The organism is Vibrio sp. Vb0888 (assembly GCF_033338835.1).
GTDB lineage: Bacteria > Pseudomonadota > Gammaproteobacteria > Enterobacterales > Vibrionaceae > Vibrio > Vibrio alginolyticus.
This window is the reverse complement of sequence record NZ_JAWOTL010000011.1, coordinates 57,672-115,342: the sequence shown is the minus strand read 5'-3', so window position 1 is coordinate 115,342 and position 57,671 is coordinate 57,672. Positions and strand designations below refer to the sequence as shown.

The window sequence follows — 57,671 nt, the reverse complement described above, 5'->3', positions numbered from 1 at the left end:
ATCGCCTAAGCTGTTACTCATAAAGAAGAAAGGGGGATTAACCATTGGTTAATCCCCCTTTTTTATGTCCTTAATCGGACCACTGCTTTTTCTTATTTATGTGATAACGCTATGTTGATGGTTGCTCAACAGTTTCTGCGCTATTGCTGTCTGCCGTTGGTGCTTTACCCGTTTTACGTCGGTACTTATCTTCCCAGTAATATGCGCCTTTAATGCCCAGTGCAACAGGGTTAAATGTAAAATCGGTCACACCACGTTTTTGTTGCTCTTCGTAGTCGTTCAATGCTTTGAGTGCAGGCTTCGACATAAAGAAGATGATCAAAATACCGATGATGTTTAGCCACGCCATCAGTCCTACACCTACATCACCCATCGCCCATGCTAAGTTGGCGGTTTTCACGGTTCCGTAGAACACGGATGAAATAATGATGACTTTCAGAATAAACATCAGTCCATTTACTTTGAACGTACGACGAATGTAAGCAATGTTCGTTTCTGCAATGTAGTAGTAAGCCAGAATGGTCGTAAACGCGAAGAAGAATAGAGCGATTGCGATGAATGGTTTACCCACGCCAGGTAGTGCGCTTTCGATCGCCATCTGTGTAAACACAGGGCCATTTGCACCAATATCCGCTGGTAGGTTTTGAACCAGGAATGTACCTTCAATCGCACCATTTACGTTGTACGCGCCAGTGATAAGAATCATGAACGCGGTTGCTGAACACACAAGTAGTGTATCGATGTAAATAGAGAAAGATTGAACAAGACCTTGCTGAGCAGGGTGATCAACACTCGCTGCTGCTGCTGCGTGAGGACCAGTACCTTGACCTGCTTCGTTGGAGTAGACACCACGTTTTACACCCCAGCCAATTGCGGCACCAACGCCTGCCATTGGTGTGAACGCGTCACCAATAATCATGCCGAAAATGCGCGGAACCTCACCAATGTTTAGAAGGATGATGACAAACGCAGTAATGATGTAAGCTAACGCCATAAATGGTACAACGACTTGGGTAAAGTTCGCGATACGCTTTACGCCACCAAAAATGATGAAAGCCAAAATGACACAAACAACCGTACCAGTGAAAATTTTAGCAAAACTGAAGGTACCAATAGCGGTTTCAATCATGTCACCTGAGCCAAATGCGGCTTCTACTGCGTTACCGATACTGTTCGATTGAACGCCAGGAAGTAGAACACCACAAGCAAAGATGGTCGCGATAGCAAAGATCCAAGCGTACCATTTTTGTCCCATTGCTTTCTCAATATAGTAAGCAGGGCCACCACGGAACTCGCCTTCGTCTTCTTCTTTATAAATTTGTGCAAGTGTTGATTCTGCGTATGCGGTTGCAGCGCCAAAGAAGGCTACGACCCACATCCAGAATACGGCGCCTGGGCCACCGAAACCGATAGCAGCAGCAACACCAGCAATGTTACCTGTACCTACACGGCCAGACAGTGAAACGGCAAGTGCCTGAAATGATGATATCCCTTTTGTTGAACTCTTCCCTGAAAGTAATAAGCGCCACATCTCAAAGAAGTGACGAATTTGTACAAAACGCGTCATGATTGAATAGAACAAACCTGCGCCAAGGCACAAATAGATCAGTACCGGGCTCCAAATAATTCCATTCAGAAAATCAACTAATGACTGCATGAGTATTTTCCCTGTTAGTTGTGTTTGTGGTTGTTTTTCACACAATACATTACCCTTTATGTAATGCAATTGTTAACTTTTTTAGCTACAAATCCTTTGTAGCGTGATGATGAACACAGAATGGAGAGCAGTTGTTAAAATTTGGTTCTTATTGCTTATTTGCTCCTTTTAGGTAGAAGATTTGTCTGATGATTAATTATGCAGCACATTGTCATTTAAATGTGCTGCGATTTTGATGAGTTAAAAATGCCAGTGGTTATGCATTTTGTGGAGTAAGTGTCTGCCTGTTTTTTGTTCAGTCATGTCCTCAGGAGTAACGACAAAGGTTAAGCTCCGCATTATCCATCACTTTTGCTTTTTCACCTTTCATTACGCTTGCTAGCAATTGACCTGAACCACAAGCCATCGTCCAGCCCAGAGTTCCGTGTCCGGTGTTAGTAAAAAGGTTATCGTATTTAGTCGCGCCGATAATTGGTGTGCCATCAGGCGTCATTGGCCTAAAGCCGCTCCAAAACTCAGCTTGGCTGAAGTCACCACAACGAGGAAAAAGATCACGGATGACCATTTCGATGGTGTTTTTGCGCTTTTGTGGAAGGGAAGTATCAAACCCTGCTAATTCTGCGGTGCCAGCTACGCGAATTCTGTCATCAAATCGAGTCATAGCGACTTTATAGGTTTCATCCATCACAGTAGATCGAGGAGAGAAGTGTTCATCTTCCATCGGGATGGTGAGTGAATAGCCTTTGACAGGGTAGACCGGAATATCAATATCGAGTTGCTTGAGTAGCGCTGTAGAGTAGCTGCCAGAGGCCACCACATATTGGTCTGCTTTAAATTGTCCTCGGTTCGTTTGGACACCTATGATCTTTTTGCCTACTGTAACCCAATTGCTTACTTCAGTATCGAACTCAAATCGGACACCGTTTGCCTTAGCAAGCTCCGTTAGTTGTTGGCAAAATTGATGGCAATCGCCCGTTTCGTCATCAGGTAGATGCAAGCCACCAACCAGTTTGTCTTTCACAAGTGCAAGCCCTGGCTCTTGTTCAATACATTGTTCGACGTCCATTAGCTTAAATCGGGTTCCGCTTTGTTCAAGGAGCTGCATGTCCTTTTCAATAGCTTGCAGCTGTTGATGTGTTCGGAATACTTGCAAGGTCCCAAACTGACGCCCTTGATACTCAATGGCGTGTTCTTGGCGTAACTGTTCTAAGCAAATACGGCTGTGGTTGGCGATCGAAAGCATGCGAGCCTTGTTAACTTGATAGCGAGGTAGGGTGCAGTTCGCGACCATTTTACTTGCCCAGCGGATCATGTCGGCATTCAAAGTGGGTTTGATTTTAAGTGGAGCATGCTCCTCCATTAACCACTTAATGGCTTTAACAGGAACACCAGGCGCAGCCCAAGGCGAAGAATAGCCATATGAGATCTGCCCGGCATTGGCGAAGCTCGTTTCCATGGCACTGCTTGCTTGGCGGTCAATGACGGTAACTTGATAGCCTGCTTGAGATAAATACCAAGCAGAGGTTAAGCCGATAACGCCGCTGCCTAATACGATGACTTCCATTGATGCACTCCACACATTTATCAGAGTGCTCAGTTTCTTTTCTTTACCTTTTGTTAACAATCGATATAAATTACACACAGCGTTTAGAAAAACTATAGGCTCAAGGATGAAAAGTAATCTGATAAGTGGTTTGTGTTTATTTAGCCAAGTCGCGGAGTACAACAGCTTTACTGGTGCTGCAAGACATTTACACCTCACCACTGGTGCCATAAGCCAACAAATTATTCATTTGGAAGCGTTATTAGGTTTTACTTTATTTGAACGCCACTCTCGCGGTATTCGTTTAACCGTAAAAGGCACTCAGTTACACCAAGCGACGCAGTGTCACTTTTCGGAACTGAGCAAATTGCTTGATGAGCTCAAAGTAGAAAAGCAAACCAATGAAATTCGTTTGAAGTTGACGCCTTCTTTTGCTTTCAAATGGTTAGTCCCAAAGCTCGAAAGCTTCCATCATGATAATCCGGATATCCAAGTACAAATCTTTGCGGAAGGTGCGCTGGTAAATAGTGAGATAAAAGACTATGACGCCGCAATTGACTATGGTCTTCATCCTTATAGAAATGCTAACGCGGAGCTGATTTTGGATGAGCATCTGCTACCGGTGATGAGTCCAAAATACCTTGAGGATCATGGCTGGCTAAAAACGTTGTTTGGTGAGCAAAAAAACTCAATGCCAGTGAAGCAATGGCAAGAGGCGACGCTACTACACGATGCGATGCCATGGGAAAAAGCGACGCGTGACTATGAGTGGCTATATTGGGCGTCAGCGATGGGGTTGGATTTTAAAACCGATGTCGGACACTTTTTTAATCGAACGGATATGGCGATGTCTGCAGCCGAAGCTGGCGTTGGGATTGCGATGGCTCGAATGGCATTGATTGAGGATGAATTGACGACAGAGCGTTTGGTTTCTCCATTCAAACCGATTCCTGCCAATGCAGGGTATTACTTGATCATGAACACACGTACGAATGCGACAGAAACGTTTCGTCACTGGTTACTTGGACAGTTGAATTAGCGTTTTATCTCTGTGATTCATCCCTACGTTATTTGTTGAAAAATTGGGCAATATAAGTTTTAAGCAAGGTAAGTGCTTTTCTTGCCGCTATTTGAGTGATGAAAGACAGGGAAGAACATGAAAGACGAAACGCTATCTATCCATTTTGGTTACGAAACTGACCCGACCACCAAATCTGTCGCGACACCGATTTATCAAACGGTCGCGTACGAGTTTGATAACGCGCAGCACGGCGCTGATCTGTTTAACTTGGAAGTGCCGGGGAATATCTACACTCGCATCATGAATCCGACTAATGACGTGCTGGAAAAACGCATGGCAGCGTTAGAAGGCGGCATTGCTGGATTGGTCGTGAGTGCGGGGAGTGCAGCGATTAACTATGCGATTCTGACGTTAGCGCAAGCGGGCGATAACATCGTTTCTACGCCGCAACTTTATGGCGGTACTTATACCTTGTTTGCGCACATGCTCCCAAATCAAGGTATTCAGGTGAAGTTTGCTAAAGATGACAAGCCAGAAAGTTTGGCCGAATTAATTGATGAAAATACCAAAGCGGTGTACTGCGAGAGCATTGGGAACCCTGCGGGCAATATCATCGATTTAGAACGTGTGGCGGAGCTTGCTCATGCACAAGGCGTACCTGTGATTGTGGATAACACCGTTGCGACGCCAGTGCTTTGCAAACCCATCGAATTTGGTGCGGATATCGTAGTTCACTCTCTCACTAAATACGTTGGTGGGCATGGCACCACATTAGGTGGCGTGATTGTGGATTCAGGTAAATTCCCTTGGGCGCAGCACAAAGACCGCTTTCCTGTTTTCAACCAACCAGAACCTTCTTACCACGGCGTGGTGTATACCGAAGCGTTTGGTGAGGCGGCATTTATCGGGCGTGCGCGTACCGTACCACTGCGTAATACCGGAGCCGCATTATCACCGATGAATGCATTTATGCTTATGCAAGGGCTAGAAACGTTACCGCTGCGCATGGAGCGCCATACCGAGAACACACTCAAAGTGGCTGAATTCTTGGAACAGAATGACAAAGTCAGTTGGGTAAGTTATGCCGGATTGCCAAGTTCTGAACACTTCCATCTCGCCGAAAAATACATGAAAGGTAAGCCTTCTGCGATTTTGTCGTTTGGTTTAAAAGATGGTTATGACGCTGGTGTGCGTTTTTATGATGCTTTGAAAATCTTTAAGCGTTTGGTGAACATTGGCGATGCAAAATCATTGGCTTGCCATCCTGCATCGACGACTCATCGTCAATTGAGCGAAGCAGAACAAAAACAAGCTGGTGTGTCTCCAGAGATGATTCGTTTATCGGTGGGTATTGAACATATTGACGATATTCTAGCCGATTTAGAACAGGCACTAAACACGTAAAACGATTCTGTTTTTAGCTTTGGGTTACCCATAGGCCAGCCTTTAAAAAAGCTGGCCTATTTTTATTTTATTGTTTAAATATCAAGGGTTTTAGTGTTTTTGGGTTGTGGTATTCCAAAAGCTCATGGTGGGTGAAATTTATTCCCTTGTCGCATTTGGGGTTGTTCCTGATGATGTGTGCAAATCTTACACATTGGAAGGGACTCAAATGTCTTACGTATTTCACCGTCATTGCCATGCCACGTTGCCAATCATCGATAAAGGTGAAGGTGTTTATCTATTCGATAAACAAGGGAAACAGTATCTCGATGCTTGTGGTGGTGCTGCGGTATCAAACCTTGGCCACAGTCATCACGCCGTTAAAAAAGCCATGTTGGAACAGATCGAGCGAGTGCCATTTGCTCATACTGGATTTTTTACTAGTGACAACAGTGAGCGCCTAGCAGAATTGATTTGTCAGCACATGCCTGAACAGTTCAACCATGTGTACTTAGTCAGTGGAGGATCAGAAGCGGTGGAGTCGGCACTAAAAATGGCGCGGCAGTATTTCGTGGAATCAGGTAAGCCAGAGAAAAAGCAATTCATCGCGCGTCAGCAAAGTTATCACGGCAATACCTTGGGGGCTTTGGCTGTCGGAGGTAATGAATGGCGACGTGAACCGTTCAAACCCATCTTACACCCGAGCCATCATATCGCCCCTTGCTATGCTTATCGTTATCAGCAGAGTCATGAGTCGGAATTGGATTACTCATTGCGAGCGGCGAATGAGCTAGAGGCAAAAATTCTTGAGTTGGGGGCTGATAATGTCATGGCTTTTGTCGCCGAGCCCATTGTGGGTGCCACCGCTGGAGCTGTGCCTGCAACGCAAGGCTATTTCAAGCGTATTCGCGAAATATGCGACCAATACGATGTGTTATTGATCTTGGATGAAGTCATGTGTGGCGTTGGACGCAGTGGCAGTTTTTTTGCGTTTGAGCAAGAAGAGGCAGAACCCGATCTGGTGTGTATGGCTAAAGGGCTTGGTGCGGGTTATCAACCTATTGGCGCGGTGGTTGCGAATGATCGAGTCTATCAAGCTATTGCTGATGGAAGCGGTTTTTTCCAACATGGTCATACTTTTATGGCGCACCCTGTGGCGTGCGCTGCTGCCGTGGCGACCATTCAAACCATCTTCCAAGATAATTTGTTAACGGCGGTGAATCGGCAAAGTGCTTTGCTGCGTAATGAGCTTACTTCTGCATTGGCCCATTTACCGTACATTGGCGACATTCGTGGTAAAGGTTTGTTTTTTGGCATTGAGCTGGTGGCGGATCAAGAAAGCAAGGCGCCTCTGAGTAAAGCCACATTGGCAGACAAACGCATCAAACAGCGAGCAATGGAAAATGGCTTAATGTGCTATCCAATGGGCGGAACGATTGATGGCGTTAATGGGCACCATATCTTGCTTGCGCCGCCATTCATTATTCAGCCTCACCATATTGATGAGCTAGTTGGCAAACTCTCATTAACGCTAAAAGAGGTAGCGAAGGAATGGAATTAGAAAATCGATGTATACGAGAGCCTATCGCTATTATCGTGGCCCCAAACGGTGCAAGAAAAACTAAGCACGATCACGCCAGCTTACCCATGACAACAGACGAACTGGTTGCAGAGGCTATCGCTTGTCAAACGGCAGGGGCTGCCATGATCCATTTGCATGCTAGAGACGCCAACGGACGTCATTCATTAGACATCGACGACAACATGGCAATTTACCATGCCGTGAAAGAAGCGGTGGGACAAAACATGATGGTACAGCTCACCACAGAGGCGGTGGGCTTGTATTCTCCGCCACAACAGATGGCGTTAGTTAAAGCTGTGAAACCAGAAGCGGCTTCTTTCGCATTGAGGGAGTTAATCCCTGATCGAGCAAGTGAGAAAGAAGGGCATACCTTTTTCCATTGGGTGGCAGAAAACAACATCGTGAGCCAAATTATTCTCTACGATGCAACCGACATTGAACGTTATTTCCAACTGCGTGATACGGGCGTGTTACCTAAAACGCATCAGCATGCATTAGTGGTGTTAGGGCGTTATCACCAAGCTCAACAGTCTTCGCCATGGGATTTACGAGGTTTGAATTTGGCGCGTTTTGTCGAGGAAGAAATTCGATGTGCCATTTGTGCTTTTGGCGCGCGAGAGCAAGACTGTTTAGCGAGTGCGATGTTACTTGGATTCGATGTGAGAGTGGGGTTTGAGAATAACCACCTCGATGTGGCAGGCGAATTAGCAATCAGTAACGCGGCTCAGGTGGAAGCTCTACGCGATGTGGCGCATCGCTTTGCGATTCCTTTACACAGTGCGCAAAGTTTGCGTTCAGCTTTGAAGTAAATCTGCTCGCGGAAAAGAAAAAAAGAAGAAAGGAAAGTAAAAAGGCTCCATCGGAGCCTTTTCGGTATTTGTCGTTAGTTCTCAGTTTGTGCTACAGGTTGACGTGCGGGATGTTTGATAAACACCGCGACAACAGCCGCTATCGCTAATGCAAAACAGTAGTAAGAATTGGCAACTACTTCAAGTGGCGAGAGGTTGAATACGGAACCTAGCAGCAGTACTTGAGCACCGTAAGGCAACACGCCTTGCACCACGCATGAGAAAATGTCTAACAAGCTTGCTGAGCGGCGAGGAGAGACATTATTCTCTTCCGCCAGTTGGCGAGCAACGCTGCCCGATACAATGATGGCTACGGTGTTGTTTGCCGTACAGCCATTGACCATTGATACCAAACCTGCAATACCTAGCTCGCTTGCACGACTGTTCGCATGCTTAGAGTGACTAGAGCCAAACGCGTGGATAAGGCTACTAACGAAATTTGTTAGAAAAGCAAGACCACCTTGGCGACGCATCAGTTCACTCAAACCACCAATCAGCATGGATAACAAGAAGATCTCTTGCATGTTACCAAAGCCTTTGTATACGTCTTGGGCTAGATTAGTTAGTCCGTAATTGTCAATCGATGCCAAGCTCACGCCGCCAGCCAAAAGAATGCCAATCGACAGAACCACAAACACATTCACACCAGATACCGCTAGGATCAAAATAGTGATGTACGGCAAGACTTTTAGCCACTCAATATCGCCAGTTTCAGGCACTTGAGTCGCGGTACTGTTGAAAGCGAACACTGCAATCGCGATCAACGCCGCAGGTAAAGCAATACGAATGTTCTCTTTAAACTTGTCTTTCATCTCACAACCTTGAGAGCGTGTCGCCGCGATGGTGGTGTCAGAGATGATAGAAAGGTTATCACCAAACATAGCCCCGCTCAGCACAACGCCTGCGGTTAACGGTAAGCTCATTCCTGCTGATTCAGCAATCCCCAACGCTACGGGGGCAACGGCTGCGATGGTACCCATCGAAGTCCCCATTGCTGTTGCGATAAAAGCAGAAATCAGAAAAATGCCCGGTAAAATCATGCTGGTTGGAATAGCGGATAAACCAAGGTTCACTGTTGCATCAACACCACCAGAGGCTTTTGCTACCGCAGCAAAGGCACCTGCAAGCAGATAGATCATACACATTGCGATGATGTCTGGGTGGCCAACACCACGCATGAAGTGTTCGATTGAGCGGTTAAGTTTCTCTTTACTTAAAAGAAACGCAATGATGATGGCTGGTAATACCGCGATGGGTGCAGGCAGCTGGTAGAAGGCAAATTCCACGCCTTGCAAAGATAAGTAAGTGCCTACGCCAATAAATAGCGCAAGAAATACAATTAATGGGATCAGTGCGACCGCAGACGGTGCAACTGTTTTAGTAGTTTGTTGGGAACCGGACATGTAAACGACAATGTTAATGATAAGAGAGAAGAGCAGACTAATATCACATTTCTACATTGTCAACGTCTAGACGTCTAAATGGCTGTTTAAATTTTACACGTAAAGAAAAAGATAAAAGCTCGTGTTGCGTATCTCACTGATACCACGAGCTTTAGTTATGCGCTAATGAAGAGACTGTCGTTATTGCATTGATTTGGCTTTTTTGCGTTTAACAATACCTAAAACCATCCACGTAAATAAGACAGCAGCAAATGCCCATACCAGATATTTGTATTCGGTGTACAGGTTGCTCAACACGCTTAAATGTTCAAATGCAAAGTGAGTTAACAAGCTGAATACCAATACCCAAACCGTCGCCGCGAGGGCGTTACCGAGCAAAAACTCTCTACGTGGCATTTTCGCGATACCGCATGCAAGAGGCATAAATTGCTTCATTCCTTCAATAAAGCGGCTGACCACCAAGCACGTAGGGCCGTATTTCTGGATAGTCAATTGAAGCGTTTGCATCTTCGGGCCGGAAATGTAGCCTTTTTTATCTAACCACCCCTCAAAGTAATAACCGATTAAGTAGCCACAGGTATTACCAAAAAAGCAGCTCAGCCACGATACCATCATTACCATACTTAGGTTCATGACTTGTTCTGACGAGAGCAAAGATGCCGCGATCATCAGTGATTGACCAGGCATCGGGATACCTATCCCTTCTAGAAATATACTGACAATCAGCGCAACGTAGCCGTATTGCTCAAGCAAAGGCTTCATTGACATGAGAAGTTCGTTAATATGTTCCAAAAGCTTTCCCCTAATAAAAGCGGAACGAAGTTGGAGTGATACTCCGAATGTCCTATTGGGTCAATTCTTGTTTCTCACCATTGAGAAAAACTGACATGCCTCTGATAATTGCGCAGAATCAACCTGCAGCTGGCTTTACTCGCCGCCACGCTCTTTGGTAGCGGCGAATTAGGGAGATCCTTATGACTCTTTGGCTTTGGTGAATGCGCCATACAAATCAAGGCGGCGATGACGTAAGTTGGTGACAGAGCCTTCGGTATTAAGCTGTTTCAACTTAGTCAAATCAACATCAGCGAAGATTATCATTTCGGTGTTGGCGCTTGCTTCTGTCAAGGTCGCATCGTGTGGGAAATAGATATCCGACGGTGAGAATACGGCAGATTGTGCGTACTGGATATCGACATTATCAACACGAGGTAAGTTGCCGACACTGCCCCCAATTGCAACGTAGCATTCGTTTTCGATGGCTCGTGATTGGGAACAGATTCGTACTCGTTGGTAGCCATTTTTTGTGTCTGTCCAGAAAGGAACGAACACAATTTGTGCGCCTTGCTCGGCGAGCATTCTTCCCAACTCTGGGAACTCGCTGTCATAACAAATCAGTATGCCGACTTTGCCTGCATCGGTTTCGAACACCTGAACATTGTCACCACCGTCGATCACCCAGTCTTTTTGCTCATGGGGCGTGATGTGAATCTTATATTGAGCGTTTATTTCACCATCTCGTTGCAGTAAGTAGGCCACATTATACAACTTGCCATCTTCGATGACGGGCATACTGCCAGCAATAATGTTGATGTTGTAGGTGACTGCCATCTGCGAGAAGCGGTTTTTGATCTCTTCTGTAAAGCTAGCCAAAAAGCGAATTGCTTCGACGGAATTTTGGTCGTTTTGCAAGCCCATCAGCGGCGCGTTAAAGAATTCAGGGAATAGGGCGAAATCGGCTTTGTAGTTCGCAAGAGAAGAAATGAAGAACTCAGCCTGATCGAGCAAGTCCTCTAAGTCATTCATGGCGCGCATTTGCCACTGCACAACACCAATACGAATCAGCGTTTTTTCTACATCATGTACGGATTGAATATCCTCTTCGTAGAAGAAGTTATCCCACTCCAGCAGAGTTGCGTAGCCTTTAGAAGCACTATCCTCTGGCAAGTAACCACGCATAATACGTTTGACATCGAAGTCGTTTGCAAGCTGAAAAGACAAAATAGGATCGTGAAGCTCACGGCGTTTTATCTTGTCGATGTATTCAGCCACGCTCAGTTCGTCAGCATATTTGTGGTAATTCGGGATGCGACCACCGGCTAAAATTGCTTTGAAATTCTTACTCCGGCAAAGTTCTTTACGCGCATCATACAGACGGCGACCTAAACGCAGCCCACGGTAGTCCGGGTGAACAAATACATCGAGACCATACATTGCGTCACCGGTCACTTGGTTTTGGATGACGTTGTTCTCGGTGATGATGTCGGTGTACAGGTGAGGAAGTGAAAACCGGTTGTAGTCCACTTTGATTGTTAGCGCTGCGCCGACAATTTTTCCGTTATCCTCAATACAGATTTGTCCATCAGGAAACTGATGAATAAGATCCATGATGGTCAGGCGTGGCCATGAGCCACCAACATCAGGAAAAACAAGGTCCATTAATTCCGCGAGCTCTGGGTAATCGGTCGGCTCAATGGTGCGTAAAGAGAGTCTTGGCGTGTTGCTGTCCATATCCTACTATCCATTTATCCTTTTTAAATAGTATGGATGAGAATGCCATAAATTTGAGCAGACAGATACCGAAGTCTTTGAGTTGTTTTGGTTTACCTAAACGAGTTTAAAGAAACAACATTAACTTAGCTTGCTCTTCAGCCATTCGTGAAATGCCACTACTTTTTTAGCTGAAAGTCGATAATTTGGAATCATCACGTAATAACCATAACCGCTCTGTAAAGAGAGGTTGAGAACATGCTGAATGTCCCCTCTTAAAATCGAATACTGCGCCATAAAATCAGGAAGCAAGGCGAGCCCTTTTCCCATTCTGACAGCTTCGCAAGCTAGGTAAAAATGTTCGACGCCTACAGGTTGATAGGTAACGGGAGATTCTACAGTGTAGACAGTTTTAAATTGCTCCCATAGCTGAGGGCGAGTGATTTGAGGTATAAACGGATAATTACTAACAGCGTGCACACTCTCAATTGCAGGAGCATTTGTGCAACCGACTAATAACAATGTTTCTTCGCACAGTAAGTGGCTGTATTCATAATGTGTGGATAATGGAAGGCAGCGAATATGTAAGTCACTTTCGTTGCTCGAATCTTTGACGTTCCCATCCCCGGTACAGACTCTTACTCGGATGTTAGGATGTTGCTGGTGGAAGTCATCAATATTAGGTATCAACCAAAGGCTGGCAAAAGAAGGGGTTACGTCCACGGTGAGTAATTCTTGCTTTGAATCTGACTGGATTAAGTTGGCAGTTGCATGCTGAATAAGCTCCAAAGCTTCTGTGACTTGCGGCAGATAACGCTTGCCTTCTTCGGTTAACTCAATACCACTCGCCCTTCTTTGTATTAAAGGTAAACCCACCAATTGCTCCAGCGATGCGATTTGTTTGCTTACTGCGCTTTGCGTAATACATAGGGCATCCGCTGCTTTAGAGAAACTGAGGTAATTAGAGACCGCGACAAACGTCCTTAATGCTCGAATAGAAGGGTATTCACTGCCTTTTAACATACTTCAGTTCCATTAAACTCTGCTTAGGCAAAGAGTAGAGTATTCACGGCTTGAAGCAAAGTAAGATGCAACGTATGTGTGATTAGCTTCCTTTCTTATAAAAACTAGCTAAGCGTTTTTTGACTGATTAATCTACAAGAGTATTTTAGATGTTTATTTAATTTCTTTGAAAAATCTACAAATTAACAAGAATCTTTTTCACATCATCGATTAACCTCAATTTAGTATTGTTTATATAAAGTAAACAGACAGATCGTTTTTTCTGTTTTTGTTCGGCGTTCTTTAGAGGATTGTCAGTATTCTATAAAATTAAATATATTTTTCATTAATTTAAAGTTGGCATTGCATTTGCTCTTTACTATTCGAACCTTCAATGGAACTTATATTAGGAGAACGAAATGAAAAGCAATGTTGTTACTTTGATTAGCCTTTTTTCTTTAGCAACGTTTAGTACTTTATCACATGCTGCGGACTCCAACGATCATGGTGTATATGTTGGCGCCAACTACGGTTACTTAAAAGTTGATGGACAAGATGACTTTGATGATGACAGCGATGTTATTCAAGGTTTAGTTGGTTACCGTTTTAATCCTTACTTAGCGTTGGAAGGTGGTTACATTGATTTCGGTAGCTATGGTAATAACCTAGCAAATGCCGAAACGGACGGCTATACAGCGGCTCTAAAAGTTACCGCTCCCATTGCTGATCGTGTCGACCTTTACGCAAAAGGCGGTCAAATGTGGTACTCGACGGATTACAACGTTGCGGGCTTCCAAGGCAACAAAGATGATGAAGGTGTATTCGCTGGTGCCGGTGTGGGTTTTAAAGTTACTGATAACTTCTTAGTTAACGCAGAATATATGTGGTACGACGTAGAACTCAATGCGGAGAATGTCGCGAACGGTGCAAACACGGAAACAGACTTTAACCAAGCATCACTAGGTGTAGAGTATCGCTTCTAATATAGTTAGCCGTGCTGGACTCAATAAAAGTGCGAAGCAAAATAGCTTCGCACTTTTATTATTTATAATTCAAATAATTTAAGACCGATGAAGCGTATATATAAAACGATGGCTAATTTATTTTATTGTTACTCCAGGGTATTTAATACGTTACTAGCATGACTGTCTAGCCTTTTTACTAACCTTGAAAAACAAAGCTTTATTGCTCTACAAGTAATATTAGATAGGTTAATTTCCGCATTGCCTGACATTACATTTATGTGGCCTATAATACCCCGTACGTGTTCGTTACATTCATTTTTTAGCTCTGAAATTAGCTAATTGAACCCAAGTGGCAAGGCCTACGGTCGAATCTGTTGTATTATATGACCCAGACCTGAAATTCTTAGTAAAGTCAAAGTTGAAGAGACTATTTTACTTACCCAACCATCAGTCATCCGAGCGTTATATCTATTGTTGAAGTCAAGAAATACGTTGCGTTCTAGATAAGTTTAAGGCTTAGATTGTAGTGCCGATCACTCATTACTTGTAGCGTTATTGACATAACCCGGAACAGGTTTTTTCCTAGTCCATGAGCGTGGAAGTCGATACCAGAACCTCCTTCTAACCGATACTCAATATCCCCCGTAAATAAATGGCCAAAGAGGAGACATAGGAACTGGAGTTGTATCATGAGTGCATTGTTTAATTTCCATATAAGTCAGAGTCTATATAACCAAATAAATTACATTGGCTGTTTACGTAGTAGTCATCGTTTTCTTCATCATCAATTGAAAAAGCAAAGTACTTAAGAGGGTTCTCAGTGTCACAAGCAAGGTTAGCCATGTTATTTTTTACGTAATCCTCTATTTTATAACCATCAAAGCTTCCTTCCCAAATAATAGTACTTTCATCATTACTGAGTTCTGCGACTAAAACAATAGTTACATAGTGCTCAATAAGAGGAGTGCTTATGATGTTTTTATTTTCATAGACTGGAGAAAATTCAAAGCGACCAGTACTGTCTGTGAATGTTGATAAGTCTATTGATTTCCCTGAGGTGCTTAAACCAATACTAAGGCTAACCTTCAGGCTACTAAGTGGTTTTCCTTTCTTTGTTAACACACCATTGATTTTCGGTGTGTATTGATTAACGTGTTCGTCATTCAATTTACTTTCTTCAAAATTCATTACAATGCTCACTAATATGACGGTAATAATTCCAGCAACTTAATTTTTCACAACAATACTTTCATTTTGAAATTTAAAAATCTATATATGTTGTGTTTCTATTCAATATCTAAGGTTAATTTTGAATTAGAGTTACATTATTTTTTGTAACTACTATTTGTAGTCATTACATCGATAGAGTTGTAATGAAACAAGCGAGTAGGGACTAACAATTAATGCATCAATCAATTCATCGAGGGAGATGAGTATAGGCTTTAGACTTAGATCTAGTTATCTCTTAGAAAGGATAGGTAAGCAGAAGACTTTTAAGTTGCAGGGCTTTTAGTACCATGCTTTCTGCCTTTTTGATTAGTACTTATGAACTTCTTGTTTACTGATTAATACTCAACGAGTTTGTAAACCTACATGGGCCAAAGGTATGCGGTAATCCATGTAGTAAGATTTCAGAAAGCATGAATGTTTGAAAAAAGAGACTATTTTAGTTGATACAAAAAAGGCCACCCGAAGGTGGCCTTTTCCAAACGTTTGGTGGAGCTGGCGGGAGTTGAACCCGCGTCCGAAAACCGTTCATCATTGGTACTACATGCTTAGTCGATCTTTAATTTCGCCATCCACCTGCGAACCGACACGCTAATGAATGACTAGCCTGAATTAAAATTCGCCGTTCATCTCTCAGGCGGGAGAATCCGGGCTAGCGCGTTTGGGTTTGATCCCTCGTTGTTCCCCGTCTTACGTGCGGAAGCTAGGGCGAGAGAGCTCTTAGCAGGTTATTAAGCTGCTAGTGCGTAGTTTTCGTCGTTTGCGACTATTTTTTTGCGGTTTGTTAACGAGGCCTACCGCACCTCGGCATGCACCTCAGACTTCTGAATTCCCGTCGAATCCTAAATCAGCCCCAGGTAATATTCGCATAGTAACAGAAAAGCATTGGCTGTCCAGTACTATGCGTTTAAGTGGTCAAGATTAACGCAGCGCGCTCTTCATTACGCGTGCTTTTTCTCTTGCCCAGTCTTTTTCTTTTAGATCCGTACGTTTATCGTGCAGCTTTTTACCTTTTGCTACGCCAATTTTTAGTTTCACCCAAGAGCGAGACCAGTACAGTGAAAGGGCCGTTAATGTCATACCTTCACGGTTTACACGTCCGAATAGGTTATCCAGCTCACGACGACTCATTAGTAGTTTACGCACACGTGTAGGGTTCGCCACAACGTGTGTCGATGCCTGATTTAAAGGAGTGATTGTCATGCCACTCACAAAGGCTTCACCGTCACGCATAAATACGTAACTTTCAGAAATATTGGCTTTACCTTGGCGAAGGGCTTTCACTTCCCAACCTTGGAGCTCCAAGCCAGCTTCGATTTCATCATCGATGAAATACTCGTGGCGAGCTTTTTTATTCAGCGCGATAGTATTGCTACCCGCTTTTTGTTTCGTTTTTTTCTTTGCCATAATAGCGACATTATACGGGTTGGATATCGGATAGGAAATCCTTTTATTTGCGCAATCGTGGAATAAAAGTAAAATTGGCAGGAGCTTTAAATCTGTACATGTATCGATAGGAGTATGTATGAAGCAAGTCAGCCGTTCTGCGCTTGTGTCTTTTAGTGCTGAACAGATGTTCAATCTGGTTAACGATGTTGCTAAATACCCTGAGTTTCTGCCTGGTTGCTCGGGCTCTAGAATCATTGAGTCTTCGGGTAATGGTATGGTGGCTTCTGTCGATGTGGCGAAGGCTGGTATCAGCAAAACGTTTACTACTTCAAATGAGCTGATCCCAGGCCAAGCAATTATGATGAACTTGGTGGATGGCCCGTTTAAGACGTTGCGTGGTGGTTGGATTTTTACCGCGCTAGATGAGCAAGCTTGCAAGGTTGAACTAAAGCTTGAGTTTGAATTCTCAAGTAAAATGATTGAGATGGCCTTCGGTAAGATTTTTAACGAGCTTACTAGTAATATGGTAAATGCATTTACTAAACGCGCAAAACAGGTCTACGAGTGTTATGAGTATTGAGTCAGATATGATTCACGTTGAGGTTGTCTATGCTCTTCCTCATGAACAGCGTGTATTTAACTTAGTGGTAAATAATCACGCAACGGTAGAAGAGATCATTCGACAATCCGGTGTATTGGAGTTGTACCCTGAAATTGATTTGTCCAAGAACAAAGTGGGTGTGTTTAGTCGTAACGTGAAGTTGGATGCGACCGTTCGAGATCGAGATCGAATAGAGATTTATCGTCCGTTACTTGCCGATCCGAAAGAGATTCGCCGTAAGCGGGCGGAGCAGGCTAAAACCGAGGGGAGTGCAGACCCAGTCACCGGTGGCAAGCCTAGTTCTGTACGTAAAAATAAGCAGGATGAATATTAACCCAATAGCTCATGTGAGTTACTCAAAGTTTGACTAACATGATTTCTATATAATAAAAAACCTCCCAAACGGGAGGTTTTTTTGCAAAAGTCAGTTTACTGAATTTGCTCGTAAAATGCGTCACTTTTTGGAAAGTCACCACTGATGTCTGCGAGCGTGCCTTGGTCATTAAAGTTTACAATCAGATCTTTCTGTACTGGTTCGCCATGGCCAGGAGTATGATGATAGATGTAATACCAAGTGTTTGGATAGCCGTTTTCAATAAGCATTGGCGACCCTAATACGAAGCGAACCTGTGCTTTAGTCATCCCAAACTTTAATTTATCAACCGCACTTTGTTCTACATAGTTGCCTTGGTTGATATCAATACGATAAACCAGTCTTTCCAATACCGAACATCCTGTCAGCAATGTCATTGCTAATGGTACGGCAACTAACCACTTCTTTAATTGCATAATAATTTCTTAGTAACCTTTAAAATACTGCGCTGATAATAAACAAGCTCGACGCAGATGTAAAAAGCTATGCGTCGTATGGTAGACAATCTGACAACGAATTTTGAGTTGAGTTGCATTTATTCACCGATATTAGACGGTAAATGTCACCACATGACGTATTAGTTAGGTGACGAAGAGCAAATTTCAATCGGAAGTAGGGTGATGGACGCTTTCAGCGGTGAGCCAAGCCTAGCGACTCGTTAGTCGGTTTTGGCGAATTCGCGTAATGCATCACCTGAAAAACGATAATACTCTTTTTCATGAATTAGTGTTGCACCAATTGAGCGGTAAAACTGACCTGCGGTAGGGTTACTACTTTCAGCTGTCCAGTCCAACCTTTGGCATCCACACTTGATCGCCAAAGATGCCAGATACTTCATTAACTTGAGACCAACCCCTTTTCCTCGAACCTTCGAAGATACGAACAGATCTTTTAAGTACATCTGCCCTGAGAGCTTTGGGGCAGGGAACATGACGGTATAAGATGCAAAGCCTACGACGTCATCATTATCGTAAACCGCAATGATATGAACGCCAGAATGTTCAGAGAAAACTTGGTTCTTTAGATAATGGACCAGATCGTGTTTTGATGAAGCTTTTTCTTTGAAGTAGTAATGTTCTAACTCAATAAAAATAGGGATGAGATCTAAGCAGTTGGTTTTGTGTATTGCTCTGATATCCATTTCTCATCCCTTGTCGATTTATTAAGCGGCGATAAGCAGTTCTTTTGCGTTTGCCAACGTTGAGTCGGTTATTTGACTACCCCCAAGTAAGCGAGCTAATTCTGCCACACGTTGTTGTTCATCTAATGCGTGCATTTGGGTTTCGGTTTGGCCTGCTTTGGTTTGCTTAGCTACAAACATTTGTTGATGGCCGCATCCGGCAACTTGAGGGAGGTGAGTGACACACAATACCTGAGTAGATTCGCCAAGCTTGCGTAGCATTTTGCCCACTACGGCAGCTGTTGGGCCACTAATACCTACGTCCACTTCATCGAAGATTAAACTTGGTGTATCTACTTTCTGAGCGGTGATCACTTGGATCGCTAGAGAGATGCGTGATAGCTCACCGCCTGACGCAACTTTTGCTATAGGTTGTAATGGTTGTCCCGGGTTGGTCGATACTAAGAAGCACACGCTGTCCATGCCAAGCGGCGATGGGTGCGTGTTGTCATTGCTAACTTCGATACTGAATACTGCTTTCTCCATGCTCAATTCGTGCATGCTTTGTGTGATCAGTTTGTTCAGTTCTTTTGCGTAACGGATGCGTGATTTGTGCAGTTTTTCTGCTTGTGTTAGAAAGCTTTGGTACTTGTGTTCTACTTCTTGAGCAAGTTCATCTAAACGTTCATCGGAGCAATCTAACGCTTCTACTTGGGCCAGAAGATCTTGATGATGCTGGTAGAGTTCTTCTGGCATTACGTGGTGTTTACGAGCTACAGACATCACTTTAGAAAAACGTTCTTCTACATAAGCCATACGAGCTGGATCAACATCGATGCCATCTAAGTAGCTGCGTAATTCATTCTTCGTTTCTTCAAGTTGAATCATTGCTTCTGACAGCATGTTAGGTAGCTCAGATAGCTTTTCATCTAATTCGGCTAATTGAATTAGGGAGTGATTGGCCGATTGCAAAATACCAAGCGCATTGACTTCTTCACCTTCGTAAATAAGTTCGATGGCTTGCTGACAGGTAGTGGCGAGTTCACCACTGTTGGATAGTCGTTTGTGCTCTTGCTCGAGCTCTGCAAATTCTTCTTCACCTAGCGATAACTCATTTAGTTCTTTGATTTGGTATTCAAGCAATTGTTTTTGCGCCTGGTTTTGCTGGCTATTTTCTTTTAGTTGCTTGAGGTTATTGTCTGCCTGACGCCAATGCTGGTAAGCACTTCGTGTGCTTTTTAGTAGGTTTAAATGCCCAGCATATTGGTCGAGCATGGCCATTTGGTGCTCACTTTTCATCAATTGATGATGAGCGTGCTGCCCATGGATATTGATAAGTAGCTGCCCTAGAGATTTGAGTTGTGATAGTGGAACAGGGCTGCCATTAATGAAGGCTCTTGAGCGGCCTTCTTTTGTGATAATACGACGCAAAATACACTCACTGCCATCTAGCAGATCGTTATCTTCTAACCAACGTGTTGCATGTAAGTTGTTGTCCAATAAAAAAGCGGCGCTAACTTCGGTTTTCTCTTCACCTTGTCGCACCATGCCGGCATCGGCTCGTCCGCCTAAGCAGAGCCCTAAAGCATCGATAGCAATGGATTTACCCGCGCCTGTTTCACCTGTAATGGTGGTCATGCCCTTAGAAAGCTCGAGTTGTAAAGACTTAACAATCGCAAAATTATTAACACTTAGATGAGCCAGCATTTTATTTACCTGTATAACTGAACAATACTGTATAAGAGAACAGTATATACTGTTTCTTTATACAGTAAAGTCAGGTAAGGAAAATTTTCTTTGTAGGCTGTTTTTTTGTGATGAAGTGGGAAAAATGAGCCGATGTGATTACAACGACTCATTAAAATTGAACAGGTTACGGACGAGTTGGGTTAATCGTTAGTGGTTCTAGTGTGACGACTGCATTCACACCTGCACCTGGGTGATCCGCGTATGAAGTGTCTTGCATTAGAGTGTAGTAAACGTCGACGAAGTCATCATCATTCGTGAGTACACCATCGGGGATAGTGTCGATGATCTTGTTCGTGATTTGCGGAATAATCGCGTAAGCCTGAACTTCTGGATCTGGAATCGCTTTCAATACTTCTTCGGCAACTTGAACAAGGAGTTTTGCCAATTGTTTATAGTCTGTGCCGTCATCTTGCTCCATGAGCACAATGTCTGCCGCACCCCAGCGGTAACGAGACCAGTGAATAATGATCTGATTCGGATAGTAATCTTGGTTATCGTAGTCTAAGTATGGAAGCTCCACCAAATCGAGAGTAGGTTCATCACGACTTGGATTGACGCCCGTTACGATAGCGTAGATTTCTGCCTTGCCAGAGATCCAAGGTTCTTTGTCATCGGCTAGACGGATCTTTTTCAACTGCGTGGTTTGAATTGGAGCCGCTTCGCCTACTGCGCTACTTGACAATAGCGGTGTATTTTGGCGTTGTTCATCAGCAATATATGGTTGAACTAAAGCTGGTTGACCGAGTTTTTTCATCTCAGCTTGCATAGCTTGCAAGCCTGCTTTTAGCTCTGCAGAGCTATTGTTATCAACGACAAGTACAGGTACCTCAGGGAGCTGGTAAACATCGAGTTGATGGACGTTGCCATAAACATCAAATGCTTCGATGTATTGCCAATTCTCATCATCACCACTTGGTTCAAATGCAAATAATGGCTCGACCTCGCCACTTTGCCATGCTGTTATCATGGCTTCATTTGCCAAGCGAACTTCTAACAACTGATCTGAGTATTCAGAAATACCTTTCCAGCTACGAATTTGAGTGTCAGCTTGTACAAGCTGGCGGCTGAACTCTGAGTTAGGGTTTTGCTTAACAAATGCTGATACAGACACGTTAGTCTGTTGTGGAGTAATATCTCTTCTCAACATGGGTTCAATGGCAGCATAGTTCTCACTCAATTGTTGAGCGAGGGCACGCTTCGTCTTAGTGATATCTTCCGCTTTTGCGTTGGATACACTGTTGACTTGCGTTTCCTCTGATTGGCAGCCAATAAGTGCTAATGTACTGAGAACAGACAGAATGATGGTTTTCTTCATAATATGTCCTTTATTGATTTTATGAAATAGAGTTAATACTCTATTCATGGTGAGAATATCACCGGACATAGATCATTGAATTTGCTTTTCTATCTTTTGTGTAAAGTTTGCCCACAGGATCAAAATTTATAAGCTTCTCTTTAATGATGACAAATATCGTGTCGCCTCACTACTTTGTGTCTATTTCTTGTCTAAGAAAGCCAAAAGCCAGTAGCAATTGAGCTGCTGGCTTTTTTATTGAAGTTATTGCCCTGAGTAACAAGTGTTAGAACAATTTACTAGACCAGCCAAGCTTATTCCGTAAGACGTGATAGTAGCTGTAGTCTTTTGGATGGATGAGCTTTAGTACATTTGGACTTTGATAGATGTGAATTTCGTCGCCAGGGGTAACTGGAAGCGAGACTTGTCCATCACAGCTAACTTCTTGTGTTCCACGGTTTTCTGGTGATACCACCAATTTAATTCGACGTTTTCCATCAACCACCAAAGGTCGACTCGACAATGTATGAGGGAACATTGGCACGAGTGAAATGGCATTCAAGCTAGGAGAAAGAATTGGGCCGCCGCCAGAAAGTGAATATGCCGTCGAGCCAGTCGGAGTGGAGACAATCAAACCGTCGGCCCGTAAAGAGAAGGCGAAGCTTTCATCTATGTACACTTCAAATTCAATCATATGAGCAATTTGCCCTGGGTGAAGTACGGCTTCGTTTAGCGCAGCGTTATGGCTCTTTATTTGTCCGTGGCGGTGTACTTCCGCCTCTAAAAGAAAACGTTCCTCTTCAATATACTCACCGTCGAGTACCGCTTGCAGAGACGCTTGGAAGTCGTCTGGGTTCAAGTCAGTTAAGAAGCCCAAATTTCCACGGTTCACGCCTATAACTGGCACATCAAATCGGGATAAAATTCTTGCCGCACCTAACATGTTGCCATCGCCACCAACCACAATGGCTAGATCGGCATTTTTTCCTAGTTCAACTAAGCTAGCAAACTGACTCTGTGGGATATCATCCAGTATTGCGGCAAGGCGATCGTCAATGAATACTTTATAGCCCTCAGAGGTCAACCATTGGTACAACTCTTTATGAGTTTGAATTGCTTGTTGATCTCTTGGTTTTCCGATAATCGCGATCACGTTACATGGATTTTTCATAGCATTTCCGCATTAAAGAGGCTTGAATCAGGAATCTTCATCCCCATAATAATGGCAAGTCACCTAAATATGCGAATTTTTATGTGGTTAAAGCCCGCAAAAACGCGCATGGCTTTAAGGGCATTATGTTGAATTCTGGAGATATCATGAGCAACGAAGAAAACAAAGTTACAGAAGAAGAGCTTGATCAAATCATCGAAGAGGCTGAAAAAGTAGAAGCTGAAGCACAAGAAGTTGAAGCTGAGCTTGAAGAGCTTGGTGATGAGACAGATGCTAAGATTGCTCAACTAGAAGCGGCACTATTGTCTAGCGAGGCAAAAGTAAAAGAGCAACAAGATGCGGTGTTGCGTTCTAAAGCTGAAGTAGAAAACATGCGTCGTCGCACTGAGCAAGAGATCGATAAAGCACGTAAGTTTGCGTTGAACAAGTTTGCAGAAGAGCTGCTTCCTGTTATTGATAACCTAGAGCGTGCAATTCAAGCGGCAGATACAGAGAATGAAACTGTGAAGCCGTTCCTAGAAGGCGTTGAACTAACACATAAAACGTTTGTAGACGTTGTAGCGAAATTTGGCTTGAAAGCAATCAACCCTGAAGGTGAAGCATTCAATCCAGAGTTCCATCAAGCGATGTCGATTCAGGAGAGCCCTGATCATGAATCAAACACTGTTATGTTTGTTATGCAAAAAGGTTACGAACTAAACGGCCGTGTGATTCGTCCGGCAATGGTAATGGTTGCTAAGTAACTTTAACTACCTGTTTTTTAAGTATAAAAGCGCCCATCATTTTTGATGGGCGCTTTTTTGTTTTAAACATAAATGACTGCATCGAACTTCGTTGTATATCGATAAATGAAAATTTGATCCCCTTCATATTTTTTCCTATTGGTTAATTATTTTCCTATAGGAGATTTTCTCTCATCTCGCTGCGTGTTTATTAATGGGAAGGGCTATAAGTGATTGTAATCATTCGTTGTGTGAATGTTTGTTCTGCATAGGAATGTAAATATAGTCATTTTTTCTAAAACAATTTCGTTAACAAAAATGTAAATTATCACTTTATTTTGTAACTTCGGTGTGTATGATTTGCGACTAATGCTTTAAAAGTAAGCATATATAACTACAAAAATGTAAATAGCAAACACAACATATCGGAGATTTATAATGGATAAATCGCTTTCTAGTAAGATTTTTATAGGCTTGTTTGCCGGCCTTGTGCTGGGGACAGCAATTCAGTACTTATTTAGCGGTATTGCGATTTTTGATACATACCTACTTGGAGCAGCAGAAGGTGTTGGCGGCATGTTCGTCTCACTGATCAAATTGCTTGTTGTTCCTTTAGTTTACGTTTCAATCGTATGCGGCATTGTTGACTTGAAAGATATCAGTGCATTTGGTCGTCTTGGTGGAAAAACTTTTACCCTTTACATTCTTAACACCATCATTGCGATTACGGCGGCTTTGACTGTCGGCTTGATCTTCCAACCAGGAGCGGGCGCTAATCTAGCAGGAACGGTATCTGAGGCTGTGCAGCTGACAACGACAGAGACGCCGGACATTTTCTCTTTAGTTGTTAACATTGTTCCTAGCAACCCTGTACAAGCGTTTGCTAGCGGCGACATGCTGCAAATCATCTTTATGGCAATTTTGACGGGGCTTGCAATTCAAGCTTTGGATTCTCGTGGTGGCCCAGCTATTCGCACATTCAAAATGGCAAATGAAATCATGATGAAATTGGTTGGATTAGTGATGAGTCTTGCACCATATGGTGTGTTCGCACTAATGATTCAACTAGGTGCAACGCTAAACGCCAATACATTAATGTCCGTTGCCGGTTACGTGGCTTTGGTGGTTGCGATGTTGGTGTTCTGGATCTTCTTCTTCTACCCAATGGCAGTGAGTATTGCGACAGGAACTTCTCCAAAGACTTTCCTACGTGCAACTCGTGAGCAGATTCTTTTCTCTCTATCTACCGCGAGCTCAAACGCGACTATCCCGGTAACGATGCGCACACTGACAGAAAAGCTTCAGGTCTCTAAATCGGTTGCTGGCTTCGGTGTACCACTGGGCGCAACGATGAATATGTCTGGTGTGTCTATCTATATTGCTCTAGCAACGATGTTTGTTGCGAACGCTTTTGGCCAGCCAATTAACACCGCAGACATCTTCACACTTGGCTTAACTATTCTTCTGTTATCTATTGGTGCTGGCGGCGTTCCTGGGGGCGGCGTGGTAATGGTAGGCGTTTTGCTTCACCAACTAGGTTTACCACCTGAAGGTTTAGCAATCATTGCAGCGGTCGACCGTATTAATGATATGTTCTGTACATCATCTAACGTTGTCGGCGACACGGCAGTGAACACCATTGTTGCAAAAACAGAAGGTGAGATAGGTAAAGAAGAAGGTGTTGATGCTGAGCCTGCTCAAGCGAACGCCTAATACCTTGAATCATTTATTTTAACCCTAATATTGAAGCGAGCTCTTATGAGCTCGTTTTTTATTTAGGAAGAGTCGGACATAAATAAATTTATCTGGGAAATGACGTTTTGTTGCGCTACAGCAGTGTGACGAGTTCCCAACTAATCAGAAAGAAACACATAAATTTCGAAAAAAGACGCTTTTTTTTAATTCTGCCCTTGAAAAGCATTTTGCCGCCCTTATCTATGTGGCATAGAGAAGCAAACATTGATTATTTTTGTTTGTGAGCAAGGGTTGAAACCCGATTCTCCTCCCCCCACATTGGGGTTATAACCAAACGAAAATAGAATTTATTCGGAGATAGCCAGATGGGTAAAATCATTGGTATTGACTTAGGTACTACTAACTCATGTGTTGCTGTATTAGACGGCGACAAACCACGTGTAATTGAAAACGCAGAGGGCGAACGTACTACTGCATCGGTTATTGCTTACACTGACGGTGAGACGCTAGTAGGTCAACCAGCGAAACGTCAAGCTGTAACTAACCCAGAAAACACGCTATTTGCAATTAAGCGTCTAATCGGTCGTCGTTTTGAAGACGAAGAAGTTCAGCGTGACATCGAAATCATGCCTTACAAAATCGTTAAGGCTGACAACGGTGATGCTTGGGTAGAAGCGAAAGGCCAAAAAATGGCAGCTCCTCAGGTTTCTGCTGAAGTTCTTAAGAAAATGAAGAAAACTGCTGAAGACTTCCTTGGTGAGGAAGTAACTGGCGCAGTTATCACAGTACCTGCTTACTTTAACGATGCTCAGCGTCAAGCGACAAAAGATGCTGGCCGTATCGCAGGTCTAGAAGTTAAACGTATCATCAACGAACCAACAGCAGCTGCGCTAGCTTACGGTCTTGATAAGAAAGGCGGCGATCGCACTATCGCGGTATACGACCTTGGTGGTGGTACATTCGATATTTCAATCATCGAAATCGATGAAGTTGAAGGCGAGAAAACATTCGAAGTTCTAGCAACTAACGGTGATACTCACCTAGGTGGTGAAGACTTTGATAACCGTCTAATCAACTACTTGGTTGATGAGTTCAACAAAGAGCAAGGCATCAACCTTAAAAACGACCCACTAGCAATGCAGCGTGTTAAAGAAGCAGCAGAGAAAGCGAAAATCGAGCTTTCTTCTACTTCTCAAACAGACGTAAACCTACCTTACGTTACTGCAGATGCAACTGGTCCTAAGCACATGAACATTAAAGTGACTCGTGCAAAACTAGAATCTCTAGTTGAAGACCTAGTACAACGCTCTCTTGAGCCATTAAAAGTAGCTCTAGCTGACGCTGACCTATCAGTAAACGACATCACTGACGTAATCCTAGTTGGTGGTCAGACTCGTATGCCAATGGTTCAAGCGAAAGTTGCTGAGTTCTTTGGTAAAGAAGCGCGCCGTGACGTAAACCCTGACGAAGCAGTAGCAATGGGTGCTGCAGTTCAAGGTGGTGTACTTGCTGGTGACGTTAAAGACGTACTACTACTAGACGTAACTCCACTGTCTCTAGGTATCGAGACAATGGGTGGCGTGATGACTAAGTTAGTTGAGAAGAACACAACTATCCCAACTAAAGCGAACCAAGTTTTCTCTACAGCGGAAGACAACCAGAGCGCGGTAACTATCCACGTTCTACAAGGTGAGCGTAAGCAAGCGATGTACAACAAGTCTCTAGGCCAATTTAACCTAGAAGGCATCCAGCCTGCACCACGTGGTATGCCACAAATCGAGGTTACTTTTGACCTTGATGCGGATGGTATCCTACACGTGTCTGCGAAAGACAAGCAGACTGGTAAAGAGCAGAAGATCACTATCCAAGCTTCTGGCGGTCTAAGCGATGAAGACATCGAGAAAATGGTTCAAGAAGCAGAAGCTAACAAAGAAGCGGACAAGAAGTTCGAAGAGCTAGCGACTGCACGTAACCAAGCTGACCAAATGATTCACGGTACTCGTAAGCAAGTCGAAGAAGCTGGTGAAGCGCTACCTGCAGAAGAGAAAGAGAAGATTGAAGCAGCAATTTCTGAGCTAGAAACAGCACGTAAAGGCGAAGACAAAGAAGCTATCGATGCTAAAGTTCAAGCACTAATGACTGCTTCTCAAAAGCTGATGGAAATCGCTCAACAACAAGCTCAAGCGCAGCAAGCACAAGGTGCTGACGCAGGTGCACAGTCTAAAGAAGACGACGTTGTAGATGCTGAGTTCGAAGAAGTTAAAGACGACAAGAAATAATATTTCTTAACCAGATGGCTGCATAGCCATCTGGGGTCGATAAGACTTCGTGTGCGGGCGTTTGGGGCAACTCTTACGCCCGTCTGTTTGTAAACGCTGTCTTTCTAGTTAAGTATGTTGCAGACAAGTGCACTTACCTAGAACGATACAAACACCAAGCGGTGAATCGATGCCGTTTGTAGTAATTAACTGGTGACGAAGAACATGTCAAAACGTGATTTTTACGAAGTATTAGGCGTAAGCCGTGATGCCTCAGAGCGCGATATCAAAAAGGCGTATAAGCGTCTAGCGATGAAATTCCACCCAGACCGAAACCAGGGTGATGATTCTGCGGCGGACAAGTTTAAAGAAGTAAAAGAAGCGTACGAAGTTCTGACCGACCCTCAAAAGAAAGCGGCGTACGACCAATACGGTCATGCTGCTTTTGAACAAGGCGGCGGTGGTTTCGGTGGCGGCGGCTTTGGCGGCGGCGGTGCTGATTTCGGCGACATCTTTGGCGATGTATTCGGTGACATCTTTGGTGGTGGTCGTCGTGGCGGTGGTGGCCACCGTGCCCAGCGAGGTGCTGACCTACGTTACAACATGGAATTAACGCTAGAAGAAGCAGTTCGTGGTGTAACGAAAGAGATCGAAGTACCGACACTAGTACACTGTGATACCTGTGATGGTAGTGGCGCGAAGAAAGGTTCATCTGCTGAAACATGTGGTACCTGTCATGGTCATGGTCAAGTACAGATGCGACAAGGCTTCTTCGCAGTGCAACAAACCTGTCCTACCTGTCACGGTAAAGGTAAAATCATTAAAGACCCTTGTAATGAGTGTCATGGTCAAGGTCGTAAGCAGAAAACAAAAACACTTAACGTTAAGATCCCAGCAGGTGTTGATACTGGCGACCGTATTCGTCTATCTGGCGAAGGTGAAGCGGGAGAAATGGGGGCGCCTGCTGGCGACTTGTATGTACAAGTGCACGTGAAAGAGCACCATATCTTCGAGCGTGATGGCAACAACCTATACTGTGAAGTGCCAGTAAGCTTTGCGATGGCGGCTCTAGGTGGTGAAGTTGAAGTGCCAACTCTAGATGGTCGCGTAAGCCTAAAAGTACCTTCAGAAACGCAAACAGGTCGTATGTTCCGCATGCGTGGTAAAGGTGTGAAAGGCGTTCGCGGTGGCGGTGTTGGTGATCTTATTGTGAAGTTGGTTGTTGAAACACCAGTAAACCTAAGCTCACGCCAAAAAGAACTGCTCAAAGAGTTTGAAGAGTCTTGTGGTGGTGAAGCGGCGACAAAGCACAAGCCTAAATCAGAAGGCTTTTTCAACGGTGTGAAAAAGTTCTTTGATGATTTAACCAGCTAAGACGTTAGTGAAAAGCACAAATACAAAGGCCTGCTAAAATGCAGGCCTTTTTGCATCTCGGTGTTCTTGCTAGTTCCAGCAATCACTTGGTTCTTCGACATTTGTTGACGTTAAAGTAATCGTTTTAGAACCAGTCAAGCACTCGTCGTCGTCTTGTCCAAGAGGTGATTTTGCTGTTGCTGTAATGGTATAGGCCGTACTTGCAGAGCTAGCAATATCGAAAGAAAATCTATTTTTGTCTGAGTCACATAGAGTGCATGTTCCTCCAGAGAGAATATGACTCCAGTCGTACCCACCATCATAAGATGTCTCTAGCTCTAGCTGAATTCGACTAAGATCGCTCAAGGCAACCGTCCTATGAGACTTGATTACATGATTAGTGTAAGAGGGGTATGCGACTGCAGCAATGATCCCGACAATCACTACAGCTACCAGTAATTCGATCAATGTCATCCCTCTCAATCCTTTTTTGTAGCCGTTACAACGAGAAATTCGAATCATCACGAGTAGTTTCCTTTTCACTTTTCCGCCTATTTTTGGCAGGTGATAGCATCTGTGCAAGATGAATTACGGCCCTTTTGCCGTTTACATAGGAATTTGGGAAATGCCTCGCGGGTTTACGTTGTTGGAGCTTCTTATTACTGTTGCTGTACTGAGTATTATATTGGCGTTTGCAGCTCCAAGCTTTAGCCGTGTTTCACAAACTGTGCAAATGCAGCGATTAGCAACTGAATTAGCTGGCTTTCTAAGCCAAAGTAAGTCCGAGGCGGTAATGAGAAATCAAAAGTTATATATACATTTCTCTATGGCTAAAAACGTCGTTGTCAGTCAAGGTGCATGGTCTCTACAGTTAACTAACTCGTCTAGCGGCTCTGGGGGCGTAATTTTAAGCCTTTCCGGCTCCGCCTACTCTGAATTATCTTTGAAGCACAGCTACGATAATCAAAAAATAAGCTTCGACGAGGTCCGTGGACGACCCCAAGGAGGAAATATAGAGTTTTTCCCAACCAATGCTCAAAACATAAAACTACAAGCAAAGCTCTCCAACCCTCCCGGAAGGATTAAAATTTGTAGTAACTCTGGAGCTAAGTTATATGATTACCGTCAGTGCTAACAAACGTTATCAAATAGGTAGCTCTTTAATCGAATTGATGATTAGTTCTTTAATTGGATTAATTGTCCTTAGTGTAGTGGGCTCTATATTCTTGAGTTTACAAAAAACAGCAAAGGAAAAAAGCTTAGAGCTAAATTTATTGCAAGGTCTGAATATCACTTTATCTGTTATGAAAGAAGATATTCAAAGGGCAGGTTATGATGGTGGGAACGGTAGTTCACTCAAATTATCCGGAGCTACAGGAACCATAATGCTGAGCGGCGCCTCTTCTGTAGGGCTTGTGTATTTTAAAGAGGACTCAGCTGCCAATGAAGACTATCGAAATATTAAGTATGAGAAGAGAGATACTCGGTTTTTTATATGTGAAAAAGGCGTTGTGTCTCAAACACAAATATTATCTTTTGATGGTATAGATTTTTGTCGTTCTCTATTTGATGATGATATTTTCCAAGTTACCCAATTCACCGTTAGTTCAGAAACAGTGACTAATGGAGGAAATGTAAGTTCGGTCACGAGCGTTAAGTTAGGTTTGAAAACGATTGATGGAGTCTTTAGTGAAGTTGCGGAGTTTTCTATCAAACAAAGGAATTGGCAATGACATCTAAATATAGCTACTCCGGTTATACCACTTTGCTTGTGACTTCTATACTTTTATTACTTGCTTTAATTGCATCATTAGCATCATCCAAAGGTGTATTTTTTCAAATAAAAGTTGCGCAAAACGAAATAAAATCTCGACAAGCACATTGGTTAGCGGAAGGAGGTGTTGAATGTGCATGGGCGCAATTTAGAGTTAATAATATTGTACCTGCCGTAATAACAGATTGTGGCTCAGGGCTTTGGACGATTCCGAATTTTACGAGTACTTCCAATGGGTATTTGGTTACTTCTAATGTTGGATTTACAAGCATTAGTAAGGAGATTATTTTGGGAGGTAACTTGAGTTATGGTGCAATGCAGTCTAGTGCCGACATTTATTTTCATTCTAGTGCAACGTTCTCTACTCCAGACCCAGGGGAATTGAGCAGCGATGGGTGGGAGTGTATTGCGTTAAGGTATAAAAAGCGCTTTTACTCCTCTTCAGTTGATAATAAAGGCGTAATTCATGGAGAGTCTCCCTATGCCGATTTTAACAACCCTACAAATAAAGATTGTGCAAACACGACGGCAAACCGTCATCTCTCATCTAGTGTTGGCGGGGTTGGTGCTGGTGATGATTTTACTCAAGATACAGATTTAAAGCCATTTGAATCCTTCTTTGGAGTAAAGGCTGAAGAGCATAACGATGTCCGAGATAATGGTGTATTTCATGTTATGACGGGCTCAGTGGCTGATGGTATACCTAATTGTGGTGCTGCTTTAACAGCAGAAATTCAGTCAGGGAAGCATCATTTATGGGTGGAAGGGAGCTGTGAAATCAAGCAATCGGAATACAATGATTTAGTGAATGCTACATCATCGACCAATGGCGTAACAGTGCTCATTCATGATGGTCTTTTCTCCGTGATGGGACCACCGAGCTCCGGCGCTACATCAAATAAGTTTAAAGGGGTCTTGTTTCATTTCAATCATGATTATACCCCGACAACAGCGGATTGGGTTGGGTTCGAAGCCAATGCTCACCTAAATCATGTGCCAAGTGTTGTAGAAGACTCATACAGGACAATAGCTTCTTATTATCAGCATGGTTCTTTTACGGTATCTGGTGGTCAATATTTTGATAGTGAAGATCAGGCAGCGGTTTTCTTCGATTCTTTGGACTTTAGATACAATAAAGATGTGATAGACAATTCAAGGAATGCGCATGCAATTCCTAGATGGAAAAAAGGCTCTTGGAATGATCTCTAAACAAAAAGGTTTTAACCTTCTTGAAGTTCTAATTTCTTTTCTGCTTATCGGTGTTGGGGCTCTAGGTTTAACTAAGCTAAACGTGTATCTAGAACGTGAATCTGAATATGCCATAAAAAGTATTGAAGCACTTCGTCTAGCAGAAAACCAGCTCGAATGGTTCCGGACGCGTGGTGCTTCTGCGGCGATGTCTACCATCACACCTGCAAATTTTGCTTCTATTGCAACAGGCTCTTCTGTTACTGGATCTTATGTCGTCGAGTGGGAAGTTCCAGCTGCCACGGTTTCAGGAACACTGAAAACTATCACCATTACCTCTAGCTGGAAGGATAGAATCGGCGAGACGCGATCAGTTCAGCTTAAAACGATGATCTCACAATACAGTGAATTCGAAAACTAAGTTCAATTCCATACATGGGCTGAGACAAATGCGGGTGTAATTCCTGTTTGATACCGGATTTGTCACGGTTAATAAATGGTTTTTGAACTGTTAATCGAGTTGATGTGCTACTGTTTTTATTATGTTTAATTGAAGTGGTGTTTTTGCAAAATATGTCTCCAATTATGAAAAAAAATCTAGAACCTTGTGCTTTCTCCATTAGTGTTTACTAGAATACTCGTTGGATAGTAGGTCGTTATAATTATTCAAATAGGCCTTGGCACCAACATCATTCACTATGGAGTTACCATGAGTAACCAAGCTGTAAATAAGGCACCATCATCGAAGCCGAGCGGGATGGAGCGCTTTTTAAACTTTATCGAGAGGACAGGTAACAAAATTCCTGATCCTGCGATTTTGTTCTTCTGGGCATTGATCATTACTTGGGCGGCGTCAGCACTTTTGTCGAATGTATCATTCGATCTTCCAAACCCTCGAACGGGCGAAGCTCTTACTATCACCAACTTACTTACGGGCGAAGCGCTAGCAAGTTTCCTTGCTAATATGGTGACGACGTTTACTGGCTTTGCGCCACTGGGTATCGTACTTGTCGCAATGCTAGGTGTGGGTGTTGCAGATTCTTCGGGTTTTATTACGACGGGTCTTAAGAAGATGCTGAACTTCACGCCAGCTAAGCTTCTTACTCCAATGCTTATTTTGGTTGCCATTGTATCGCATACTGCGGCAGATGCAGGCTATGTTCTGGTTATTCCTCTTGGCGGTATTATCTTCCATGCGGCAGGTCGTCACCCTCTAGCAGGTATTGCGGCAGCATTTGCAGGTGTATCTGGTGGCTTCTCTGCAAACTTTATCCCTTCAGGTATCGATCCACTACTAGCAGGCTTTACGCAAACTGCGGCGCAGGTTCTTGATCCTGAATATGTGGTTAACCCATTAGCGAACATCTTCTTCACTGGCCTATCCTCTATCATTATTGTGGGGATTGGTTGGTACGTGACAGAGAAAATCATCGAGCCTCGTTTATCAAAAATGCCAATTGATGATGATGCGGAAACCGCGCCAAACCTAGGTTCATTTACTGAACAGGAATCAAAAGCATTCCGTTATGCAGGTTGGGCAATGATGGCGGGTATTGCTTTACTTGTTGCAGCGTTAATTCCAGAAACATCAGCACTTCGCTCGCCTGAAGGTGAAATTACTGCCTTCTCAGCACCGATAATGAAGTCTATCGTGCCGTTGATCTTTATTCTGTTTATCATTCCTGGTTACGTTTACGGTAAAGTGTCTGGAACGTTCAAGACCAGCAACGACATTATCAAAGCGATGGCTGATACTATGTCAACCATGGGCGCATACATTGTTATGTCGTTCTTCTGTGCTCAGTTCCTATCTGCATTTGCTCAGTCAAACATCGGTACGATGCTAGCGTTGTATGGCGCAGAAGGCTTAAAAGCGATGAACCTACCAGGTGAAGTGACCATCATCGGTATGATACTTCTAACCGCGTCTGTAAACCTACTTATTGGTTCGGCATCGGCAAAATGGGCTTTAATTGGTCCAATCCTAGTGCCAATGCTAATGGCGGTTGGTATCTCGCCTGAGCTGTCTCAGGCGGCTTACCGTGTGGGTGACTCTGTATCGAACATCATTTCGCCTCTAATGGTATTTTTCCCTCTTGTAGTGGTTTACTGTCAGCGTTATGTGAAGTCGGCTGGTATCGGTACGCTTGCGTCACTAATGATGCCATTCTCGATCGCAATGCTGATCGGTTGGTCTATCTTCCTAGTTGCTTATTGGATGGTAGGTATCCCGCTAGGCATTCAAGCTCCTTACACTTACACAATGTAAAAACCTGTAGGGTGTGAAAGCCGCTAATTGGCAGCCAAAAAGCGCAGGTCTTCGATCTGCGCTTTTTTGTTCTCGTAAAACGAACATCGATAGGTCTTGTAACTAGTTTTTTGGAGTTGCAGACTTTGTCCCGTGATGTGTTGCTGTAGTGAAACCGAAGTTGGTGATAAAATTCCTGACTTCAATCGTTTTTTGTTTCTTTGGAGCCTCCTTTGTCTAACCATCCGTTTTCCCCTCAAGATGAATTGTTTATGCGCAGAGCGATGGAGCTTGCTGAGCAAGCAGAAGCTGAGGGGGAAGTACCTGTCGGCGCAGTGCTTGTCAAAGATGGTGAAATTATCGCTGAGGGCAGGAACCGCTCTATTGGCACCCATGACGCTACCGCACATGCTGAGATCCAAACACTGCGTAAAGCAGGCCAAAAGCTAGAAAATTACCGCCTTCTGGATACGACGTTATATGTAACACTTGAGCCATGCCCAATGTGTGCCGGAGCCTTATTGCATAGCCGCGTTAAGCGGGTTGTTTTTGGAGCGCCAGATTTAAAAGCTGGAGCTGCAGGAACAGTGCTCAATTTGTTTGAAAGCCAAGCCGCTTACCATTACGCCTTAGTTGAAAAGGGGCTGCTAGAAGATGAGTGCCGCACTCAGCTACAAGCGTTTTTTAAGCGTCGCCGAAAGGAAATTAAAGCGAAGAAGCAAGCACAAAAAGCATTAGAAAATCGAGAGAGCGAGCAAGGTAGTGGGAGTAGTGAGGGCTAGCAAACACCTACAACGTGGTAGATGTTTGCTTGGACGCACTAGTGATTGACTAAATGTACAAAAACACGATTACGTGAACTTACTTTCTTTTTCATACATGTCAGTTTACGTTTACGTCGGATAGCAGCTACTGTGTTATTTAAACGCTTTGACTGCACTCTACGTCTTCTCATATTCAAAACCTCCTGCAGACAAGACTTATACCAGTAAAGCGCGGCTCATCGATGCTTGGCAATAGGCTCGATAATCGCACTAAACATTGTATGGTTTAAACGTTCTTCATTTGACTTCTGCATTGCACAGAGCCAGCAAACAATTTCAATACGATGCTTAATAATAGGAGTGACGTTATTTCGGCAGAGTGTAGCCGAAAGTGCCGCTTCATCAAGTGAGCTAAACCATGTGGTTGTAAAGTAATCTGTTACAAAGCAATCAGTTTTACTAACGATGAAGAAAAGGCGACCAACCAAAGGAATGGTTGAGTGTGGTTGGTGTCACTCAGAATATTGGAGTCTAGATAAGTTTTCGTTAGGACTCAACAAAAATGACGAGCTTCATAGGCTCGTCATTTTTTAGTTTACCGCGGGTTTATTCTTCAATGCTTTCTTGTTCGGTGTCTTCTTCAACCGTGACGTCAGAAGCGCCAGAGACTTGTTCTACGACGGTCTCTACTGCGCCCGATATCAAAATGTCGGGGTTGAGCGGCGGAATCACTTGCAAGTCATCGCTATTCTCATCAATCGCTGGCTGTTGGCTGACATGACCAATGATGGATTGGTAGTAACGTCGAATATTTTCTACGTAATTACGCGCTTCATCGCCTCTGGCGTACCCATAGCGAGTTTGGCTGTAATAGCGCTTCTGACGAAGTAAAGGCAGCCTGTCTTTTACATCGGCCCAAGCGTTCGGATCGCCACCTTGTGCTTTGGTGAGTCGTCGTGCGTCCATCATGTGGCCGTAACCAATATTGTATGAGGCTAACGCAAACCATATTTTTTCATGCTCGTTAATGCTATCAGGCACGCGACTTACAATACGGCGTAAGTACTCGACACCACCACGAACAGATTGCTCAGGGTCCAAACGGTTAGTCACCCCGACGCTTTTCGCCGTTGGCAGAGTCAGCATCATCATCCCCCTAACACCCGTTGGCGATTTTGCTGTTGGTTTCCAGTGTGACTCTTGATAAGCCAATGCTGCAATTAAGCGCCAGTCGAACTCTTCGCTGTATTTTTGGAATAAAGGTGCCCATTTAGGCAATTTGTCATCCAGAGCTCGAATGAATGCGCGAGTATCAACGTAATCAAATGCTTCAATATGACCAATGTACTTTTCTTCGAGGGTGGACAGTTCTCCTGATTGTTTGATGTTACCGAAAAACTCTATCAGCATCGCATACAAACTTTCGTCTTCAGAACGTCGAGTAAACCAAGACACTGGTTGATCTTCTGTAAGTTCAAACGCGAGCGCAAGATCGGGGTAAAGGCGTTGAGCAAGGGAAAGTTCCACCGAATCAGTCACAGTAAAACGTAACTCACCCGTCGATACGTATTTGAGTAAGTCTCTCGTGTCAGCATCACCAACAATTTCAAACTGAAGTTCTGGATACTGCTTCTTTAACGCTGTTAGGGTCGGAACATATTGCGATTGTTCAACGATCTTTAATGTTTGAGCGCCTGCATTTGTATCTTCGTCGGACTCGTCGTCTTTCGAGGCTTGGTATTCAATGAGTTGTTCGATATCACGTGGTCGAAGTTGCCCTTTTTTATATACCACTTGTTGGCTTACATAATAATAGGCAGGGCCTGGTCTAAATCGTTTGACTGCTTGTGACGTTTGATTTAAACCCGTAGCGATGATATCAATATCTCCTTTCTTAAGAGCAGGAAAAAGCTCAGCCTGGCGAAAGGCTGGTTTAATCTCGAGTTTGACGCCGAGCTGCTCCGCAAACTGACGAGCCAATTCGTAATCCAACCCTGCGGGACCATCGGGACCTATGTAGTAGGAGAGCTGATTGTTTAGCGTGCCAACACGAAGCACACCACGTTCTTGAATTTTTTCAAATTCACTTTTGGGCTCCGACTCAATCTGGCAAGCTGAGAGCAAAAGAACAGAAACTAAAATTAGAGCACTGCGCTTGAGCCGGTTGAAGTGACTTATTTGCATTAATAGGTACATCTTGGAAAATTTCTATTTGCCTTTATATCAAAGCGAGCTCATGGGGCAAAGTGAATCACACACTTATAACGTGACATTGTGTGTTTTATCGACATTTTAGTTGTAATTCAAATTTGACAAAAAAAATGACGCAAACGGTTGCTTTTGGTGTTACATCACAAAAACAATTACTATATAATGCGCTCGCAATGACGAGGTGGAATCGGCATAGGTTCGACAGGGCTTATTTTAAGTGTCTGAATTTATTCCAATATCACCTTAATCAATTGCATAAGAGACCTAAGCACATGAGAATTTTGCGTGGCTCCCCAGCTCTTTCTGAGTTTCGTGTTAATAAACTACTGGAACTTTGTCGTGAACAAGATCTGCCTGTAACTGGCATTTATGCCGAGTTTATGCACTTTGCCGATCTAAAGTCAGACCTTGATGACCAAGAGTTAGAAAAACTTGAAAAGTTACTAACTTACGGCCCAACCATCGAAGAGCATGAGCCTGAAGGTCTTCTACTTCTTGTCACGCCTCGTCCTGGCACTATCTCGCCTTGGTCTTCTAAATCTACCGATATCGCTGTTAACTGTGGTCTGGATAAAGTGAAACGTCTAGAGCGTGGTACGGCTTATTATGTCGAGTCTTCAGTTGTTCTATCAGAAGCTCAAGCTGACGCTGTTAAAGCGTTAATTCACGACCGCATGATGGAAACAGTATTCACAGAATTTGAAGCCGCATCAGCATTATTTACTGTTGCAGAGCCTAAGCCTGTCGCACATGTTGATATCTTAGCTGGCGGTCGTCTTGCGCTTGAAGAGGCAAACGTTTCCCTTGGCTTGGCACTCGCAGAAGATGAAATTGATTACTTGGTAGAGAACTTTACTAAGCTTGGGCGTAACCCAAACGACATTGAATTGATGATGTTTGCTCAGGCGAACTCAGAGCATTGTCGCCACAAAATTTTTAACGCAGATTGGACTATCGACGGGGTAGATCAACCTAAGTCTTTGTTCAAAATGATCAAAAACACTTTTGAAACGACACCTGACTATGTGCTGTCTGCATACAAAGACAACGCAGCCGTTATGACAGGTTCTAAAGCGGGGCGTTTCTTCCCTGACCCTAAATCTCGTCAATACACGTACCACCATGAAGATACGCACATCTTGATGAAGGTAGAAACGCACAACCACCCAACGGCAATCTCTCCATGGCCGGGCGCATCGACTGGCTCAGGCGGTGAAATCCGTGACGAAGGCGCGACGGGTATCGGCGGTAAGCCAAAAGCGGGTCTGGTTGGCTTTACAACCTCTAACTTACGTATTCCTGGTTTTGAACAGCCATGGGAAACCGACTTCGGCAAGCCGGGTCGTATTGTGAATGCGTTAGACATCATGCTTGAAGGCCCTCTTGGCGGCGCGGCATTCAACAACGAGTTTGGTCGTCCAAATCTATTGGGTTACTTCCGTACTTACGAAGAAAAAGTCACTTCTCATGCGGGTGAAGAAATTCGTGGTTACCACAAACCAATCATGATTGCTGGTGGTATGGGTAACATCCGCGATGAACACGTACAGAAGAAAGAGATCCCTGTAGGTGCGAGCCTAATCGTACTTGGTGGTCCGGCAATGAACATCGGTCTTGGTGGTGGTGCGGCATCTTCCATGGCATCTGGTCAGTCAGCAGAAGATCTGGACTTCGCTTCGGTACAGCGTGAAAACCCAGAGATGGAACGTCGCTGTCAGGAAGTGATCGACCGTTGTTGGCAGTTAGGCGACGATAACCCAATCGCATTTATCCACGATGTGGGTGCAGGCGGTATCTCTAACGCATTGCCTGAACTTGTCGACGACGGTGAGCGTGGCGGTAAGTTCCAATTACGCGATGTACCAAACGATGAGCCGGGCATGAGCCCACTGGAAATCTGGTGTAACGAATCACAGGAACGTTACGTTCTAGCGGTAGCGCCAGAAAACATGGAAGCATTCGACGCCATCTGTAAGCGTGAACGCGCACCGTATGCAGTGGTGGGTGTGGCGACAGAAGAGCGTCATCTAACGCTAGAAGATTCTCACTTCGACAATACGCCAATCGATATGCCAATGGATATCCTGCTTGGTAAGCCACCGAAGATGCACCGTGACGCAACCACACTAAAAGTGGAAAGCCCTGCCATTGTTCGTGATGGTATTGAGCTTAATGAAGCGGTGGATCGCGTACTTCGTCTTCCTGCTGTTGCAGAAAAAACATTTCTAATTACTATCGGTGACCGAACAGTAACGGGTCTGGTTGCTCGTGATCAAATGGTTGGTCCTTGGCAGGTACCAGTAGCAAACTGCGCAGTAACAGCGGCAAGCTACGACACTTACCATGGCGAAGCAATGTCGATGGGTGAGCGCACGCCAGTGGCATTACTAGACTTTGGAGCATCGGCTCGCCTAGCCGTTGGTGAGTCACTAACGAACATTGCGGCAACAGACATCGGTGATATTAAACACATTAAACTGTCTGCGAACTGGATGTCTCCAGCGGGTCACCCAGGTGAAGATGCGGGTCTTTACGAAGCAGTGAAAGCGGTTGGTGAAGAATTGTGTCCTGCGTTAGGTTTGACTATCCCAGTTGGTAAAGACTCCATGTCGATGAAAACCAAGTGGGAAGAAAACGGCGAGAGCAAAGAAGTCACTTCTCCACTGTCGTTAGTTATCACGGCATTTGGTCGTGTGGAAGACGTACGTAAGACCGTGACTCCACAACTACGCACTGACAAAGGAAAGACTTCTCTAGTTCTTGTTGACTTGGGTAACGGCAAAAACCGCTTAGGTGCGACAGCATTGGCACAAGTATACAAACAGCTGGGTGACAAACCTGCTGACGTAGATAATGCAGAGCAGCTAAAAGGCTTCTTTGATGCAATGCAAGCGTTAGTACGTGATGACAAGCTAGTGGCTTACCACGATAAAGGCGACGGCGGTCTTTTTGTTACACTGGCTGAGATGGCGTTCGCGGGTCACTGTGGCGTAAAAGCGAACATCGCAGAGCTGGGTGATGATGCGCTAGCCGTTCTATTTAACGAAGAGCTAGGTGCGGTTGTTCAAGTTAAGAATGATGATCTAGATTCAGTTCTATCTACTCTGGCGGCAAACGGCTTAGAGGCATGCTCACATGTGATTGGTTCTGTTGAAGCTTCAGACGACTTTGTTATCACTTCTGGTGATGCAGTTGTACTTGAACGTTCACGTACCGAACTACGCGTTATCTGGGCTGAAACAACGCATAAGATGCAAGGTCTACGTGATAACCCAGCGTGTGCAGACCAAGAGCACGAAGCTAAGAAAGACAACTCTGACCCTGGTCTAAACGTTAAGCTCAGCTTCGACGTAAATGAAGACGTTGCAGCACCGTACATTGCGAAAGGTGCTAAACCTAAGATGGCAATTCTACGTGAGCAGGGCGTTAACTCCCACGTCGAAATGGCAGCAGCGTTTGACCGAGCTGGTTTTGAAGCAACCGACATCCATATGAGCGATATCCTAACGGGCCAAGCGGTACTGGATGAATACCATGGCCTAGTAGCTTGTGGTGGCTTCTCTTACGGCGACGTACTAGGTGCGGGTGAAGGTTGGGCTAAGTCTATCCTGTTTAACGCACAAGCTCGTGAACAGTTCCAAGCTTTCTTCAACCGTGAAGAGACGTTCTCTTTAGGTGTATGTAACGGTTGTCAGATGCTATCAAACCTGAAAGAGCTGATCCCAGGTGCAGACTTGTGGCCACGTTTTGTGCGCAACGAATCTGAGCGTTTTGAAGCGCGCTTTAGTCTAGTTGAAGTTCAGAAATCTGACTCTGTATTCTTCGACGGAATGGCTGGTTCGCGCATGCCAATCGCGGTTTCCCACGGTGAAGGGCGTGTAGAAGTACGTGATGCAGAGCACCTAGCAGCGATTGAAGCATCAGGTACGGTTGCGGTTCGTTACGTGGATAACCTCGGTAACCCAACACAACAATACCCGAACAACCCGAATGGTTCGCCAAACGCGATTACCGGTTTAACAACAACAGACGGTCGCGTAACTATCATGATGCCTCACCCAGAGCGCGTATTCCGCACAGTTGCAAATTCTTGGGCTCCGGAAGGTTGGGGTGAAAATGGCGCTTGGATGCGTATGTTCCAAAATGCCCGTAAGAATATCGGTTAATTAACCAAAGGTTAATCTAGCTTAAGTAAAGCGTTGGTTGAGAGACCAGCGCTTTCTTTTTTCTTATCACTCTTTTTTCTTCGTCGCTCTTTCTAGTGACTTGGCGAAACGTTGCTTTGTTCTGCCTCTTCTTTGTCATCTATTATCTAGCGTAAAAAACTTGCAGCGTTTAGATTACTTTTATGCTCTAATACCGCGCTTACCAAGGGATGGTGTTAAACAGCTCAGCTTAGATGGAGTTATCAAGTTGACCGAATCCCTGATTGATCCCTAAATCCCTTAGGAAATGAAAGAAATGTCTAAGAATCCAAAATTTGCTATCCGCGTCACTGAAAAACGTAACGGCTGGAGCGCAGAAATCACTCGCCAAGTGACATCTCGTAAGACTGTAGTATCAAAGCGTGAAACAGGCTTTGACAGCGAAGAGAAAGCACAAGCTTGGGCTGAACAAGAACTGGCTGGATTTATCCAAAACCAAGTGGTTCGTAACGAGCGTAAAGCCGCGCAACGTCAAGAGCGTGAAGCAGAACAACTAGCGGCAAAAGTTCGTAAAGAAGAAGCCCGCAAAGCACGTGAAATCGAAGTAGACACTGACGAAGAATAAGTTTAAATCGGTGAGATGGTGACGTTACCCATCAAACAAATAGTGAAAATGCCCTGAGTTTTGTCTCAGGGCATTTTTTATTTATATCGGCTAAAAACAATCCGACGATACGGACAAGCTAAACGTGCCGTCTTCAGGGGCTGCAAATTGTTTATTGCCAGGAAGAAGGTGAGGGTTATTAGCATAAGTGCGATGTGTCGATTTGACCTTTGCAGAATGTCTTTCCGGTAAATCAAAGTGTTGTAAGCCGTCAGATAGATCGTTTGCTTCACCGTAGTCGAAATGTGTTGCGACGTCTTTGGGCTGCTTGGCGTAACGACAGTGATCCGGCTTACCATCTTCGTGCCAAGTTAAAGAGTTAGTTTTTGCATCTAGATTCAGGTTATTTGCTGTTGGCTGTGCGTAAAAATCTTCTGAAACTTGGTGCTTGCTTTGTTCTTGTAAGTAGTCTGCAATGTTCTCAGAAGCTTGCGCTAGGCTACCTACAGGGAAGAAGCAAATCAGAAGAAGCCGTGTTTTTAGATTGTTCATAATGTGTATGCAAGCAAAAGGAAATGATAATACTGATAAATAAAACGGCGTGCAATTATGGCCATTGGATACGATATAACAGGGCAGTTAATGTCTGCCCTGCATCTTTTAGGTATGGTTAGTATTGATAAGTGAGGTGCAGTTTGACTTCGCGACCAGGCGAAGGCACGCCATTAGATAGGTATGCTTCGTAGTAACGATCGGTTAAGTTTTTCACAACCGCGCCAACGCTCAAGCCTTCGACTTGTTGTATTTCCCAAACCACGTAAGCGTTTTGTAGCGTGTATTGCTCACTTGGCGATTTCACTTTTAAATTATTACCGCTTGCCTTGGTTTTGGTTTGCGCATCATACCAGCGGACTTCCCAGCCCGTACGTAAACCAGGAATCCATTCGTAACCTAAACCCAGATTAATGTTTAATGGCGGTACATCAGGATGATCATCATCTGAACCTGTAGAGTCAGATAGGCTACCTTTGTTTTTGCCGCGAATGTAACTTGCTGAGAAATTACTGTAGAAATCTTCAATCCGGTATTGTGAAATTAGCTCAAAGCCATAGTTTTTAAAGCCATCTAGGTTTGTATTCCAGCTTTGTAACTCAGTAGTATTTTTGTCGAGGTTTTCGCCCGTTCGTATATCAACTGTGTCGCTAACATCGTTATAGAACATAGTTAACTCTGTTGCGAGGTTATCGCGAGAGTTCACCAGCCCTTCCGTTAAGTTGATAACGCTTGCTTGATAAGCATGGATACGAGACACGTCCAGATTCAAAGCAGTAGCCGTAGCGGTAGCTCGCGCATATTGCACTGAGTAGATGTTATCAACGGTTGGTGCTTTTAAAGCGTAGGCGTAGGAGGCGTTTAAACGCGTATTATTGCTCGCATCAAAGTCGATATCCAAACGTGGGCTAAAGCCTTTATGCGTCGTTTCACCATAGTCATGTCCGGCAGCTGGATCATTATAATCCGGCGCTGCGTTCCCTTTTCCTTCACTCTTGATGTATTCGTAACGCAGAGAAGGTGTGATTGTTAGGCGGTCTGTTGCTTGATAGTGATCAGCAATGTAAGCGGCATAAATTGACTGCGTGCCAGATGGTTCGTAGTAAGGGGTGTACCAACCGTAGTTTTTCGCTTCATTACTGTCGTATGATGCGTTGAATACTAACGAGTCTCTATCGGTTTTTTGATATTGAAGCCCAGTGACTAGAGTGTGGTCTCCGAATTGTGCTTGGTTAAACACATCAACGTAGTCACGCTCGTAACTCAGCCATGACTCATGACCGTAACTGCCAACAGAAACGAACATTTTCTCGAATGCTACGTCAGGGCGAACCCAATGACGATCGTTTTCGGAACGTGCCATTTTGATATTGAAATCAATATACGGGTTAGTCGGCATGTAGTGGTAAGAGATGGTTGTGGTGTTGTCCGTGTATTTGTTATCAACGGTGTAAGCGTATTGGGCTTTTTCTAATGAGCCGTATTTCTTGATATTGTATTCGGTGATGTTAGGCATTTTTCCGCGGCGGTTAGCCCAAGGTTTACGACCTTCATCTTTGTAGCGAGTGTGGCTAATTTCAAACTCGTGATCGTTGTTTTCATAACCGACCTTTACGAGCATGTTTTCTTGCTCATAACCTGAGTAATCCAACGTTTCACCACCTCCGACTTTAATGTCATCAGAATCTTTTACCGAGCCATTCGCTAGAAAATAAAAACCAGTATCGTTTTTACCATAGAGTGTTAGCGTGTAGGCGTTCTCATCACCGTTAGTGTTGTATGCACTTGAGATGCGAGCACCAAAGTTTCTGTCGCCGTAAAGGAGATCATCGACACTTTTGGTTTTAATGCGAATGGAGCCACCAAACTTCCCGTTGAGTGCTCGATAGTCGTGCGCGCCCTTGATAATTTCTGCTTCGCCAATTAAGAACGGATCAAAAAAGAAGGTACCGTAGCGGTATTGTTGAAAGCCAATTGGAGCGCCATCGACAAAGACGGCGATATCGCTTGGATCATCAAAACCACGAATGTTAATACGTTCGCCACCAGAACGACCGCCACCATCTATTGATGCACCGGGAACGGCATCGATCATTGAGGCAAAATTAGAGTACTGTTGCTCTTCAATCTCTGACCAATTAATGGTGGTTTGCGCAGGCTCAGCAATGGTAATAGGTTTGGCATAACGAACGCCTATGACTTCAAGCTCTTCATTTGGCGTTGTCTCAGCATATGAATAAAGAGGGAAGAGCAAAGCCAGTGAAATGAGATTTACTTTGAATGGATGACTTATTAATCGTTTCATATTGATGATTTATAGTGTTTTTATGAAGCTCGGATTATAAGAACATTATTACGATTAATAAATGATAATGAGATTAATTATCAAATGTGTTTTTGCGATGGATTGTAAAGTTTTTTATCCATTCGTGGAAACTACGATAAGTATCGTTAGCGTACATAAAACAAAAAGCCCAGCATCATGGACGCTGAGCTTATTGGCTTTAAACAAGATAGTGCGAGCACTGTTGCTCCTTTTGAGCTAATCAGGCGCCTACTTGATAGGAATTACTGAGTTTCTAACGGTATCTGTCCGGTTGTCAGCGGCTCGGCATCGAATTCAGTGAGGCCTTCAATATAGCTTTCGACTGCTTGCTCTAAAGCATTATCACCTTGGTTAAAATAGGCAAGGTGGAAAATTGCATCGCCTTCGTTCACCAATGGTAATGTTTGTTGACCGATAACCAAACCACGCTTCGGGGCTTTTAGTTCTATCTCATCATGACCAAGAGGAGAGCTAATGTAAGCGAGCGATTCCCCCTGTTCTACTTTGTCTCCCAGATTAACGACAGTACGCAAAATGCCGTTACCTGACGCGCGAACCCAGCTGGTGGACTTCGCTATGATAGGCTCAGGCAGCTTTTTCCTGCTCGCACGCAACATACCAATGGCTTGCATTACGCGCCGAACCCCGAGTACACCAGCGCTTATCGAAAGTGGATCAAAACGCAATGCTTCGCCAGCTTCGTAGGTGAGCACTGGAATATCGCATTTTTCTGCTTCACTGCGTAAAGAGCCATCACGCAATGCTGAATCAACAATCACTGGCGTCGAAAATGCTTGAGCAATACGTAGAGTTTCTGGGTTGCTTAAGTTTGCGCGAATCTGTGGCAAGTTCGTGCGATGAATTGCCCCTGTGTGTAGATCCAAAATGTAGTCACAACGCTTGGCAATGTTGTTAAAGAACCCGTGTGCCATACGAGATGCAAGTGCGCCTTTTTCACTGCCAGGAAAGCAACGGTTGAGATCTCGTCGGTCGGGCAAGTAACGAGATTTATGGATGAAGCCAAAAACGTTAACGATAGGTACTGCAATGACAGTGCCTTTCAGTTTTTGTGGATCCAGTTGGTTAATGATCTGACGAACGATTTCTACGCCATTAAGCTCATCACCATGGATAGCAGCATTCACCATTAACACTGGTCCTTCTTGTTTCCCATGGATGATTTCCACAGGAATAGATAAAGGCGAATGTGTATATAGCTTCGCTGCTTCAAATTCGATCTCTAATCGTTGTCCTGGTTGTATTTGATGTCCTAAGAGCTCAAACACTTTGCTTTTTTTACTTCTGGCCATAAACCATCTCTGTCAAATGCGTCATCAGCAATGTAACAATTGCTGCAAAATCGCACTAATCATTCTCATTAAGGACACGACAAATTACTTTAATCGTCATGCGTGAAATTTTGGTATGTGTGAAGTTTTTGTTTTCAATATGATCTTTTCTATCAGTTTAATACATAACAAGACATAGAGAAGAGTGCGCAATAATAGCCTTAAAAAATGTGACTGTATTAAAAATAATACTGTTCATGGAGGACAAAAAAACGGACTTTTAACCCTACTTTTTATCCGATAATATCCGCGCCGAATTTGAGGTTTCACACTTTCTAACTAGAGGTTTTGATGAAAAAGGCAATTGCTAAAATTGGTGCATTGACTGCGGTAGCAGTTTCACTTTCAGGTTGCGTAGGTAGTAATGCCGTGACAGGTTATGTCATGGGGTTTAACTTGAAAGCTGTTGACAACCGTTACGCTCGAGGTGGTCTAAATATGCTTTTAGCGCCTGTTTATGGTGTCGCGATCGCAGCGGATTATATCGTGTTTAACTCTCTAGAATTTTGGACGGGTAAGAACCCGTTAAATGGTAAGCCACATATCTTTGATACAAAGGTAGATACTTACATTGATGTCAATCACCAGTTAGATAAGTCGTTAACGACGGCACCAATCGCACCATTAGCGGATAACCGTGTCATTGAGCAGGGGCGAATGCAGCAAATCGATGAGAACACTGTTCAAATGGATATTACTTACAGTAACGGTGAAAAGGCGACACTCATGGGTGTACGCGATGGTGAGTTTGTTACTTACTACATTGATGGTGAAGTTGCTGCACAAACCTCAATGGATGAATTAGCCGCTTACGCGCAAAACCGTGTGTAGTTGGGTTCAACTAAACCAAAAAAAGGGTGCCGTATGGCACCCTTTGTCATTTTTCGTGATTGAATTATGCTTTCTCTGGAATCGCTTCTAAAAGCGCGACCATCTGATCCCAGTACAACTGAACAGTATCAATCTTCACTTTCTCATCTGGAGAGTGAGGGAATTTTATTGTTGGACCGAAAGAAACCATATCCATGTGTGGGTATGGTTCTTTAAATAGGCCACACTCAAGACCAGCATGGATGACCATGATGTTCGGCTTATGACCGTAAATGCCTTCATACATATCACGGAAAATTGCCATGATCTCGGAATCTGCATCTGGCTTCCAGCCAGGGTAAGCGCCTGAGAACTGAATTTGTGCGCCTGCTAGCTCAGTAATCGAGCGCAGCATGCTTTCCACTTGGCTACGGCCAGAGTCAATGAGAGAACGAATCAAGCAAAGCACGGTGACTTTATTTTCTTCTGTGCTGATCACACCAACGTTTAGAGAAGTTTCAACAACGCCTTCCACCTCATCACTCATACGGATTACGCCGTTTGGACAAGCGTTAAGTGCCGCAATGAATCGTTGCTGATCGGCGATTGAAAATACTTGCGCGTCAGTCGTGATCGCTTCATTAAAGGTTACGATACCTGTTTCGATTTTACCCAATTCAGTTTTAAGCAGCTCAGTGTAGTGGTTGAACAGCTCAGCAAGTTTGTCTTGGTTTTCGACAGGAAGCGCGACAGTAACAAACGCTTCGCGAGGGATTGCATTACGTAAGCTACCACCACGGAATTCGACTAAACGTAAATCAAGCTCTTGAGCATGACCGGCAAGGAAACGACCAAGTAATTTGTTGGCATTACCGCGACCTGTGTGAATGTCACAACCTGAGTGACCACCTTTTAGGCCTTTCAGCGTCAGTTGGCGTGTTACAAAACCTGCAGGCGTTGATTCTCGAGAAATATCGAAAGTCATGGTGCCATCAACGCCACCTGCACAACCCATGTAGACTTCGCCTTCTTGCTCAGAGTCTGTATTTAGAAGAATCTCACCCTCTAACCAACCAGCTTCAAGGCCAAATGCGCCAGTCATGCCTGCTTCTTCATCAATCGTCAGCAGAACTTCGAGTGGACCGTGCTTAATATCTTTAGATGCCAATACAGCAAGGCAAGAAGCCATACCAATACCGTTATCTGCACCAAGCGTCGTGCCTTTCGCAGTTACCCATTCGCCATCGATGTAAGGCTGGATTGGATCTTTGGTGAAGTCGTGTTCAGTGTCTTCGTTTTTCTGCGGCACCATGTCGATGTGTGCTTGAAGTACAACAGCCTTCTTATTTTCCATTCCTGGTGTCGCGGGCTTTTTGATGAACACGTTACCAGTTGGATCACGGCGAACGTCAAAGCCTTGCTCTGTTGCCCAGTTGATAATGTACTGTGCTAATGCTTCTTCATGTTTCGATGGATGAGGGATAGAACAAATCTTATCGAAAAACTGCCAAAGTGGAGCAGGTGATAAGGTACTGATCTCAGAATGGAACTCAGACACGGAGGACTCCTTTTGATGTGCTTTGCCAAATATATACCGTAAAAATATTGTCAAGGTAGCATTAAATGCTAGACGATTTGGCCTTCAAATTGCCGTTAGCATACCACCAGATAAGGAGTACGAGTAGTCGCGATCACAAGGATTTCTCTCAGAACTGTCACAGTTTGTGAATACAATAACAAGCACTATGTGTTCTCTATCATACATTCTGAAAGTGGCTTTATTTTTCAATTCATAAAATTGTAATTTAATTACATATAAACTTTGATAAAGGTCAATTTATGTATTTTTTGTGATTCCAGTCACTAAAATGCTTGTAATTAAATTTCTTGGTGGTATATTTGTAACCAGCTTCTGAGAGAAGAATGAAATGCTCAAAGGATGAGTCCGTTTTATCGCCTCCAAGGAACCGAGAAATCAACGAATGTTTAATTGATTTAAAAGGTGATAGTTATGAAAGGTTTACCAAGTACAATGTTCTGGAATAGCAAGTCTGTTTACACCGGTAACTTTGTATACCCAACAAGCTTTGGCTACTAAGTGAAGTCAACGCATGTGACTCGAACAGTTTGTTCACCCCTATAAATTGGAATTTTTTTTCAGTGATAGTGCTGACATGATTCACCGCCACCCACATTGGGTGGCGTTTTTTTATCTCTATTTTCTCTTCCTGACTCACTTATTGCCATCAAAGCCTTCTTCTATTCCCCATTCTTCGGTTTTATCGACTTTTCCATCAAATCTGTTAGATACCATGTTAAAAATGGGCCTTTTTCATCTGAAAGTTTAGTACATTGCTCAGTTTTTATTCTCTTTTAGGGAACTGTGTTATCTAGGTTACCTATTGTTTTGTAAGAATATATTCCTTTGCCTACTTTGATAGGTTAGAGAATGTGTTTCATATCCAAAGAAAAAAAACGCATTAGAGTGAAGATTCTATCTAGAATTTGCTATTTGATAACTTTATAATTCCCGCCAATCGATTACGCAACCGTTTACTTTTTTTACCTTTACAGGATTCGATCATGCTCGAGAGGCTTTTTAAACTCAGTGAAAATGGCACAAATGTGCGTACTGAGATCATTGCAGGTGTTACGACCTTCCTAACTATGGCTTACATTATTTTTGTAAACCCAGCGATCCTGTCGGATACCGGTATGGACCGTGGCGCCATTTTTGTCGCAACTTGTCTTGCTGCCGCAATCGGCTGTTTTATCATGGGATTTGTTGCCAATTACCCAATCGCACAGGCACCAGGAATGGGCCTGAACGCATTTTTTACTTACTCTGTTGTATTAGGAATGGGTTATACGTGGCAAGTTGCGTTGGCGGCTGTATTTGTTTCTGGCCTTCTGTTCATTCTTTTAAGCGTATTTAAGATCCGTGAGTGGATTATTAACTCGATCCCGCATTCTCTACGAACAGGTATTTCAGCTGGTATTGGTCTTTTCTTAGCGTTTATCGCATTAAAAAATGCAGGTATCGTCGTTGATAACCCAGCGACATTAGTTTCTATGGGAGAGATCACATCATTGCCATCTGTATTGGCCGCGATTGGCTTCTTTCTTACGATTGCATTGGTTCACCGTGGTGTGAAAGGTGCGGTGATGATCGCTATTCTTGGCGTTACAGCGCTTGGTCTTCTATTTGGTGATGTGCAGTGGGGCGGTATTATGTCAACGCCACCAAGCATTGCGCCAACTTTCATGCAACTGGATTTCTCTGGTTTGTTTGAAGTAGGCATGATTTCCGTCGTATTTGCTTTCCTATTTGTCGATTTATTTGACACCGCAGGTACGCTCGTTGGCGTTTCTCAAAAAGCAGGTCTAACTGATGAGAATGGCAACATCCCTCGTTTAAACAAAGCGTTACTTGCAGACTCAACAGCAACGTCAGTAGGTGCATTACTTGGTACCTCTAACACGACATCTTATATTGAAAGCGTTTCTGGTGTGGCTGCGGGTGGGCGTACTGGTCTAACAGCCGTGGTTGTTGGTGTACTCTTCCTACTTGCTCTATTGTTCTCACCACTTGCGGGCATGATCCCTGCTTATGCAACGTCAGGTGCGCTATTCTATGTGGCGATCTTGATGCTGTCTGGGCTAGTAAGCATTGATTGGCGTGACTTAACTGAAGCGTCGCCAGTTGTTGTGACTTGTTTGGTGATGCCGCTAACATTCTCGATTGCAGAAGGTATCACGTTAGGCTTTATCGCATACGCGGCGATCAAATTATTTAGCGGCAAGGGCCGTGAAGTGTCGATGAGTGTATGGGTGATGTCAGCCATCTTCATCGTTAAATACCTCGTCGGTTAATTTCTCGAGCAAAAAGCCAGTGTGGATTTATTCACGCTGGCTTTTTCTTTTTTACGTTGTTCACAGAAGACGGTTTTTCTGCGGAATAGGCAGAGAATTTTGATATCACCGTTGGTATTAGCGGTGTGTTTCGGTAGAATAATCGTTTGCGCAGCTTGAAATCCTCGTCTCCAAACATTTTGGAGAAGTTAGTGAGCATTCCGCTTTTGAGTGACTTCGCTAGATTTTGAGGATGCATATTTTCAAATTATTAGGTTATTACAATGAGTAAAAAATTCATTATCACTTGGGATGCAATGCAGACTTACTGCCGTGAACTGGCTGAAAAACAAATGCCAGCTGAGCAATGGAAAGGAATTTGGGCGGTAAGCCGCGGCGGTTTGGTTCCTGGCGCTATTTTGGCTCGTGAACTGGGTATTCGTTACGTTGATACAATCTGTATTTCAAGCTACGACCATGATCATCAGCGCGACATGACGGTACTAAAAGCACCTGAAGGTGATGGCGAAGGTTACCTAATCGTTGAAGACCTAGTAGACAGTGGTGATACAGCGCGCAAACTACGTGAGATGTATCCAAAAGCGAAAATGATCGCTGTGTGTGCGAAACCATCAGGCAAAGAGCTGCTGGATGATTACGTTGTAGATATTGCTCAAGACACTTGGATCGAGCAGCCTTGGGATATGTCAATCCAGTATGCTGAGCCAGTAAACCGCAAGCAAAAATAAGCGCGGTTAAAGAATATTGAGAAATGCCCCTTTATAGGGGCATTTTTTTTATTATGATATTAAATCATGCTAATAGCCTAGGGTTCTTCCTATGTCTGAAGACGTCAGTAAAAATCTTTCCGAAACTTTGTTCGTGAAACATAAGCAAGCAAAAGAAACCTCCGCGCTTACCCAGTACATGCCGACCAGTAAAAAAATACTTGATGAACGAGAAGCGCAAGGTGATCGTGCTTGGTATCGTCATTTGCGTCGCTTGCAATGGGCTTGGCAAGGATTGTCTCCGATCGAAATGGAAGGCGTACTGTCTAAAATTGCTTCATCTTCTCACTCGCGAACCAATGATGATTGGTTAGACACTGTAATGGGTTATCACAGTGGTAACTGGACATTTGAGTGGATCAAGCTTGGTATGGATCATCAGAAGCGAGCAAATGAAATGCAAGGAGAAGAGGCAGCGGATGAACTCTTCACTGCTTCTTTGTGTTTTAGTATTGCAGGCTACCCACATTTAAAAAATGACAATTTGGCATCGCAGGCTCAAGTACTGGCAAACAAAGCGTATTCTGACGGCGCAGAAAAAACTAAGTACACCATCAAGCAAATTGAAGTGCCTTACCAAAATCGCAAAATCATCGCGAACCTCCATTTACCAAGAACGGATAAACAGTTGCCTGTGGTCATGGTGAGCGCTGGTTTGGATACTCTACAAACCGACATGTGGCGTTTGTTCCGTAATCGTCTTGCACCGCGAGATATTGCGATGTTAACCGTAGACATGCCTTCGGTAGGGCATAGCTCTCATTGGCCCTTGACCGAGAATTCAAGTTGCCTACATCAAGCGGTATTGAATGAGCTTTACTCGCTACCTTGGGTTGATCATCACAAAGTGGGGTTAGTTGGGTTTCGTTTTGGTGGTAATGCCATGATCAGACTCTCTTTTGTCGAGCAGGAAAAGATCAAAGCTTGTGTCGCTCTAGGCGCACCCGTACATGATATTTTTACTTCCCCTCAGAAGTTACAAAAAATGCCGAAGATGTATTTAGATCTTTTGGCTTCCCGTTTGGGGAAAAATGCGGTTGATATTAATAGCATGGCTGGTCAGATGATGGCGTGGTCATTGAAGGTTCAGGGCTTCCTGAGCAGTCGAAAAACCAAAGTGCCTATTTTGGCTTTGAGTCTTGAAGGCGATCCAGTGTCGCCACACAGTGATAATCAACTTGTTGCTCTATTTAGCCAGTATGGTAGAGCAAAAAAAATCAGTTCCAAAACAATTACAAAAGGATATGAGCAATCCCTCGATTTAGCCATAAAGTGGCTAGAAGATGAATTATTAGGGTGACAATTCTCCTAAATTAGTTAAGAGTGATATATCTGAGCAAAAAATAAGCTCATGATAATTAAAAATAATAATCATTCTTGGGTGTTTACTTTTAACTATGAAAACGGAGATTCATATGTCAGAGACGACTCAGGGCCCGACTCACTTTCGCTTGATGTCAAAGTTGAAGGCGATAGGGCCTTACCTGCGCGAACCACAATCGCAAGAAGGGCGCTATTATTTTGATTGTTTATCTGTATGTGTAGACGACAAAAAATCGCCTGAGAAGCGTGAATTTTGGGGCTGGTGGATGGATTTGGAATCCATCGAGGGAGGCTTTACTGCTAAATATCATATTGGCAAGTACAACAAAGAAGGGCAATGGGTATCTGAAGCCCTTCCCAAAAAAGTGGTAGAGGAAGTGTATCTCACGCAGAGCACATTCCATCAAAAGCTGGTTGATACTTTAGAAGAACACTTCAAATTAGAAGTCGAATATCACACGGAGTCTTTCGATTTCGCTTAATTTGGTTGTTTTCATTTAATACCAAACAAAAAGGTGCGAAAACGCACCTTTTCTCTTGTTAATTCCCTATTTGATTGTTAAAACATCCTCTCTTTATTTGTTTTTCACTTCAGAAGACATCATGACAACGAATCAACAAAATGCAGTTGTTTCACAACCACAAACTGTCGTTGTGAAACTGGGTACAAGTGTGCTGACAGGCGGCACTCTGGCACTCGACCGTGCACACATGGTTGAGTTAGCACGCCAGTGTGCTGAGCTTAAAAAACAAGGCCATTCAATCGTAATGGTTTCGTCTGGTGCGATTGCAGCAGGCCGTGAGCATCTTGGTTACCCCGCATTGCCCAACGAGATGGCGAGTAAGCAGTTACTTGCCGCGGTGGGGCAGAGTCGCTTGATTCAAACATGGGAGTCTTTGTTTGGTATTTATGGTATCAAGATCGGCCAAATGCTACTAACCCGTGCCGATTTAGAAGATCGTGAGCGATTCCTTAACGCGCGTGACACTATTAATGCGCTCGTTGCGAACGATATTGTTCCTATCGTAAACGAAAATGATGCCGTTGCGACTAGCGAGATTAAAGTTGGCGATAACGACAACCTTTCCGCTTTGGTAGGCATTTTATGTGGTGCAGATAAGCTCTTGCTTTTAACGGACCAAAAAGGTCTGTTTACTGCTGACCCTCGTAGAGATCCGAACGCAGAGCTTATCAAGGAAGTAAAAACCATCGACGATACGCTGCGTAAAATCGCAGGTGGAAGCGGTACAACATTGGGTACTGGTGGTATGGCAACGAAGTTGCAAGCCGCAGACATCGCTCGCCGCGCAGGTATAGAGGTTATTATTGCTGCTGGTAGTGCGCCGAATGTTATCTTTGACTCTTTAAGTGCTGAACCTCAGGGCACGCGCTTCCTACCTTGCGCTGAAGCCTTAGAGAACCGTAAACGCTGGATTCTAGCGGGACCTGCGGCATCGGGCGACATCATTATTGATGATGGTGCAGTCAATGCTGTGGTCGGCAAGGGCAGTAGCCTACTTGCTAAAGGGGTCATCAAAGTTAGTGGTGACTTCGCACGAGGCGAAGTGGCGCGTGTAACAAACGCTCACGGTAAGTTGGTGGCTCGTGGCATCAGCGCCTACTCAAGTGATGACCTAACTAAAATTACGGGTAAGCACAGTAAAGATATCATCTCTATTTTGGGTCATGATTATGGCTCTGAGGTGATTCACCGCGATGATTTGGTCGTCATTCAGGAATAGAATTAGAGGGAAGCAAAGTGGATTTAACGAATATGGGTAAAGCTGCTAAAGATGCAGCTTTCGAATTAGCGACAGCGTCAACTGCGCAAAAAAACCAAGCATTAGCCATCATTGCTGATGAGCTAGAAGCAAACTCTGCTGCTATTTTGGCGGCAAACGCTAAAGACATCGAACTTGGCCGTGAAGCGGGTTTAACCGATGCGCTGCTCGATCGCCTTTTGCTTAATGAAGAACGATTGACTGCAATTGCGAATGATGTTCGCAACGTCATTAGCTTGAACGATCCTGTAGGCAGCGAAATAGACAGTAAGGTACTGGAAAATGGGATGTCACTGTCTCGTCGTCGCGTGCCGCTTGGTGTCGTGGGCGTAATTTATGAAGCGCGTCCAAACGTAACCATTGATATCGCAGCGTTGTGCTTGAAAACCGGCAACGCAAGCATTTTACGTGGTGGCAAAGAGACCTTTTTCTCGAATATGGAATTAGTGAAGGTTATTCAGTCTGCGCTCGCAAAGGCGAACCTTCCAGCCGCTTCTGTGCAGTACATTGAAAAACCAGATCGTGAGCTTGTTTCTCAATTGCTTAAGTTGGACGATTACGTCGACATGATCATTCCACGCGGTGGTGCTGGCCTACACAAAATGTGTAAAGAAAACAGCACGATTCCGGTGATTATTGGTGGCTTTGGTATCAGCCATATCTTTGTCGACGAATCCGCTGATCTAGAGAAATCCCTGAATGTGGTTGAGAACTCTAAAGTTCAACGTCCATCTGCGTGTAACTCATTAGATACGCTGCTCGTGCATGAAAAAATTGCAGCGCAATTCCTACCAATGATCGTAGAGCGCATGAACGATAAAGTGACCTTCGTGACAGAGCCTAAGGCAAAAGCACTGATGCCTCAAGCAACACAAATTCGCGATGCTGTTGAAGGTGACTTTGATACGGAATGGTTGAGCTACACTCTTGGTGTAAAAGTTGTGTCTGATGTGAAAGATGCCATTGATCATATGCGTGTCCATAACGCGAGCCACTCAGATGCGATCATGACCAATAGCTTGGAAAACTCAGAGCTGTTCATCAATTCTGTCGGTTCGGCGGCGGTTTATGTGAATGCTTCAACGCGCTTTACAGACGGTGCGCAATTTGGCCTTGGCGCAGAAGTCGCAGTATCTACGCAAAAGCTACATGCACGCGGTCCGATGGGCTTAGAAGAGCTAACTAGCTACAAGTGGGTTGGTAAAGCGAACTACTTAGCACGCAGTTAACACATTCGACGAGATCTTGAGTGAAAAAGGGGCCTTTGCGCCCCTTTTTGTTTTGTCTAACATACCAATTCCGCTACACTACATGAGCTTTTATTTCGGTTTGAAAGCGTTATACCCAAATAGCTTTAATAGAGTCCGTATAACCATGAACGCGTGGTTATCCGTGATTGCTCATGAGGTTATTTTGGTATAGATATGGAGGTGATATGCATTGTCCTTTTTGTTCCGAGAACGATACCAAAGTTATTGATTCCCGCTTAGTGGCTGATGGCCATCAAGTTCGACGTCGCCGTCAGTGCTTGGCGTGTAGCGAGCGTTTCACTACGTTTGAAAGCGCAGAGTTAGTGATGCCTAAAGTGATCAAATCGAATGGCAACCGTGAACCATTTGATGAAGATAAAATGGTTGGCGGTATTCAACGCGCTTTAGAGAAACGCCCAGTGAGTGCCGATTCTATAGAGTTAGCGATCAGTATGATCAAATCACAACTGCGTGCGACGGGTGAGCGAGAGGTTCCGAGTGAAATGATTGGTAATTTAGTCATGGACCAGCTCAAAGAGCTCGATAAGGTGGCTTACATTCGTTTCGCTTCCGTTTACCGCAGCTTTGAAGATATTCGCGAGTTTGGCGAAGAGATTGCCCGCCTAGAAGACTGAGTAGCTCATGACTCAACACACTCTTGAAAGAGCGTTTTCTGATTTAGATTTCGCCATGATGTCACGAGCTATTAAGTTAGCGAAACGTGGCATTTATACCACCGCCCCTAATCCAAATGTAGGGTGTGTCATCGTTCGTGATGAAGAAATTGTCGGTGAAGGTTATCACCATCGTGCTGGTGAGCCGCATGCCGAGGTGCACGCGATGCGCATGGCGGGTGAAAAAGCAGTTGGTGCAACCGCTTATGTGACGCTAGAACCTTGCTCTCATTACGGCCGTACACCGCCATGTGCCGAAGGGCTGATTAAAGCCAAAGTGGCACGTGTGGTTTGCGCCATGGTAGACCCAAACCCGAAAGTTGCAGGTCGCGGCATCCAGATGTTACGTGATGCCGGAATTGAAGTACAAATCGGCTTGTTAGAGCAAGATGCCCTTGCCCTCAACCCTGGTTTTATAAAGTACATGCGTACAGGCATGCCGTTTGTTCAATTAAAAATGGCAGCCAGTTTGGATGGGCAAAGCGCACTCAGTAATGGTCAGAGCCAATGGATCACCTCCCCAGCGGCCCGCCAAGATGTGCAGCGTTATCGAGCGATAAGTGGTGGCATTCTTTCTACTAGCAAAACGGTGATTGATGATAATGCATCACTCAATGTGCGCTGGGATGACTTACCTAATAGTGTTCAAGCGCAGTATTTACAAGAAGAGCTTCGTCAACCAGTACGTGTAATCTTAGACCGTCAGAACCATTTAACTGATGCGCTCAAGCTGTTCCATACCGATGGAGAACGAGTTATTGTTAGCTCTGATGGAGACTGTATCCCTCTATTGGACAGCGCTGACCAAATTGACTTATCAACGACATTAAAACGTATCTCGGATGAGCACCACATCAATCACTTATGGGTTGAAGCTGGAGCTACGCTAGCGAGTGCGATGATAAAGGCTAATCTTGTAGATGAGCTCATTGTTTACCTTGCGCCAAAACTCATGGGCAGCGATGGTCGGGGGCTTATCGGTGCTTTAGGGTTAAGCGCTATGGCTGACGTCATTGATTTAAACATTACAGACGTTCGTATGGTCGGGGTAGACATTCGCATCACCGCCACCATCAAACGTAATGAACTTAGATAAGAAATAGTATGTTTACAGGAATAGTAGAAGCAGTTGGCAAGTTAGCTGCGATTACGCCGAAGGGCGAAGATATCACCGTCACGGTTGAAACT

At 44.1% G+C, this 57,671-nt stretch carries 49 protein-coding genes and 1 other RNA gene (2 of these 50 cut by a window edge); 30 read left to right on the top strand and 20 right to left on the bottom strand.

Features of this window, described 5'->3' with window-relative positions; genetic code table 11:
* Window positions 1-9: the end of an acetate uptake transporter gene (locus R7P72_RS16115; protein ID WP_005381682.1), read on the top strand. 582 nt of this gene lie to the left of the window's left edge; only the last 9 of its 591 coding nucleotides appear in the window; its start codon lies beyond the left edge, outside the window; its stop codon occupies window positions 7-9.
* A 100-nt stretch (window positions 10-109) separates the two neighbouring features.
* On the opposite strand, the gene R7P72_RS16110 is transcribed toward R7P72_RS16115, so the two are convergent.
* Complete coding sequence (locus tag R7P72_RS16110) at window positions 110-1,657, bottom strand: alanine/glycine:cation symporter family protein (protein ID WP_158159569.1); 1,548 nt, start codon at window positions 1,655-1,657, stop codon at window positions 110-112.
* A gap of 307 nt (window positions 1,658-1,964) precedes the next feature.
* Window positions 1,965-3,221, bottom strand: coding sequence for a D-amino acid dehydrogenase (locus tag R7P72_RS16105; RefSeq protein ID WP_005381680.1), 1,257 nt, complete (start codon window positions 3,219-3,221; stop codon window positions 1,965-1,967).
* A gap of 106 nt (window positions 3,222-3,327) precedes the next feature.
* Here R7P72_RS16105 and R7P72_RS16100 point away from each other — a divergent pair, with 106 nt between their 5' ends.
* The 4 genes from R7P72_RS16100 (at window position 3,328) to R7P72_RS16085 (ending at window position 7,995) form a co-directional block, all read left to right on the top strand.
* Window positions 3,328-4,239: a LysR substrate-binding domain-containing protein gene (locus R7P72_RS16100; RefSeq protein ID WP_318110724.1), complete on the top strand. Its 912-nt coding sequence runs from the start codon at window positions 3,328-3,330 to the stop codon at window positions 4,237-4,239.
* 117 nt (window positions 4,240-4,356) lie between these two features.
* Window positions 4,357-5,625 (top strand): O-acetylhomoserine aminocarboxypropyltransferase/cysteine synthase family protein, encoded by a 1,269-nt coding sequence (locus R7P72_RS16095; protein ID WP_213907326.1) that lies wholly within the window; start codon window positions 4,357-4,359, stop codon window positions 5,623-5,625.
* Window positions 5,626-5,833: 208 nt separating this feature from the next.
* Window positions 5,834-7,165, top strand: coding sequence for an aspartate aminotransferase family protein (locus R7P72_RS16090; protein WP_213907325.1), 1,332 nt, complete (start codon window positions 5,834-5,836; stop codon window positions 7,163-7,165).
* Complete coding sequence (locus R7P72_RS16085) at window positions 7,156-7,995, top strand: 3-keto-5-aminohexanoate cleavage protein (protein ID WP_318110723.1); 840 nt, start codon at window positions 7,156-7,158, stop codon at window positions 7,993-7,995. Before R7P72_RS16090 ends, R7P72_RS16085 begins: the two co-directional genes overlap by 10 nt.
* Before the next feature lie 74 nt (window positions 7,996-8,069).
* Here R7P72_RS16085 and R7P72_RS16080 read toward each other — a convergent pair whose 3' ends face one another.
* From R7P72_RS16080 to R7P72_RS16065, 4 genes are all read right to left on the bottom strand, one after another.
* A complete protein-coding gene (locus tag R7P72_RS16080) occupies window positions 8,070-9,437 on the bottom strand; it encodes a Na+/H+ antiporter NhaC family protein (RefSeq protein ID WP_017635705.1) in 1,368 nt (455 codons plus the stop codon).
* Window positions 9,438-9,617: 180 nt separating this feature from the next.
* Entirely contained in the window at window positions 9,618-10,205 is a 588-nt protein-coding gene (locus R7P72_RS16075) for a DedA family protein (RefSeq protein ID WP_005383738.1), read from the bottom strand.
* Window positions 10,206-10,409: 204 nt separating this feature from the next.
* A complete protein-coding gene (locus R7P72_RS16070; protein WP_005381670.1) occupies window positions 10,410-11,945 on the bottom strand; it encodes a bifunctional GNAT family N-acetyltransferase/carbon-nitrogen hydrolase family protein in 1,536 nt (511 codons plus the stop codon).
* 120 nt (window positions 11,946-12,065) lie between these two features.
* Window positions 12,066-12,947 (bottom strand): LysR family transcriptional regulator, encoded by an 882-nt coding sequence (locus R7P72_RS16065; RefSeq protein ID WP_005381669.1) that lies wholly within the window; start codon window positions 12,945-12,947, stop codon window positions 12,066-12,068.
* Between the two features lie 398 nt (window positions 12,948-13,345).
* On the opposite strand from R7P72_RS16065, the gene R7P72_RS16060 reads away from it, so the two are divergent.
* A complete protein-coding gene (locus R7P72_RS16060) occupies window positions 13,346-13,909 on the top strand; it encodes a porin family protein (protein WP_005381668.1) in 564 nt (187 codons plus the stop codon).
* A gap of 684 nt (window positions 13,910-14,593) precedes the next feature.
* On the opposite strand, the gene R7P72_RS16055 is transcribed toward R7P72_RS16060, so the two are convergent.
* The 3 genes from R7P72_RS16055 to smpB form a co-directional block, all read right to left on the bottom strand.
* Window positions 14,594-15,079, bottom strand: a complete 486-nt coding sequence (locus R7P72_RS16055; RefSeq protein ID WP_005381667.1) for a DUF6795 domain-containing protein — start codon at window positions 15,077-15,079, stop codon at window positions 14,594-14,596.
* A gap of 526 nt (window positions 15,080-15,605) precedes the next feature.
* Window positions 15,606-15,973: a transfer-messenger RNA gene (gene ssrA / locus R7P72_RS16050) on the bottom strand.
* A gap of 66 nt (window positions 15,974-16,039) precedes the next feature.
* Entirely contained in the window at window positions 16,040-16,525 is a 486-nt protein-coding gene (smpB, locus tag R7P72_RS16045) for an SsrA-binding protein SmpB (protein WP_005381642.1), read from the bottom strand.
* 118 nt (window positions 16,526-16,643) lie between these two features.
* On the opposite strand from smpB, the gene R7P72_RS16040 reads away from it, so the two are divergent.
* Both R7P72_RS16040 and R7P72_RS16035 read left to right on the top strand, forming a co-directional pair.
* Window positions 16,644-17,087, top strand: a complete 444-nt coding sequence (locus tag R7P72_RS16040; protein ID WP_005381641.1) for an SRPBCC family protein — start codon at window positions 16,644-16,646, stop codon at window positions 17,085-17,087.
* Window positions 17,077-17,442: an RnfH family protein gene (locus R7P72_RS16035; RefSeq protein WP_213907323.1), complete on the top strand. Its 366-nt coding sequence runs from the start codon at window positions 17,077-17,079 to the stop codon at window positions 17,440-17,442. The genes R7P72_RS16040 and R7P72_RS16035 overlap by 11 nt, the downstream gene beginning before the upstream one ends.
* A gap of 95 nt (window positions 17,443-17,537) precedes the next feature.
* On the opposite strand, the gene bamE is transcribed toward R7P72_RS16035, so the two are convergent.
* The 5 genes from bamE to nadK form a co-directional block, all read right to left on the bottom strand.
* Entirely contained in the window at window positions 17,538-17,897 is a 360-nt protein-coding gene (bamE, locus tag R7P72_RS16030; RefSeq protein WP_017820585.1) for an outer membrane protein assembly factor BamE, read from the bottom strand.
* 242 nt (window positions 17,898-18,139) lie between these two features.
* Window positions 18,140-18,622: a GNAT family N-acetyltransferase gene (locus R7P72_RS16025; RefSeq protein WP_025768876.1), complete on the bottom strand. Its 483-nt coding sequence runs from the start codon at window positions 18,620-18,622 to the stop codon at window positions 18,140-18,142.
* A 21-nt stretch (window positions 18,623-18,643) separates the two neighbouring features.
* Window positions 18,644-20,308, bottom strand: coding sequence for a DNA repair protein RecN (gene recN / locus R7P72_RS16020; RefSeq protein ID WP_025768877.1), 1,665 nt, complete (start codon window positions 20,306-20,308; stop codon window positions 18,644-18,646).
* A gap of 166 nt (window positions 20,309-20,474) precedes the next feature.
* Window positions 20,475-21,665 (bottom strand): DUF3103 domain-containing protein, encoded by a 1,191-nt coding sequence (locus tag R7P72_RS16015; RefSeq protein WP_213907321.1) that lies wholly within the window; start codon window positions 21,663-21,665, stop codon window positions 20,475-20,477.
* Window positions 21,666-21,930: 265 nt separating this feature from the next.
* Window positions 21,931-22,815: an NAD(+) kinase gene (nadK, locus tag R7P72_RS16010; protein WP_005381631.1), complete on the bottom strand. Its 885-nt coding sequence runs from the start codon at window positions 22,813-22,815 to the stop codon at window positions 21,931-21,933.
* Between the two features lie 146 nt (window positions 22,816-22,961).
* On the opposite strand from nadK, the gene grpE reads away from it, so the two are divergent.
* From grpE to dnaJ, 4 genes are all read left to right on the top strand, one after another.
* Window positions 22,962-23,558, top strand: coding sequence for a nucleotide exchange factor GrpE (gene grpE, locus R7P72_RS16005; protein WP_021034134.1), 597 nt, complete (start codon window positions 22,962-22,964; stop codon window positions 23,556-23,558).
* A gap of 417 nt (window positions 23,559-23,975) precedes the next feature.
* Entirely contained in the window at window positions 23,976-25,250 is a 1,275-nt protein-coding gene (locus tag R7P72_RS16000) for a dicarboxylate/amino acid:cation symporter (protein ID WP_005381625.1), read from the top strand.
* Between the two features lie 347 nt (window positions 25,251-25,597).
* On the top strand, window positions 25,598-27,511 hold the full coding sequence (gene dnaK, locus R7P72_RS15995) for a molecular chaperone DnaK (protein WP_005381623.1): 1,914 nt from the start codon (window positions 25,598-25,600) through the stop codon (window positions 27,509-27,511).
* A gap of 204 nt (window positions 27,512-27,715) precedes the next feature.
* Complete coding sequence (dnaJ, locus tag R7P72_RS15990) at window positions 27,716-28,864, top strand: molecular chaperone DnaJ (protein WP_005381620.1); 1,149 nt, start codon at window positions 27,716-27,718, stop codon at window positions 28,862-28,864.
* A 69-nt stretch (window positions 28,865-28,933) separates the two neighbouring features.
* Here the strand turns inward: dnaJ and R7P72_RS15985 are convergent, their stop codons facing one another.
* On the bottom strand, window positions 28,934-29,365 hold the full coding sequence (locus R7P72_RS15985; RefSeq protein WP_005381618.1) for a type IV pilin protein: 432 nt from the start codon (window positions 29,363-29,365) through the stop codon (window positions 28,934-28,936).
* A gap of 103 nt (window positions 29,366-29,468) precedes the next feature.
* On the opposite strand from R7P72_RS15985, the gene R7P72_RS15980 reads away from it, so the two are divergent.
* The 6 genes from R7P72_RS15980 to tadA all read left to right on the top strand — a co-directional run bounded on the left by R7P72_RS15980 (window position 29,469) and on the right by tadA (window position 34,835).
* Window positions 29,469-29,978, top strand: coding sequence for a GspH/FimT family pseudopilin (locus tag R7P72_RS15980; RefSeq protein ID WP_005381616.1), 510 nt, complete (start codon window positions 29,469-29,471; stop codon window positions 29,976-29,978).
* Window positions 29,959-30,576, top strand: coding sequence for a PilW family protein (locus R7P72_RS15975; protein ID WP_005381615.1), 618 nt, complete (start codon window positions 29,959-29,961; stop codon window positions 30,574-30,576). The genes R7P72_RS15980 and R7P72_RS15975 overlap by 20 nt, the downstream gene beginning before the upstream one ends.
* Window positions 30,573-31,826 (top strand): hypothetical protein, encoded by a 1,254-nt coding sequence (locus tag R7P72_RS15970; protein WP_005381607.1) that lies wholly within the window; start codon window positions 30,573-30,575, stop codon window positions 31,824-31,826. The genes R7P72_RS15975 and R7P72_RS15970 overlap by 4 nt, the downstream gene beginning before the upstream one ends.
* Complete coding sequence (locus R7P72_RS15965) at window positions 31,816-32,226, top strand: prepilin-type N-terminal cleavage/methylation domain-containing protein (RefSeq protein ID WP_005381606.1); 411 nt, start codon at window positions 31,816-31,818, stop codon at window positions 32,224-32,226. Before R7P72_RS15970 ends, R7P72_RS15965 begins: the two co-directional genes overlap by 11 nt.
* Window positions 32,227-32,514: 288 nt before the next feature.
* Window positions 32,515-34,074 carry an AbgT family transporter gene (locus R7P72_RS15960; RefSeq protein ID WP_005381605.1) on the top strand — a complete coding sequence of 520 codons (1,560 nt, stop codon included), beginning with the start codon at window positions 32,515-32,517 and terminating at the stop codon, window positions 34,072-34,074.
* A 212-nt stretch (window positions 34,075-34,286) separates the two neighbouring features.
* Entirely contained in the window at window positions 34,287-34,835 is a 549-nt protein-coding gene (gene tadA, locus R7P72_RS15955) for a tRNA adenosine(34) deaminase TadA (protein ID WP_025768878.1), read from the top strand.
* Between the two features lie 588 nt (window positions 34,836-35,423).
* Here tadA and mltF read toward each other — a convergent pair.
* Window positions 35,424-37,001: a membrane-bound lytic murein transglycosylase MltF gene (gene mltF, locus R7P72_RS15950; protein ID WP_031779069.1), complete on the bottom strand. Its 1,578-nt coding sequence runs from the start codon at window positions 36,999-37,001 to the stop codon at window positions 35,424-35,426.
* 299 nt (window positions 37,002-37,300) lie between these two features.
* Between mltF and purL the strand changes: the two genes are divergently transcribed.
* Both purL and R7P72_RS15940 read left to right on the top strand, forming a co-directional pair.
* Window positions 37,301-41,194, top strand: a complete 3,894-nt coding sequence (purL, locus tag R7P72_RS15945) for a phosphoribosylformylglycinamidine synthase (RefSeq protein WP_005381601.1) — start codon at window positions 37,301-37,303, stop codon at window positions 41,192-41,194.
* A 295-nt stretch (window positions 41,195-41,489) separates the two neighbouring features.
* Window positions 41,490-41,798 (top strand): DUF3622 domain-containing protein, encoded by a 309-nt coding sequence (locus R7P72_RS15940; RefSeq protein ID WP_005381600.1) that lies wholly within the window; start codon window positions 41,490-41,492, stop codon window positions 41,796-41,798.
* 90 nt (window positions 41,799-41,888) lie between these two features.
* Here the strand turns inward: R7P72_RS15940 and R7P72_RS15935 are convergent, their stop codons facing one another.
* The 3 genes from R7P72_RS15935 to R7P72_RS15925 all read right to left on the bottom strand — a co-directional run bounded on the left by R7P72_RS15935 (window position 41,889) and on the right by R7P72_RS15925 (window position 45,965).
* Window positions 41,889-42,329 carry a hypothetical protein gene (locus R7P72_RS15935; protein WP_005381599.1) on the bottom strand — a complete coding sequence of 147 codons (441 nt, stop codon included), beginning with the start codon at window positions 42,327-42,329 and terminating at the stop codon, window positions 41,889-41,891.
* 118 nt (window positions 42,330-42,447) lie between these two features.
* Window positions 42,448-44,634 (bottom strand): TonB-dependent receptor domain-containing protein, encoded by a 2,187-nt coding sequence (locus R7P72_RS15930; protein ID WP_005381598.1) that lies wholly within the window; start codon window positions 44,632-44,634, stop codon window positions 42,448-42,450.
* Window positions 44,635-44,897: 263 nt separating this feature from the next.
* Complete coding sequence (locus R7P72_RS15925; RefSeq protein WP_005381597.1) at window positions 44,898-45,965, bottom strand: succinylglutamate desuccinylase/aspartoacylase family protein; 1,068 nt, start codon at window positions 45,963-45,965, stop codon at window positions 44,898-44,900.
* Between the two features lie 330 nt (window positions 45,966-46,295).
* On the opposite strand from R7P72_RS15925, the gene R7P72_RS15920 reads away from it, so the two are divergent.
* Window positions 46,296-46,835 carry a DUF3332 domain-containing protein gene (locus R7P72_RS15920; RefSeq protein ID WP_005381596.1) on the top strand — a complete coding sequence of 180 codons (540 nt, stop codon included), beginning with the start codon at window positions 46,296-46,298 and terminating at the stop codon, window positions 46,833-46,835.
* A 64-nt stretch (window positions 46,836-46,899) separates the two neighbouring features.
* Here the strand turns inward: R7P72_RS15920 and R7P72_RS15915 are convergent, their stop codons facing one another.
* Window positions 46,900-48,372: an aminoacyl-histidine dipeptidase gene (locus R7P72_RS15915; RefSeq protein ID WP_005381594.1), complete on the bottom strand. Its 1,473-nt coding sequence runs from the start codon at window positions 48,370-48,372 to the stop codon at window positions 46,900-46,902.
* Window positions 48,373-49,397: 1,025 nt separating this feature from the next.
* Here R7P72_RS15915 and R7P72_RS15910 point away from each other — a divergent pair.
* The 9 genes from R7P72_RS15910 to R7P72_RS15870 all read left to right on the top strand — a co-directional run.
* Window positions 49,398-50,687 (top strand): NCS2 family permease, encoded by a 1,290-nt coding sequence (locus tag R7P72_RS15910; protein WP_005381592.1) that lies wholly within the window; start codon window positions 49,398-49,400, stop codon window positions 50,685-50,687.
* A gap of 263 nt (window positions 50,688-50,950) precedes the next feature.
* Window positions 50,951-51,415, top strand: coding sequence for an oxytetracycline resistance phosphoribosyltransferase domain-containing protein Tet(34) (tet(34), locus tag R7P72_RS15905; protein WP_005381590.1), 465 nt, complete (start codon window positions 50,951-50,953; stop codon window positions 51,413-51,415).
* Between the two features lie 91 nt (window positions 51,416-51,506).
* Window positions 51,507-52,754, top strand: coding sequence for an esterase FrsA (frsA, locus tag R7P72_RS15900; RefSeq protein WP_005381586.1), 1,248 nt, complete (start codon window positions 51,507-51,509; stop codon window positions 52,752-52,754).
* 115 nt (window positions 52,755-52,869) lie between these two features.
* Complete coding sequence (gene crl / locus R7P72_RS15895; protein ID WP_005381584.1) at window positions 52,870-53,259, top strand: sigma factor-binding protein Crl; 390 nt, start codon at window positions 52,870-52,872, stop codon at window positions 53,257-53,259.
* Between the two features lie 121 nt (window positions 53,260-53,380).
* Complete coding sequence (gene proB / locus R7P72_RS15890; protein ID WP_017820604.1) at window positions 53,381-54,520, top strand: glutamate 5-kinase; 1,140 nt, start codon at window positions 53,381-53,383, stop codon at window positions 54,518-54,520.
* Window positions 54,521-54,537: 17 nt separating this feature from the next.
* Window positions 54,538-55,788, top strand: coding sequence for a glutamate-5-semialdehyde dehydrogenase (locus tag R7P72_RS15885; protein ID WP_017635685.1), 1,251 nt, complete (start codon window positions 54,538-54,540; stop codon window positions 55,786-55,788).
* A gap of 206 nt (window positions 55,789-55,994) precedes the next feature.
* The gene (gene nrdR, locus R7P72_RS15880) at window positions 55,995-56,444 is read left to right on the top strand and encodes a transcriptional regulator NrdR (protein ID WP_005381578.1); all 450 of its coding nucleotides are present in this window, start codon (window positions 55,995-55,997) and stop codon (window positions 56,442-56,444) included.
* Window positions 56,445-56,451: 7 nt separating this feature from the next.
* Window positions 56,452-57,579 (top strand): bifunctional diaminohydroxyphosphoribosylaminopyrimidine deaminase/5-amino-6-(5-phosphoribosylamino)uracil reductase RibD, encoded by a 1,128-nt coding sequence (ribD, locus tag R7P72_RS15875; RefSeq protein WP_213907320.1) that lies wholly within the window; start codon window positions 56,452-56,454, stop codon window positions 57,577-57,579.
* Between the two features lie 8 nt (window positions 57,580-57,587).
* A protein-coding gene (locus R7P72_RS15870) for a riboflavin synthase (protein WP_005381574.1) crosses the window boundary here: on the top strand, window positions 57,588-57,671 show its start. 570 nt of this gene lie beyond the right edge of the window; the window shows 84 of its 654 coding nt (coding positions 1-84); its start codon is at window positions 57,588-57,590; the stop codon falls past the right edge of the window.

Bases quoted from the DNA above. Each gene is read 5' to 3' on its own strand.
- R7P72_RS15910 (WP_005381592.1), top strand. From the start codon at position 49,398: ATGCTCGAGAGGCTTTTTAAACTCAGTGAAAATGGCACAAATGTGCGT.
- R7P72_RS16055 (WP_005381667.1), bottom strand. From the start codon at position 15,079: ATGAATTTTGAAGAAAGTAAATTGAATGACGAACACGTTAATCAATAC.
- R7P72_RS15930 (WP_005381598.1), bottom strand. From the start codon at position 44,634: ATGAAACGATTAATAAGTCATCCATTCAAAGTAAATCTCATTTCACTG.
- R7P72_RS15970 (WP_005381607.1), top strand. From the start codon at position 30,573: ATGACATCTAAATATAGCTACTCCGGTTATACCACTTTGCTTGTGACT.
- grpE (WP_021034134.1), top strand. From the start codon at position 22,962: ATGAGCAACGAAGAAAACAAAGTTACAGAAGAAGAGCTTGATCAAATC.
- nadK (WP_005381631.1), bottom strand. From the start codon at position 22,815: ATGAAAAATCCATGTAACGTGATCGCGATTATCGGAAAACCAAGAGAT.
- R7P72_RS16000 (WP_005381625.1), top strand. From the start codon at position 23,976: ATGGATAAATCGCTTTCTAGTAAGATTTTTATAGGCTTGTTTGCCGGC.
- R7P72_RS16065 (WP_005381669.1), bottom strand. From the start codon at position 12,947: ATGTTAAAAGGCAGTGAATACCCTTCTATTCGAGCATTAAGGACGTTT.
- purL (WP_005381601.1), top strand. From the start codon at position 37,301: ATGAGAATTTTGCGTGGCTCCCCAGCTCTTTCTGAGTTTCGTGTTAAT.
- R7P72_RS16075 (WP_005383738.1), bottom strand. From the start codon at position 10,205: ATGTCAATGAAGCCTTTGCTTGAGCAATACGGCTACGTTGCGCTGATT.
- R7P72_RS15940 (WP_005381600.1), top strand. From the start codon at position 41,490: ATGTCTAAGAATCCAAAATTTGCTATCCGCGTCACTGAAAAACGTAAC.
- R7P72_RS16100 (WP_318110724.1), top strand. From the start codon at position 3,328: ATGAAAAGTAATCTGATAAGTGGTTTGTGTTTATTTAGCCAAGTCGCG.
- R7P72_RS15935 (WP_005381599.1), bottom strand. From the start codon at position 42,329: ATGAACAATCTAAAAACACGGCTTCTTCTGATTTGCTTCTTCCCTGTA.
- R7P72_RS15985 (WP_005381618.1), bottom strand. From the start codon at position 29,365: ATGATTCGAATTTCTCGTTGTAACGGCTACAAAAAAGGATTGAGAGGG.
- dnaK (WP_005381623.1), top strand. From the start codon at position 25,598: ATGGGTAAAATCATTGGTATTGACTTAGGTACTACTAACTCATGTGTT.
- R7P72_RS16015 (WP_213907321.1), bottom strand. From the start codon at position 21,665: ATGAAGAAAACCATCATTCTGTCTGTTCTCAGTACATTAGCACTTATT.
- mltF (WP_031779069.1), bottom strand. From the start codon at position 37,001: ATGCAAATAAGTCACTTCAACCGGCTCAAGCGCAGTGCTCTAATTTTA.
- recN (WP_025768877.1), bottom strand. From the start codon at position 20,308: ATGCTGGCTCATCTAAGTGTTAATAATTTTGCGATTGTTAAGTCTTTA.
- R7P72_RS15980 (WP_005381616.1), top strand. From the start codon at position 29,469: ATGCCTCGCGGGTTTACGTTGTTGGAGCTTCTTATTACTGTTGCTGTA.
- R7P72_RS16035 (WP_213907323.1), top strand. From the start codon at position 17,077: ATGAGTATTGAGTCAGATATGATTCACGTTGAGGTTGTCTATGCTCTT.
- proB (WP_017820604.1), top strand. From the start codon at position 53,381: ATGACAACGAATCAACAAAATGCAGTTGTTTCACAACCACAAACTGTC.
- crl (WP_005381584.1), top strand. From the start codon at position 52,870: ATGTCAGAGACGACTCAGGGCCCGACTCACTTTCGCTTGATGTCAAAG.
- R7P72_RS16095 (WP_213907326.1), top strand. From the start codon at position 4,357: ATGAAAGACGAAACGCTATCTATCCATTTTGGTTACGAAACTGACCCG.
- R7P72_RS16060 (WP_005381668.1), top strand. From the start codon at position 13,346: ATGAAAAGCAATGTTGTTACTTTGATTAGCCTTTTTTCTTTAGCAACG.
- frsA (WP_005381586.1), top strand. From the start codon at position 51,507: ATGTCTGAAGACGTCAGTAAAAATCTTTCCGAAACTTTGTTCGTGAAA.
- R7P72_RS16070 (WP_005381670.1), bottom strand. From the start codon at position 11,945: ATGGACAGCAACACGCCAAGACTCTCTTTACGCACCATTGAGCCGACC.
- bamE (WP_017820585.1), bottom strand. From the start codon at position 17,897: ATGCAATTAAAGAAGTGGTTAGTTGCCGTACCATTAGCAATGACATTG.
- R7P72_RS15965 (WP_005381606.1), top strand. From the start codon at position 31,816: ATGATCTCTAAACAAAAAGGTTTTAACCTTCTTGAAGTTCTAATTTCT.
- dnaJ (WP_005381620.1), top strand. From the start codon at position 27,716: ATGTCAAAACGTGATTTTTACGAAGTATTAGGCGTAAGCCGTGATGCC.
- R7P72_RS16085 (WP_318110723.1), top strand. From the start codon at position 7,156: ATGGAATTAGAAAATCGATGTATACGAGAGCCTATCGCTATTATCGTG.
- nrdR (WP_005381578.1), top strand. From the start codon at position 55,995: ATGCATTGTCCTTTTTGTTCCGAGAACGATACCAAAGTTATTGATTCC.
- R7P72_RS16090 (WP_213907325.1), top strand. From the start codon at position 5,834: ATGTCTTACGTATTTCACCGTCATTGCCATGCCACGTTGCCAATCATC.
- ribD (WP_213907320.1), top strand. From the start codon at position 56,452: ATGACTCAACACACTCTTGAAAGAGCGTTTTCTGATTTAGATTTCGCC.
- R7P72_RS16080 (WP_017635705.1), bottom strand. From the start codon at position 9,437: ATGTCCGGTTCCCAACAAACTACTAAAACAGTTGCACCGTCTGCGGTC.
- R7P72_RS16110 (WP_158159569.1), bottom strand. From the start codon at position 1,657: ATGCAGTCATTAGTTGATTTTCTGAATGGAATTATTTGGAGCCCGGTA.
- R7P72_RS15960 (WP_005381605.1), top strand. From the start codon at position 32,515: ATGAGTAACCAAGCTGTAAATAAGGCACCATCATCGAAGCCGAGCGGG.
- R7P72_RS15920 (WP_005381596.1), top strand. From the start codon at position 46,296: ATGAAAAAGGCAATTGCTAAAATTGGTGCATTGACTGCGGTAGCAGTT.
- R7P72_RS15925 (WP_005381597.1), bottom strand. From the start codon at position 45,965: ATGGCCAGAAGTAAAAAAAGCAAAGTGTTTGAGCTCTTAGGACATCAA.
- R7P72_RS16105 (WP_005381680.1), bottom strand. From the start codon at position 3,221: ATGGAAGTCATCGTATTAGGCAGCGGCGTTATCGGCTTAACCTCTGCT.
- R7P72_RS16025 (WP_025768876.1), bottom strand. From the start codon at position 18,622: ATGGATATCAGAGCAATACACAAAACCAACTGCTTAGATCTCATCCCT.
- R7P72_RS15975 (WP_005381615.1), top strand. From the start codon at position 29,959: ATGATTACCGTCAGTGCTAACAAACGTTATCAAATAGGTAGCTCTTTA.
- smpB (WP_005381642.1), bottom strand. From the start codon at position 16,525: ATGGCAAAGAAAAAAACGAAACAAAAAGCGGGTAGCAATACTATCGCG.
- R7P72_RS16040 (WP_005381641.1), top strand. From the start codon at position 16,644: ATGAAGCAAGTCAGCCGTTCTGCGCTTGTGTCTTTTAGTGCTGAACAG.